54 protein-coding genes and 2 pseudogenes (2 of these 56 only partly in view) are annotated in these 56379 nt (G+C 64.3%); 26 read left to right on the top strand and 30 right to left on the bottom strand.

Annotated features, from left to right (window positions below; translation table 11 throughout):
• A protein-coding gene (locus IVA80_RS30525) for an acyltransferase (protein WP_247438426.1) crosses the window boundary here: on the bottom strand, positions 1-23 show its 5' portion. 1165 nt of this gene lie to the left of the window's left edge; the window shows 23 of its 1188 coding nt (coding positions 1-23); it begins with the start codon at positions 21-23; the stop codon falls past the left edge of the window.
• Positions 24-205: 182 nt separating this feature from the next.
• Between IVA80_RS30525 and IVA80_RS30520 the strand changes: the two genes are divergently transcribed.
• Complete coding sequence (locus IVA80_RS30520; protein WP_027560239.1) at positions 206-379, top strand: DUF1328 domain-containing protein; 174 nt, start codon at positions 206-208, stop codon at positions 377-379.
• Positions 380-461: 82 nt separating this feature from the next.
• Here the strand turns inward: IVA80_RS30520 and IVA80_RS30515 are convergent, their stop codons facing one another.
• Positions 462-821: a DUF427 domain-containing protein gene (locus tag IVA80_RS30515; protein WP_247438424.1), complete on the bottom strand. Its 360-nt coding sequence runs from the start codon at positions 819-821 to the stop codon at positions 462-464.
• A gap of 206 nt (positions 822-1027) precedes the next feature.
• Here IVA80_RS30515 and IVA80_RS30510 point away from each other — a divergent pair, with 206 nt between their 5' ends.
• The gene (locus IVA80_RS30510; protein ID WP_247438422.1) at positions 1028-1273 is read left to right on the top strand and encodes a BolA family transcriptional regulator; all 246 of its coding nucleotides are present in this window, start codon (positions 1028-1030) and stop codon (positions 1271-1273) included.
• Positions 1274-1294: 21 nt separating this feature from the next.
• Positions 1295-2488: a low temperature requirement protein A gene (locus tag IVA80_RS30505; RefSeq protein ID WP_247438420.1), complete on the top strand. Its 1194-nt coding sequence runs from the start codon at positions 1295-1297 to the stop codon at positions 2486-2488.
• 56 nt (positions 2489-2544) lie between these two features.
• On the opposite strand, the gene egtD is transcribed toward IVA80_RS30505, so the two are convergent.
• Positions 2545-3516: an L-histidine N(alpha)-methyltransferase gene (gene egtD, locus IVA80_RS30500; protein ID WP_247438418.1), complete on the bottom strand. Its 972-nt coding sequence runs from the start codon at positions 3514-3516 to the stop codon at positions 2545-2547.
• Positions 3517-3652: 136 nt separating this feature from the next.
• A complete protein-coding gene (gene egtB, locus IVA80_RS30495; RefSeq protein ID WP_247438416.1) occupies positions 3653-4900 on the bottom strand; it encodes an ergothioneine biosynthesis protein EgtB in 1248 nt (415 codons plus the stop codon).
• 291 nt (positions 4901-5191) lie between these two features.
• Here egtB and grxD point away from each other — a divergent pair, with 291 nt between their 5' ends.
• The 4 genes from grxD to IVA80_RS30475 are packed head-to-tail and all read left to right on the top strand — an operon-like array spanning position 5192 to position 8669.
• Positions 5192-5518, top strand: a complete 327-nt coding sequence (gene grxD, locus IVA80_RS30490; protein ID WP_247438414.1) for a Grx4 family monothiol glutaredoxin — start codon at positions 5192-5194, stop codon at positions 5516-5518.
• Between the two features lie 3 nt (positions 5519-5521).
• Positions 5522-6076: an O-acetyl-ADP-ribose deacetylase gene (locus IVA80_RS30485; RefSeq protein WP_247438412.1), complete on the top strand. Its 555-nt coding sequence runs from the start codon at positions 5522-5524 to the stop codon at positions 6074-6076.
• A 42-nt stretch (positions 6077-6118) separates the two neighbouring features.
• The gene (locus IVA80_RS30480; protein WP_247438410.1) at positions 6119-7405 is read left to right on the top strand and encodes a serine hydrolase domain-containing protein; all 1287 of its coding nucleotides are present in this window, start codon (positions 6119-6121) and stop codon (positions 7403-7405) included.
• A 1-nt stretch (position 7406) separates the two neighbouring features.
• On the top strand, positions 7407-8669 hold the full coding sequence (locus IVA80_RS30475; RefSeq protein WP_247438408.1) for a serine hydrolase domain-containing protein: 1263 nt from the start codon (positions 7407-7409) through the stop codon (positions 8667-8669).
• Between the two features lie 106 nt (positions 8670-8775).
• Here the strand turns inward: IVA80_RS30475 and IVA80_RS30470 are convergent, their stop codons facing one another.
• The 8 genes and pseudogenes from IVA80_RS30470 to IVA80_RS30435 form a co-directional block, all read right to left on the bottom strand.
• A complete protein-coding gene (locus tag IVA80_RS30470; protein WP_247438407.1) occupies positions 8776-9843 on the bottom strand; it encodes a threonine aldolase family protein in 1068 nt (355 codons plus the stop codon).
• A 323-nt stretch (positions 9844-10166) separates the two neighbouring features.
• A complete protein-coding gene (gene rpsD, locus IVA80_RS30465) occupies positions 10167-10784 on the bottom strand; it encodes a 30S ribosomal protein S4 (protein ID WP_247438405.1) in 618 nt (205 codons plus the stop codon).
• A 200-nt stretch (positions 10785-10984) separates the two neighbouring features.
• Positions 10985-11752, bottom strand: a complete 768-nt coding sequence (locus IVA80_RS30460; protein ID WP_247438432.1) for an acyltransferase — start codon at positions 11750-11752, stop codon at positions 10985-10987.
• Between the two features lie 104 nt (positions 11753-11856).
• Positions 11857-12235: pseudogene (locus tag IVA80_RS30455) on the bottom strand (cupin domain-containing protein).
• 67 nt (positions 12236-12302) lie between these two features.
• A complete protein-coding gene (locus tag IVA80_RS30450; RefSeq protein WP_247438403.1) occupies positions 12303-13076 on the bottom strand; it encodes an aldolase/citrate lyase family protein in 774 nt (257 codons plus the stop codon).
• A gap of 72 nt (positions 13077-13148) precedes the next feature.
• Positions 13149-13946 (bottom strand): glutamate racemase, encoded by a 798-nt coding sequence (gene murI, locus IVA80_RS30445; protein ID WP_247438400.1) that lies wholly within the window; start codon positions 13944-13946, stop codon positions 13149-13151.
• A gap of 273 nt (positions 13947-14219) precedes the next feature.
• Positions 14220-15026, bottom strand: a complete 807-nt coding sequence (locus IVA80_RS30440) for a cyclic nucleotide-binding domain-containing protein (RefSeq protein ID WP_247438399.1) — start codon at positions 15024-15026, stop codon at positions 14220-14222.
• A gap of 250 nt (positions 15027-15276) precedes the next feature.
• Positions 15277-16374, bottom strand: coding sequence for a preprotein translocase subunit SecD (locus IVA80_RS30435; protein WP_247438398.1), 1098 nt, complete (start codon positions 16372-16374; stop codon positions 15277-15279).
• Between the two features lie 246 nt (positions 16375-16620).
• Between IVA80_RS30435 and IVA80_RS30430 the strand changes: the two are divergent.
• From IVA80_RS30430 to IVA80_RS30415, 4 genes and pseudogenes are all read left to right on the top strand, one after another.
• Positions 16621-18527: pseudogene (locus IVA80_RS30430) on the top strand (acyl-CoA synthetase).
• Positions 18528-18696: 169 nt separating this feature from the next.
• Positions 18697-20520 carry a caspase family protein gene (locus tag IVA80_RS30425; RefSeq protein ID WP_247438397.1) on the top strand — a complete coding sequence of 608 codons (1824 nt, stop codon included), beginning with the start codon at positions 18697-18699 and terminating at the stop codon, positions 20518-20520.
• Positions 20520-22409 carry a caspase family protein gene (locus tag IVA80_RS30420; protein WP_247438396.1) on the top strand — a complete coding sequence of 630 codons (1890 nt, stop codon included), beginning with the start codon at positions 20520-20522 and terminating at the stop codon, positions 22407-22409. The genes IVA80_RS30425 and IVA80_RS30420 overlap by 1 nt, the downstream gene beginning before the upstream one ends.
• 42 nt (positions 22410-22451) lie before the next feature.
• The gene (locus tag IVA80_RS30415) at positions 22452-24284 is read left to right on the top strand and encodes a caspase family protein (protein ID WP_247438395.1); all 1833 of its coding nucleotides are present in this window, start codon (positions 22452-22454) and stop codon (positions 24282-24284) included.
• A 20-nt stretch (positions 24285-24304) separates the two neighbouring features.
• Here IVA80_RS30415 and IVA80_RS30410 read toward each other — a convergent pair whose 3' ends face one another.
• Both IVA80_RS30410 and purB read right to left on the bottom strand, forming a co-directional pair.
• The gene (locus IVA80_RS30410; RefSeq protein WP_247438394.1) at positions 24305-25477 is read right to left on the bottom strand and encodes a M20 aminoacylase family protein; all 1173 of its coding nucleotides are present in this window, start codon (positions 25475-25477) and stop codon (positions 24305-24307) included.
• 148 nt (positions 25478-25625) lie between these two features.
• The gene (gene purB, locus IVA80_RS30405; protein ID WP_247438393.1) at positions 25626-26933 is read right to left on the bottom strand and encodes an adenylosuccinate lyase; all 1308 of its coding nucleotides are present in this window, start codon (positions 26931-26933) and stop codon (positions 25626-25628) included.
• A gap of 569 nt (positions 26934-27502) precedes the next feature.
• Between purB and IVA80_RS30400 the strand changes: the two genes are divergently transcribed.
• Entirely contained in the window at positions 27503-28087 is a 585-nt protein-coding gene (locus tag IVA80_RS30400) for a TetR family transcriptional regulator (protein WP_247438392.1), read from the top strand.
• Positions 28088-28448: 361 nt separating this feature from the next.
• On the opposite strand, the gene IVA80_RS30395 is transcribed toward IVA80_RS30400, so the two are convergent.
• The 3 genes from IVA80_RS30395 to IVA80_RS30385 form a co-directional block, all read right to left on the bottom strand.
• Positions 28449-29576 (bottom strand): MBL fold metallo-hydrolase, encoded by a 1128-nt coding sequence (locus IVA80_RS30395; RefSeq protein ID WP_247438390.1) that lies wholly within the window; start codon positions 29574-29576, stop codon positions 28449-28451.
• Between the two features lie 242 nt (positions 29577-29818).
• A complete protein-coding gene (locus IVA80_RS30390) occupies positions 29819-30469 on the bottom strand; it encodes a response regulator transcription factor (protein WP_247438388.1) in 651 nt (216 codons plus the stop codon).
• A gap of 7 nt (positions 30470-30476) precedes the next feature.
• On the bottom strand, positions 30477-31847 hold the full coding sequence (locus IVA80_RS30385; protein WP_247438386.1) for a histidine kinase: 1371 nt from the start codon (positions 31845-31847) through the stop codon (positions 30477-30479).
• 185 nt (positions 31848-32032) lie between these two features.
• On the opposite strand from IVA80_RS30385, the gene IVA80_RS30380 reads away from it, so the two are divergent.
• The 5 genes from IVA80_RS30380 (at position 32033) to IVA80_RS30360 (ending at position 36356) form a co-directional block, all read left to right on the top strand.
• Positions 32033-32803, top strand: coding sequence for a MotA/TolQ/ExbB proton channel family protein (locus IVA80_RS30380; protein WP_247438384.1), 771 nt, complete (start codon positions 32033-32035; stop codon positions 32801-32803).
• The gene (locus IVA80_RS30375; RefSeq protein WP_247438382.1) at positions 32800-33471 is read left to right on the top strand and encodes a hypothetical protein; all 672 of its coding nucleotides are present in this window, start codon (positions 32800-32802) and stop codon (positions 33469-33471) included. The genes IVA80_RS30380 and IVA80_RS30375 overlap by 4 nt, the downstream gene beginning before the upstream one ends.
• The gene (locus IVA80_RS30370) at positions 33464-34069 is read left to right on the top strand and encodes a hypothetical protein (protein ID WP_247438381.1); all 606 of its coding nucleotides are present in this window, start codon (positions 33464-33466) and stop codon (positions 34067-34069) included. Before IVA80_RS30375 ends, IVA80_RS30370 begins: the two co-directional genes overlap by 8 nt.
• A 116-nt stretch (positions 34070-34185) precedes the next feature.
• Positions 34186-34926, top strand: a complete 741-nt coding sequence (locus IVA80_RS30365; protein WP_247438379.1) for a metallophosphoesterase family protein — start codon at positions 34186-34188, stop codon at positions 34924-34926.
• 5 nt (positions 34927-34931) lie between these two features.
• Complete coding sequence (locus tag IVA80_RS30360) at positions 34932-36356, top strand: bifunctional serine/threonine-protein kinase/universal stress protein (RefSeq protein ID WP_247438377.1); 1425 nt, start codon at positions 34932-34934, stop codon at positions 36354-36356.
• 26 nt (positions 36357-36382) lie between these two features.
• On the opposite strand, the gene IVA80_RS30355 is transcribed toward IVA80_RS30360, so the two are convergent.
• Both IVA80_RS30355 and rpe read right to left on the bottom strand, forming a co-directional pair.
• The gene (locus tag IVA80_RS30355) at positions 36383-36574 is read right to left on the bottom strand and encodes a hypothetical protein (protein ID WP_247438375.1); all 192 of its coding nucleotides are present in this window, start codon (positions 36572-36574) and stop codon (positions 36383-36385) included.
• A gap of 500 nt (positions 36575-37074) precedes the next feature.
• Entirely contained in the window at positions 37075-37776 is a 702-nt protein-coding gene (gene rpe / locus IVA80_RS30350) for a ribulose-phosphate 3-epimerase (protein WP_247438374.1), read from the bottom strand.
• A 251-nt stretch (positions 37777-38027) separates the two neighbouring features.
• On the opposite strand from rpe, the gene IVA80_RS30345 reads away from it, so the two are divergent.
• Positions 38028-38846, top strand: a complete 819-nt coding sequence (locus IVA80_RS30345) for an EF-hand domain-containing protein (RefSeq protein ID WP_247438373.1) — start codon at positions 38028-38030, stop codon at positions 38844-38846.
• Between the two features lie 13 nt (positions 38847-38859).
• On the opposite strand, the gene IVA80_RS30340 is transcribed toward IVA80_RS30345, so the two are convergent.
• Genes IVA80_RS30340 through IVA80_RS30330 form a run of 3 tightly spaced genes read right to left on the bottom strand, consistent with a single transcriptional unit; the run spans position 38860 to position 42953 of the window.
• Positions 38860-39072 carry a KTSC domain-containing protein gene (locus tag IVA80_RS30340; protein WP_247438372.1) on the bottom strand — a complete coding sequence of 71 codons (213 nt, stop codon included), beginning with the start codon at positions 39070-39072 and terminating at the stop codon, positions 38860-38862.
• A 50-nt stretch (positions 39073-39122) separates the two neighbouring features.
• The gene (locus IVA80_RS30335) at positions 39123-40118 is read right to left on the bottom strand and encodes a P1 family peptidase (protein ID WP_247438371.1); all 996 of its coding nucleotides are present in this window, start codon (positions 40116-40118) and stop codon (positions 39123-39125) included.
• Positions 40119-40172: 54 nt separating this feature from the next.
• Positions 40173-42953, bottom strand: a complete 2781-nt coding sequence (locus tag IVA80_RS30330; RefSeq protein WP_247438370.1) for a PAS domain S-box protein — start codon at positions 42951-42953, stop codon at positions 40173-40175.
• Positions 42954-43221: 268 nt separating this feature from the next.
• On the opposite strand from IVA80_RS30330, the gene IVA80_RS30325 reads away from it, so the two are divergent.
• Positions 43222-43608 carry a response regulator gene (locus IVA80_RS30325; protein ID WP_247438369.1) on the top strand — a complete coding sequence of 129 codons (387 nt, stop codon included), beginning with the start codon at positions 43222-43224 and terminating at the stop codon, positions 43606-43608.
• A 75-nt stretch (positions 43609-43683) separates the two neighbouring features.
• On the opposite strand, the gene IVA80_RS30320 is transcribed toward IVA80_RS30325, so the two are convergent.
• The 5 genes from IVA80_RS30320 to IVA80_RS30300 form a co-directional block, all read right to left on the bottom strand.
• Positions 43684-44802: a branched-chain amino acid ABC transporter substrate-binding protein gene (locus tag IVA80_RS30320; RefSeq protein WP_247438368.1), complete on the bottom strand. Its 1119-nt coding sequence runs from the start codon at positions 44800-44802 to the stop codon at positions 43684-43686.
• Positions 44803-44963: 161 nt separating this feature from the next.
• Positions 44964-45704, bottom strand: coding sequence for an ABC transporter ATP-binding protein (locus tag IVA80_RS30315; RefSeq protein ID WP_247438367.1), 741 nt, complete (start codon positions 45702-45704; stop codon positions 44964-44966).
• Positions 45701-46534: an ATP-binding cassette domain-containing protein gene (locus tag IVA80_RS30310; RefSeq protein ID WP_247438365.1), complete on the bottom strand. Its 834-nt coding sequence runs from the start codon at positions 46532-46534 to the stop codon at positions 45701-45703. The genes IVA80_RS30315 and IVA80_RS30310 overlap by 4 nt, the downstream gene beginning before the upstream one ends.
• A complete protein-coding gene (gene livM, locus IVA80_RS30305) occupies positions 46531-47850 on the bottom strand; it encodes a high-affinity branched-chain amino acid ABC transporter permease LivM (RefSeq protein ID WP_247438363.1) in 1320 nt (439 codons plus the stop codon). The genes IVA80_RS30310 and livM overlap by 4 nt, the downstream gene beginning before the upstream one ends.
• Before the next feature lie 11 nt (positions 47851-47861).
• Positions 47862-48779: a branched-chain amino acid ABC transporter permease LivH gene (locus IVA80_RS30300; protein WP_247438362.1), complete on the bottom strand. Its 918-nt coding sequence runs from the start codon at positions 48777-48779 to the stop codon at positions 47862-47864.
• Between the two features lie 288 nt (positions 48780-49067).
• Between IVA80_RS30300 and IVA80_RS30295 the strand changes: the two genes are divergently transcribed.
• Together IVA80_RS30295 and IVA80_RS30290 are read left to right on the top strand one after the other, a co-directional pair.
• Positions 49068-49244 carry a hypothetical protein gene (locus tag IVA80_RS30295; RefSeq protein ID WP_247438360.1) on the top strand — a complete coding sequence of 59 codons (177 nt, stop codon included), beginning with the start codon at positions 49068-49070 and terminating at the stop codon, positions 49242-49244.
• 178 nt (positions 49245-49422) lie between these two features.
• Positions 49423-49947 carry a hypothetical protein gene (locus IVA80_RS30290; protein ID WP_247438358.1) on the top strand — a complete coding sequence of 175 codons (525 nt, stop codon included), beginning with the start codon at positions 49423-49425 and terminating at the stop codon, positions 49945-49947.
• Here the strand turns inward: IVA80_RS30290 and IVA80_RS30285 are convergent.
• From IVA80_RS30285 to IVA80_RS30275, 3 genes are all read right to left on the bottom strand, one after another.
• A complete protein-coding gene (locus IVA80_RS30285; protein WP_247438356.1) occupies positions 49909-50301 on the bottom strand; it encodes a carboxymuconolactone decarboxylase family protein in 393 nt (130 codons plus the stop codon). The genes IVA80_RS30290 and IVA80_RS30285 overlap by 39 nt on opposite strands.
• 103 nt (positions 50302-50404) lie before the next feature.
• A complete protein-coding gene (gene pcaD / locus IVA80_RS30280) occupies positions 50405-51187 on the bottom strand; it encodes a 3-oxoadipate enol-lactonase (RefSeq protein ID WP_247438354.1) in 783 nt (260 codons plus the stop codon).
• Positions 51188-51280: 93 nt separating this feature from the next.
• Complete coding sequence (locus IVA80_RS30275; RefSeq protein ID WP_247438352.1) at positions 51281-52636, bottom strand: 3-carboxy-cis,cis-muconate cycloisomerase; 1356 nt, start codon at positions 52634-52636, stop codon at positions 51281-51283.
• Between the two features lie 184 nt (positions 52637-52820).
• Here IVA80_RS30275 and IVA80_RS30270 point away from each other — a divergent pair, with 184 nt between their 5' ends.
• The 5 genes from IVA80_RS30270 to IVA80_RS30250 form a co-directional block, all read left to right on the top strand.
• A complete protein-coding gene (locus IVA80_RS30270; RefSeq protein WP_247438351.1) occupies positions 52821-53267 on the top strand; it encodes a carbon monoxide dehydrogenase subunit G in 447 nt (148 codons plus the stop codon).
• A 135-nt stretch (positions 53268-53402) separates the two neighbouring features.
• Positions 53403-53888 (top strand): (2Fe-2S)-binding protein, encoded by a 486-nt coding sequence (locus IVA80_RS30265; protein WP_247438350.1) that lies wholly within the window; start codon positions 53403-53405, stop codon positions 53886-53888.
• Positions 53889-53921: 33 nt separating this feature from the next.
• The gene (locus tag IVA80_RS30260) at positions 53922-54728 is read left to right on the top strand and encodes a xanthine dehydrogenase family protein subunit M (RefSeq protein ID WP_247438349.1); all 807 of its coding nucleotides are present in this window, start codon (positions 53922-53924) and stop codon (positions 54726-54728) included.
• Positions 54729-54791: 63 nt separating this feature from the next.
• Positions 54792-55715, top strand: coding sequence for a MoxR family ATPase (locus tag IVA80_RS30255; RefSeq protein ID WP_247438348.1), 924 nt, complete (start codon positions 54792-54794; stop codon positions 55713-55715).
• Positions 55716-55779: 64 nt separating this feature from the next.
• Positions 55780-56379 carry the 5' portion of a VWA domain-containing protein gene (locus IVA80_RS30250; RefSeq protein WP_247438347.1) on the top strand. Its footprint extends 603 nt past the window's final position, so 600 of the gene's 1203 nt are visible here — the first part of the coding sequence; the start codon lies at positions 55780-55782; the stop codon falls past the right edge of the window.

The following is a 56379-nucleotide window of genomic DNA, read 5'->3' as shown; positions in this document are numbered from 1 at the left end:
GCGGAATGTGACATCGTGATCATGGTCGCCCCGATTGCGCTCCTGTCCCGGCCGGACTGTGCCGCCGGGAACCGGATTCAGCAAGGATCGTTTGAGGCGCATCCGAGGCCTGACACGCCTAGGAACCAGTTCCCCGCAACGCAGTTAGCGTTCGCCAAAAGGGCTTGAGGGCCGCGAAAAAGCGGTACCAATTTCGGAGCTGGCGATGACGATCCTGAAATGGGCGCTGATCTTCTTACTTGTCTCGATCGTGGCCGGCGTGCTCGGCTTCACCGGCATCTCGGCCGCCTCGGCCGATATTGCCCGCTTCCTGTTCTATATCTTCGTCGTGATCTTCCTGGTGCTGCTGATACTGGGGCTCACAATCTTCAGGGCGTAGCGAGGCTGCTCCAGCATTGTCAGTCGTCATGCCCGGGCCTGTCCGGGACAAGCCCGGCCATGACGGCAGGCCCATGTGGATGTTACCCCACTTCCTCGATCTTCACCTTGTCCGGATAGAAGGCGAGATGGCCGGAAATTTCCGTCATCGCGGGGAAGGGCGTCTCGTAGGTCCAGATCGCGTTGTCGAGCGTCTTGCCGTCGGCCTTGACGCTGTAATAGCTCGCGTCCCCCTTGTAGGGGCAATGGGTGACGCGGTCGGTGCGCTCGAGCAGCGCCATGTTGGCGTCCTCCCGGGGCACATATTGCACCGCCGGATATCTGGCCTCCTTGAGCGTCAGCGCCTTGCTGGTCTCGGCGATCACGATGTCGCCGGCCGTGACGCGGACGCGACGGGGGTTTTGGGTGATGGTGATGGGGTGGTCGGGCCCTGGAAGCTTCATGATTTTACGCCTTTTCGATCAATCTGCCGCGCGCGGCACTTTGTCGTGCCTTTAGTCTCGTGGGATCACGGATATAGTGCCGGAAGGCGTGACGTAGAAGTCCGTTCACGCTAAGTTTGGCCCTGCCGGCAAGTTTGGCTTTGCAGATCCGGACCCCGGCAGCGATTCGAAGCCGAGACTGATTCGAAGCAAGGAGCACGACCCGAATGCCCATGGACGCCCACGATATCGAGGCCATGATCAAGGCGGCGATCCCCGATGCCGAGGTGACGATCCGTGACCTCGCCGGCGACGGCGACCATTATGCCGCGACCGTGATCTCGGAATCCTTCCGCGGCAAGTCCCGCGTCCAGCAACACCAGATCGTCTATCAGTCCCTGCGCGGCCAGATGGGCGGTGTGTTGCACGCGCTGGCGCTGCAAACCGGGGTGCCTGGGTTGCCCGGGGCCTGATCTGATCGCGTGGGGATGACGATGGCTGCGGACAATCCGCGCGGCGCGCTGTTTCGCGTCATCGTGCCGAACCAGCACAGCCGCGTCACCAATGCCGAGCTGTTCTTCGACCTCGTCTTCGTCTTCGCCATCACGCAGGTCTCGCATACGCTGCTGCACCATTTCACGCCGCTGGGCGGGGTGCACGTGACGATGCTGTTTCTCGCGGTGTGGTGGGTGTGGGTCTACACCGCCTGGGTCACCAACTGGCTCAACCCCGAGCTGACCCCGGTCCGCGTCATGCTCTTCTCGATGATGCTCGGCGGCCTCGTGCTGTCGACGACGATCCCGACCGCTTTTGAGGGACGCGGCCTGTGGTTCGCGATCGCCTACGCAGCGATGCAGGTCGGACGCACGGCCTTCTGGCTGTTCGCGACCCCGCGCCATCGCACCGCCGTTCGGCACAACGCGATCCGCATCCTGGTCTGGCTCTCCGCTTCCGCGATCTTCTGGATCCTCGGCGGTCTGGTGCACGAGGAGGAGAGGCTGTGGTTCTGGATCGTGGCACTCACGATCGAATATGTCTCACCCGCAGTCCGCTTCTGGGTCCCCAGGCTGGGATTCTCGTCGGTCGAGGCCTGGGCCGTCGAAGGCGGTCACATGGCCGAGCGCTTCGCCGGCTTCATCATCATCGCGCTCGGTGAAGCCGTCGTCGTCAACGGCGCGACCTTCGCCGAGCTGGACTGGACCACCGACAACCTCCTCGCCTTCGTCTCGGCGCTGGTCGGCAGCATCGCGATGTGGTGGATCTATTTCCACAAGGGCGCGGAGGCCGGCTCCGAGCGGATATCGAAGACCGCCGAATCCGGCCGGCTGGCCCGGCTTGGCTATACCTATCTGCACATGCCGATCGTCGCCGGCATCATCCTGGCCGCGGTGTCGGACGAACTGGTGCTGAAGCATCCGGCCGGACATTCCGACATCCGGACCATCGTGAGCACGGTCGGCGGGCCGCTGGTGTTCCTGGTCGGCACCATCCTGTTCAAGCACGCGATCCGCGGCTTCCTCCAGCTCTCGCACGGCATCGGCATCATCCTGCTGCTGGTGCTGAGCTGGTTCGCGCCGGAGCTGTCGCCCTTATGGCTGTCGGTCGCGACGACCGTGATCATGATCGTGGTCGCGGTGTGGGAGTCAATCTCGCTGGGATCGACGCCGGCGGAGGCAGAGGAGCATTGAGGCGCGGGCTGCGGAGAGAATGCCGAGCAGCCCGCCCGGCGGCATGCGCTGATCGCTTATTCCGCAGCCTCCAGCGCATGCACCGAGAACATCCTGGCCGCGTCCGTCCAGGTTTCGCGCACGCGCCAGCCGGCTCCTTGCGCCAGCGCCGCGAAGCGTTCGAGGCTATATTTGTAGCTGTTCTCCGTGTGGATGCTCTCGCCCGCCCCGAACGAGAAGCTGGTGCCTAGCATGCGTACCGTCTGGCTCTTCTTGCTGATCAGGTGCATCTCGATGCGATGGCGCTCGCGGTTGTAGATGGCGCGATGGGTGAAGGCGGAGAGGTCGAAATTACCGCCGAGCTCGCGGTTGATGCGGACGAGAACATTCAGGTTAAAGCGTGCGGTGATACCGGCGGCGTCGTTGTAGGCATCGTGCAGCACGCGCTCTTCCTTTTCGAGGTCGGCGCCGATGATCATCTGCGCGCCCCGACCGAGAATCGCGCGTGCGCTCTTCAGGAAGGCCTGTGCTTCCCGCGGCTCGAAATTGCCGATCGTCGAACCGGGGAAGAAGCCGACCTTGGGCATCGATGCAACCGTCCTGGGCAGCTCGAACGGCGTGGTGAAGTCGGCCGCCACCGGATGGATGCCGAGCGACGGGAAGTCCCGCTTCAGGCCGTTCGCCTGCGCCTTCAGGAAGTCGCCGGAGATGTCGACGGGCACATAGGCTGCAAATTTGCAATGGTTCAGCAGAAGGCGGACTTTTGTGGTGGCGCCAGCGCCGAACTCGACCAGTGCCGCATGCTCCGGAATGATCTTTGTGATCTCGCTGCCGCGCTCCTTCAGGATCGCAAGCTCGGTGCGCGTCGGATAATATTCCGGCAGGCGCGTGATCGCCTCGAACAGCTCCGATCCGGCGGCATCATAGAAATATTTCGGCGACAGCTTTTTCGGTTGCTGCGACAGGTCCTCGATGGCTTCGCGGGCAAAGGCGGTCGTCTGCTCGTCGGGAAGATGGGCTTCAGCCAAGGCGCTGCCGTGCACATTCATGATACTCTCCTGAACGCGCTGTCCGGCGCGCGGTTGTCGTCGGATGAGACTCTAAAGCGCGATGAGATCGCGCTTTAGCTTGTTGTTTGAGCATGATCTTTTCGGAAAACCGCTGCACACTTTTCCGGATCATGCTCTAGTCGTAGTCGGCGAGCCGCAATCCCGTAAATTGCCAGCGATGGTGCGGATAGAAGAAGTTGCGATAGGTGACACGGCTGTGGCCGTCAGGCGTTGCAAGCGAGGAGCCGCGCAGCACCAGCTGGTTGATCATGAACTTGCCGTTGTACTCCCCCAGCGCGCCCTCGATGGCGCGGTAGCCGGGGTAAGGCGAGTACGAAGAGCGCGTCCACTGCCAGACGATGCCGAAGGCGTCGTTGAGCTGGCCGGCGCGCGCCGTGACCTCCCATTCCATCTCGGTCGGCAGATGCTTTCCGGCCCAGCGCGCGAAGGCGTCTGCTTCGTAATAGCTGACATGGCACACGGGGGCGTCGGGATCCACCGGCTTGAGGCCGGCCAGCGTCATCACATGCCATTGGCCATCGATCTCGCGCCAATGGCCCGGGGCGTCCCAGCCCTCGTTGTTGACGGTGGCAAAGCCGTCCATCAGCCACAGCGTTGCGGTTCGATAACCGCCGTCGCCCATGAAGGCGAGCCATTCGCCGTTGGTGACGAGATTGCGCGCGACCTTGACAGGGCCGACCAGCGCGCGATGCGCGGGCTTCTCGTTGTCGAAATGAAAACTGTCGTCTGCGTGCCCGACGGTGTGGATGCCTTCGTTCAGCGTCAGCCAACCCTCACCCGAGCGTGTCGAAGCCGGGAAGCGCCAATCCAAATCATAGGCCGGCGGGATCGGGTTCTGCGCGAAGGCATGCAGGATATCGGTGAACATCAACTCCTGATGCTGCTGCTCATGGTTGAGCCCGACCTCGATCAGCGGTGCGATCTCGCGGAGCTTGTCCTCGCCGGTTTCGCGGAAGAACTTTACGACGGCCGCGTCGACATATTTTCGATAGGCGCCGACCTGATCGGCGCTGGGCCGGGTGATGTCGCCGCGGTGATTGCGGGAATGACGCGGGCCGGCGCCGACGTAATAGGAATTGAACAGGAATGCGAAATCAGGGTGGAAGGGCCGGTAGCCCGCACAGTGCTTGCCGAGCAGGAATTGCTCCCAGAACCAGGTGGTATGCGCCCGGTGCCATTTCGTGGGGCTCGCATCCGGCATGGACTGAATCTGCTGGTCTTCGGGCGACAACGGCGCGGCCCGGCGCTCGGTCTCGTTGCGGACGGCGATAAAAGCATCTTCCAGCCTCTGGGCGAGGCCGCCCAAATCGCTCAACGATGTCGAAAGCGGGGCGGTGGCCGTAGCGGAGGCTGGTTTCGTCACGTTTTTCTCCAGACCAGGACAAGAGAACGTTGTTGGCGTTGCCCGGTTCCAAAACAGGGTTCGTCCTAGATAGGGGCTCCGTTACGGTATGAAAGTCCTCCCCGGCGAGGATATTCGTGCCATCATGCAATAGGGCCTGCCGCTGCCAGACCGGGTCGGCCGGGGCCGTTCGCCGCCATTTTACTTTGGATGCACAACGGTTTGGGCTACATATATAGCTAGGTATCGGGTTAGATCGGCTGAGCCAGCCCGAAGCGATTGGTGTGGGCTCGGCCCCAGAAGGACACGGATATGAGCATCGAGGAATTCATCGCCAACGAAGTGAAGTCGAACGACGTGGTTCTGTTCATGAAGGGCACGCCGCAATTTCCGCAGTGCGGTTTCTCCGGCCAGGTCGTCCAGATCCTCGATCATATCGGCGTCGGCTATAAGGGCCTCAACGTCCTCGAATCCGCCGAACTGCGCAACGGCATCAAGGACTATTCGAACTGGCCGACCATTCCGCAGCTCTATGTGAAGGGCGAGTTCATCGGCGGCTGCGACATCATCCGCGAGATGTTCCAGGCCGGCGAATTGCAGCAGCTCTTCTCCGAGAAGGGCGTCGCGGTCGCGGCCTGACGCTTGACCGCGCTGACGCGCCGCATCGGCGGCGCCGAGCTCGAGGTCATCGTTGCCGACATCACCACGCTGAGCGTTGACGCTATCGTCAACGCCGCCAACACGTCGCTCCTTGGCGGGGGTGGCGTGGATGGCGCAATCCACGCCGCTGCCGGTCCCAAGCTTGTCGCCGAGTGCCGGACGCTCGGAGGATGCCCGACCGGAGACGCCAGGATCACGAAGGGCTACCATCTCCCTGCCCGCCATGTGATCCATGCGGTCGGACCCGTCTGGCACGGCGGCGGTCGCGGTGAGGCTGAGGCGCTGGGCTCCTGCTATCGCCGTGCGCTTGAGCTCTGTGAGGCCAATCAGCTGAACTCCCTGGCATTCTCCGCGATTTCGACCGGGGTTTATCGCTTTCCGGCCGACCAGGCCGCGAAGATTGCGGTTCGTACGACCCTCGACGCACTGCCGACCGCTCCCTCGGTCACCCACGTCATATTCTGTTGTTTTTCGGAGACAAGCGCCGCTCTCCACACGGACGTTCTGGCGCGACACAGCGGCCCTTGTGCCAGATAACGCCGTCAGTACACTCCGCCGGCCATGTTCCGGGGAGGGGATATGATTTTACATTCTGGACTGCGTGCGTTGGTCTGCGGCGCACTGGTGTCGCTCGGCGCGATGTCGCTCGCGCAGGCCGAAGGGACCTACGAAATTCCGGCCGGTGCGCATTTCAATCGGGAGAAGCTCGCCAAGGTCGGCGAGTTCTTCAAGAACGAGGTTGCGACCGGCAAGATCGCCGGCGCGACCGTGCTGATCAAGCAGCACGGCAAGCCGATCTACCGTGAGGCCTTCGGCGTGCAGGACGTCGTCAGCAAGGCGCCGATCACCGACAAGACGATCTTCCGCCTGTTCTCGATGACCAAGGCGATCACCTCTGTCGTCGCGATGCAATTGGTCGAGGACGGCAAGATCAAGCTCGACGATCCCGTCTCGAAATACATCCCGTCCTTCGCCAATGTGAAGGTCGGCGTCGAGAAGAAGGCCGAGGACGGCACCAAGTCGCTCGAGCTCGTGCCGCCAAACCGGCCAATGACGGTGCACGACCTGATGACGCACACCTCCGGCGTCACCTATGGCTTTTATGGCGACAGCCTGGTCCGCAAGGCTTACCGGGACGCCAACATCTATGCCGGCGATTTCGATCTCGCCGAGTTCGCCGAGCGCATCGCAAAACTGCCGCTGCACAACCAGCCGGGCGCGCTGTGGCAATACGGCCATTCCACCGACATCCTGGCTCGGGTCATGGAGATCGCGGCCGGCAAGCCGCTAATCGAGATCGAGCGGGAGAAGCTGCTCGGCCCGCTCGGCATGGTCGACACCGGCTTCTTCGTCACCGACCCCGAGAAGCAGAAGCTGCTGGCGCAGCCGGTGCCGAACGACAGCGATTTCCGGGTTGGGCGGATCAACGATCCGACGGTGGGCAAGAAGATCCAGTTCGCCAGCGGCGGCATGGTTACGACGATGGCCGATTATGAGCGCTTTACGCAGATGCTGCTCAACGGCGGCAGCCTCGAGGGCAAGACCATTCTCAAGCCCGAGACGTTCAAGCTAATGGTGACCGATCAGGTCGGCCCAAACTCCGGCGTCGATCGCGATTATTTCTACTTCCCCGGCGACGGTTTTGGCTTCGGCCTCGGCCTTGCCGTCCGCACCGATCCCGGCAACGCCAAGCCGCCGCCGCCGGGCGATCTCGGTGAGTTGAAGTGGGATGGTGCCTCCGGCTGCTATTTTGTGATCGACCGCAAGCAGGACATGTTCTTCGTTCTGCTCGAGCAGACCCCGACCGAGCGCCAGCGCGTGCAGCGGACATTGAAGCAACTGGTCTATGAGTCCATGGAGAATTGACATGCGCGGGCGCCGCGCACTGATCGCGGCGCTCGTCCTTCTGTTCGGCGTGGTCGGTGCGCGAGCGGGTTCCGCGGGGTGCGCCGCGCACAACTTCTCTCCCGAAGGGCTGGCGAAGGTTTCCGACTACATCCGAAGCGAGATCGCCGCCGGCAAGTTTCCGGGCGCAATCCTGCTGCTCCAGCAGCATGGCAAGCCGGTCTATTACGAAAATTTCGGCGTCCGCGACGTCGCGACCGAGATTTCGATGAGCGCGGACACGATCTTCCGGCTCTATTCGATGTCGAAGCCGATCACGTCCGTGATGGCCATGATGCTGGTCGAGGAGGGCAAGCTCGCGCTCGACGATCCCGTCTCGAAATACATTCCGGCCTTTGCCGGTATGAAGGTCGGCGTCGAAAAGGAGGCCGAGGACGGCAAAATAGCGCTGGCGCTGCAGCCGCTCGACCGTCCCGTCACGATCAAGGACCTGCTGCGGCACACCTCCGGGCTGCCTTATGGCTACTATGGCGGCGGCATGGTGCACGAGCTCTATGCTGCGGCCAACCTCTTCGACAGCAATCTCAGCAATGCCGACTTTGCCGCCAAGATCGCCACGCTCCCGCTGGTCGAGCAGCCGGGCACGATGTGGGACTACGGCTATTCCACCGACGTGCTCGGCCGTGTCGTCGAGGTAATCTCGGGGAAGACACTGCTGCAGTTTGAAAAGGAGCGGCTGCTCGATCCGCTTGGCATGACCGAGACCGCATTCTTCGTTGCCGACCCCGCCAAGTTTCCGCGCATCGCCGAGCCGATGCCGGAGGATCGCAACATCAATCAGATGACGCAGGTCCGGGATATCAGGCTGCCGCGGAAATGGGAATCGGGCGGCAGCGGCTTGGTCGGCACGATCGGCGACTATGCCCACTTCGCGCAAATGCTGCTGAATGGCGGCACCTATGACGGCCGGCGCTATCTCAAGCCGGAAACCGTCGCCCTGATGGCGTCGGATCATATCGGCCCCGAGACGAAGATCGTGCGCGACCAGAGCTATTATCCGGGCGGGAGCTCCGGCTTCGGCCTCGGCTTTGCGGTGCGCACGTCGGTGCCGCCCGACACATCGTGGCCGCTTGGCGAATATCGCTGGGATGGCGTCGGTGGCACCTTCTTCTTCATCGATCCCGAAGACGATCTGTTCGGAATCTTCATGGTGCAGACCCCGTCGCAGCGCGGCCGGATTCAATTGTCGCTGAAGACGCTGATCTATCAGGCGATGGGGCGCTGATCGCGGTCGACTCGTAGCCCGGATGGAGCGAAGCGCAATCCGGGACTCTCACCGCACGGATAAACTCCCGGATTGCGCTGCGCTCCATCCGGGCTACGGCAGTTCGCTAAGCCCCGCGCACGATCTCGCGGACATGGCCGATCGTCTCCTCGATCTGGTTCGCATTGACGTCGAGATGCGTGCAGGCGCGGATGCGTCCGTCCATCATCGCGAGCGTCACGCCGCGCTGGCGGAGCGCGGCGACCATCTTGTCGCCGGGAATGCCGGCGCCATCAGGGTTGAAGAACACGAGATTGGTCTCGGGCTCCTGCACCTCGATCCCTGCGATCTGCGACAGTCCGCGGGCCAGCGCCCGCGCATTGGCGTGGTCGTCGGCAAGACGCTCGACGTGATGGTCGAGCGCATAGATGCAGGCGGCCGCGCAGATTCCGGCCTGCCGCATCGAGCCGCCGAGACGCTGCTTCCACTGCCAGACTGCATCGATGAAAGCGCGCGTGCCGGCAAGCACGCCGCCGATCGGCGCGCCCAGCCCCTTCGAGAAGTCGATCCAGGCCGAATCCCACCCCGCCGTCATGTCGCGCGGAGAGATTCCGCTCGCCACAGTGGCGTTGAGCAGGCGCGCGCCGTCCATGTGGGTGACCAGGCCGTGTTGTTTTGCGATCGCGACGATCTCGTCGAGCGCGGCCTTCTTCCAGATCGTGCCGCCGCCGATATTGGCGGTCTGCTCGACGCTGACGACGGTCTGCGGCGGTTGGTAGCGCGTGCGCGGATGCAGCGCCTTGCGGAACGTCTCCGGCGTGAACTGGCCGTCCGGTCCCTTCAATTGCGTGACCTGGAAGCCGCCGATCGCGGCATGCGCGCCGCCCTCGCGCGCGATGATATGCGCGCTCTCATGGGCGAGGATCTCATCGCCGGGACGGCAATGCACCAGCGTCGCCGTGACGTTGCACATCGTGCCTGACGGCATGTAGACCGCAGCTTCCTTGCCGAGCAGCTCGGCGACGCGCTCGCACAGCGCGTTCACGGTCGGATCGTCGCCGACCTGCTCGTCGCCGACCTCCGCCCGCGCCATCGCCTCGCGCATCGCAGGCGTCGGCTTCGTCTGGGTGTCGGAGAGCAGGTTGATGCGCACCGGCGGCGCCTTAAGATCGATCGGGGGAGGAGTGTAGAGCATGGCGGGACTCGTCATCTAGTGGAACAACGATAACCGGTCCTCAGCCATGACGCGCTGGGCAACGTGTTGCCGCGCGGCGGCGAGGATGTCGTCCGGAGTGTCTGAACTGAAGTTGTTGCAGTTGGGCTGAGCGAACAGCCCTCGATATCGGCGGACCTGCTCGTCACGGGGCAGCGCGGCCCATATCTGACGTTCCGCTCCGGTCGGTATTGCCGAGGTTCAATGTTGGCGAGTTGGTCGCTCGGCTGAGGCATTGAGACTGCCCATACCATAACAAAAAGGCCCCGGAAACTGGGGCCTTTGAGCGATGATTTGCGCAGTTATCAACGCGAATAGAATTCGACGACCAGATGCGGCTCCATCTGCACCGGGAACGGCACGTCGGAGAGGTGGGGGATGCGCACGTATTTCGCGGTCATCTTGCCGTGGTCGACTTCGAGATAGTCGGGCGTGTCACGTTCTGGGAGCTGGCTGGCCTCGAGCACATGGGCCAGCTGCTTGGAGGATTCCTTCACCTCGATGAGGTCGCCAAGCTTGACCTGATAGCTCGAGATGTTGACCTTGCGGCCGTTCACCTTGATGTGGCCGTGGTTGACGAACTGGCGCGCGGCGAAGATCGTCGAGACGAACTTGGCGCGGTAGACCACCATATCGAGACGGCGCTCCAACAGGCCGATCAGGTTCTCGCCGGTGTCGCCCTTGAGGCGGCTCGCCTCGACATAGACACCGTGGAACTGGCGCTCGCTGATGTTGGCGTAGTAGCCCTTCAGCTTCTGCTTGGCGCGCAGCTGCACGCCGAAATCGGAGAGCTTGCCCTTGCGGCGCTGGCCGTGCTGGCCGGGGCCGTATTCGCGGCGGTTGACGGGGCTCTTCGGGCGGCCCCAGATGTTCTGGCCCATACGGCGATCGAGCTTGTACTTCGCCTCACTGCGCTTAGTCATCGCGTCCTCTTCAGGTTCATGGTTTGAGGAAACGCGCCCTCCTGTGTGACGGGCAAGCCCGCCACCGACAGGCCTCATCCCCAAAGCTTGAAGGGACGCGGCCACGGGTCGCGAAACGCTTCGCGGGCCGAAATCGGCCCGCGAGCAGGGGGCTTTTAGGTGAGTTTAGGCCGTCCTGTCAATGCGAATAGCCCCGAAAATCATGTCCGGACAGCCCGGATGGGCTTTGCCCCGGCTGCTCGCAATTCGGCAGCGATTTCAGTGTTCAGGACCTGTTCCAGCCGGGTTAGGACCCGGGCGATCGGGGCGGCGTCGGTGACGCGGTGGTCCCAGCGGATCACGACGTGGATGGTCTGGTCGGGCTCGACCACGCCATAGCTGATGATAAAGGGGCCGGGCGTGACGGGGTGGAGCTCGCCCCCGCCATAGGCGGCCACCGAGCTCACCGCGAAGCTGCCGAACCAGTTGCCGCGCTGCCGGCCGAAATTCAGGCCGATCGCCCAGGACAGGCGTCGCAGCGGCAGCGGCAGGCGGGTCGCCCGCATGATCTTGCGGAACATCGGAACGTCCTCGATCGGCGCCGTCTTGGCGCGCCGGATCTCGGCGTCGATGGTGGCCAGCCTCATGGCCTCAGGAGCCGCGATCCGCTGCGGCATCACGCATTCCTCGCCGTCCTCAACCCGGGCGATGGCGACCGAGGCCACGCTGTTTGGTAGTTCGTAGAGCATCGGCCAGGGCCATTTGGCGTAGATCGTGCGCAGGACCGGCTCGTCCTTGGCCACCACAGCGAAAGCCTTGACGAACATCGCGGCCCAGCCGGCCGGCGCCAGCGCGCCCGCGCGGGCCTCCAGCAGGGGGCGGATATTGAGCGAACGGGAGAGCGACACGAACGGCACGCCCATCGAGGCGCGCATGAGGTCGCAAATCAGACGGCGCGGCAGCGAAATGGTCTTGGATGTTCCGCGCATCGCGCTCCGGTTCCCGCGGATGAAAATATGTGCAGCGAGCGGGTTCCCGCTCGCTGCCTGCTCTAGCATGAACCAACCCGCTTAGGGGCGGTCGGTTCGCCGCATCAGGGCGCAGGCGAGGCCAGCGGCTTGGTCTTGTCGACGACGTAAACGCCGAGCACTTTCATGGCCTTGTCGCCGTGGGCCTTGGCGTCGTGCACGACGCCTGCCGGGATTTGATAGGAATCGCCAGCTTTCAGGGTTTTCTCCGGCTGCCCATCGACGAGCAGATTCAGCTCGCCTTCGAGCACGTAGCCGGTCTCGATTCCCGGATGAGCGTCCGGCTGCACCGCCCGTCGGGACTTCCGCGATGGCGGTGATGGTGTTGTAGCCGTCCGGAAACTCGACCTTCTGGAGTGGGGTGCGCTTGATGCCGGTCTGCTGGGCGAAGGCCGCGGCGGCAAGGCCGGTGAAAACGAGAGCGAGCAAAGTCTTTTTGAGCATTGTTTCCTCCCTGGAACGGCCGACCCTAGCAGCGCCGCCGCTGCCGGCAAGATCGCAATCGGTTTGTTCAGCGCTTGATGCCGTCGAACGCCGCCATGATGCCGCGCTGGAAGAGCGACCAATCGAAACCCAGCGCGATGGCGCGGTAGCCGCGGTCGATCAGCGCGTTGGCCTGGTCGGCGGTGCGGGCCACGCCGCCGATCGGCACGCCGCTTTTGAGGATGCCGGCCTCGGCCCGCGCGACCAGCTCCAGCAATTCCGGATCGTCCACCTGCCCGCGCTTGTTGATGGAGGTGGCGAGATCGCCGGGGCCGATCACCGCGACGTCGATGCCGGGCGTGGCCATTATCTCGTCGATGCGGTTGACGGCATCGACATGCTCGATGGTGATCATGCAGATGATCTCGTCGTCGGCGCTGGCCATGTAGTCCGGCATCGACTGGCCCCAGCGGAACGGCGCGTGGAACGGACCCCAGAGACGATCGCCGCGCGGCGGATAGCGCACGCTGCGCACCGCCTTCCCGGCTTCAGCGCGATTGGTGATCATCGGGAAGTTGATGCCGAAGGCGCCGATGTCCATCGGCGCCTTCGCAAGCCACGGCTCGTTCGCCGCGATCCGCACCAGGGGCGTGCACGGCGTGCCGGTGGTGGCTGCGATCATCGCATGTGCTTCGGTCAATCCAATCGGGCCATGCTCGAGATCGACGATGATCCAGTCGAGCGAGCGTGCCATGATCTGCACGGTCTGCACGCTCGGGATCGTCGCGATCGCGCCGAAGGCCGGGCGGCCCTCGCGCCAGAGCTGGCGGAGGCGGTTGAGTGGCATAGTCGGGACCGACATCGAATTGCCTTGGGCTGACCTGCGGAGAGATGATGACGGCGAAGCCTAGCAGCGCGCCGTTGCGGCGCAAAGTCAGGCCGGCACACGGCCGCCGAAGAACGGCGTTAGCGTGGCGCTGAGGCCATGCGCACGGTTCGAGGTGAAGATCATCTCGGCACCGGATTGCGCTATGCCGCCGATGCGCGCCCCGAGCAGGTCGGAGACGCGGCGGGCGATGGCCGGCGCCGGATCGATCCAGTCCACCGGCCAGGGCGCAAGTTTATTCAGCCGGTCGAGCAGCAGCGGATAATGCGTGCACGCGAGCACCACGATGTCGGTGCGCGCACCCGCATCCTGGGGATCGCCGACGAAGCAGGGCGCGAGCTCGGCAAGGACGTCGCCGTCGCTGATCGGATGTCCGCTGAGCGCGGCTTCAGCCAGCGATGCAAGCTCGGGCGAGCCGACCAGCGTCACCTCGCAACCCAGCGCGAAATCGCGGATCAGCGCCTTGGTGTACTCGCGCTTCACCGTGCCCTTGGTGCCGAGCACCGAAACGCGCCGGGTCTTCGACAGTGCGCAGGCGGGCTTGATCGCCGGCACGGTGCCGACGAAGGGCAGGGAATAGGCGGCGCGCAGATGCGATAGGACCAGGGTGGACGCCGTGTTGCAGGCGATGACGACGAGGTCAGGATCGTGCGTGCCGATCAGCTCCCCCATCAGCGGCACGACGCGGGCGATGATCTCGTCCTCGCCGTGGTGGCCGTAGGGGAAGAAGGCATCGTCCGCGACGTAGATGTAATGCGCGTCCGGGCGTGCGGCCACGACCTCGCGGAGCACCGTGAGTCCGCCAAGGCCGGAATCGAACACCAGGATCGTCGGGGAATTGATCACGTCGTTACCTTAAGGGCAGCATGGTTACCATTCGGTTTTTGGGGCGGTTTTGCGGCGGGGCCGCCTAGCATCAATTTGGAAGGGTTCAATTTCATGATTGCCGCAAGTTCCCGCTATCAGCAGCCATGCTGCGCTGCGGGCGGGACATATCCGCTCCGCGTCGTGGCGCGGATGGTGGCGGACGATTTGGGCCAGGAGCGTTCGGCTCTCGTGTCCCGGACGCGCTGCAACGCCCTCAGCGTTGCCGCGCAGAGCCGGGATCCGCGAAGCCGGTCAGGCGATCCTGTTGGTGGTGGCCGCTCGCTCGGTCGCCAACTGGCTCTGCAAGCGCTCGATGTTTTGCAGCAGGCGCTGGCTGGTCAGCACGAGGAAGTAGTAGCCGAACTGCGGGTCCTGGAAGTAGATCTCGAGCAGCCGGTCATAGGTGATCGTCAGCACCTGTCCGTCTTCGATGCATTCGATCGTGCCGGTGCGCCGGTTGTCCGGCGTGAGGAAGCCGAGCTCGCCCATCAGCGCGCCGGGCTGGATCTCGACATTGATCTCCTTGACCAGGAACTTGCCGGTGACGGTGAGGAGCATCTCCTTGGCCGGATCGCCCAGCTTGAACAGCGTGTCGCCGCGGCGATATTTGCGTTCGGTCATGAACGGCTTGAGCCATTCGATCGACATATCGCCTTCGGCGGCATGGCGCGCCTTCTTGACCAGCTTGAGCATCTGCCGCAGGCGCAAGGCGTTGATCGGAAGCAGCAGCAGATAGAGCAGGAACGTCGAGACGTTGGCCGAGAGCGCGCCGAAAACGGCGAAGAGCGCGCAGCCGATCATGTTGGCGACGCGGAGCGGCACCATCGTCCGCATCAGCAGGGTAGCGACGAAGAAGCCGGCGCCGACCGCGGCGAACAGATTGGCGAACGTGATGTTGTGGACGAAGATCTCCAGCAGCCGGTTGAAGATCGCGTCGTAGGTGACGTTGTTGGGATCGAGGCCCATCTGGACCAGGATCTTCGCGATCCTGAGGTTGTCCGTCGCCGCATCGAGAATGCGGTCGAGGATCGAGGAAATGTCTGCACTGCCGGACGGCATGGTATTGTCCCCGCGTAAGGCCTTCAGTCCCGGTTGGTACCGTATCGTCGAAATAGAATGACGACCGCTTGAATGAAGCCTTCGGCCGTCCTGCCGCAAGAGGCAAATTTTAGCCTTATCGGGCATTTCGGCAATTGCCCGTTGGGTGTGCGTATGGCCGCAACGCGCCCATGATTCGGGCCGGCCGCGCGGGCTTCGGCGTCGTGGACCGTGGCGTCCCGACGGGGGCGGGGGGCGTAGGCGAGCCGGCTTACGGCTTGGCGGCGGGCTGCACGACCTCCTGCTCGACGAGGTCGAGGTGTCCCGGCAGCGAACCGGCGCGCAGCAACATGGCGACGCTGTTGGCCTCTTCCAGGGTGAAATTGCCGGAGATCTGGCCCGAGCCGCCGGTGATCGTCTCGCGGATCACGGGAGCGGAGATCACCCTGCCGTCGAGCACGATGGCGAAGGGCTTTCCGATGTTCTCTTCGGTGACGTGGGCAAAGCGCCGCGTGCCGCGGCCGTTGAAGCGGAACGAGGCGATCGGCTCCTTCGTGCCGCTCGCAAATCCCGGACCGGCATAGCTGATGTCGTCGCCGTCCAGCGCGCTGTCTTTGGCGACCAGATAGGGGAGCTGGTCTTTGAAGCCTGGCAGGACTTCGGTGCCCGTGGGCGGCGTGCCCGATTGTGCCCGCTCCGCCGGCATCGAGAGGTCGATCAGGCGGAAGTTGACCTTCACCTTCCTGGCGAAGACCGCGGTCACGCGCTCGGGCTCCATCACATCAGGCAGGAAGATGCGGATGCGGTCCGCCCCGTCAGGCTGGACGCTGGCGAGCTTGACCCCGGCGTTCTTGAGACGTTGCTCGATCATGGCGATGGCGTTCTCGACAAGATCTTGCAGCCGTGCCGCGGCTGCGGCATCGGTCGGTGCGAGCCTGACCAGTCCGTCGCCACCGTCGGTCACCGTGAGCGCACGCGATGGCAGTTCCTCCGCGGCTGATGCCAGCTTGCGCGCGAGCTGTTCGCGGCCCTTCGCGTCCGCGATGTTCAATTCGACGCCGCCGTCGCGGATCGCAAGACCGGAGAAGGCGACGCGGCCCTCGCGCAGGGTCTTGTGGACGTCGTCGCGCAAATCCGTGACGACGCTCTCGCGCAAGCCGTCGCTGTCCACCTTGTAGACGATGCGCGAGCCGCCCAGCTTCTCCATCTTGTCGGCGACGAAGGCCGCGATCTTGGCGCGCATCTTGTCGAGCTGGGTGTCTTCGGCGAGCGCCGCGCGCGGCAGGGCGACCGCCGATGCCATGATCCACGTACCCATGGCGAGCGCGACGAACAGCCGGGTGGCGCAATCCCGCAGGGGCGTAGTCATGTTCACCTCAAGTCTTGCGGCGGGGCGCTGGCAAGCGAATTCGATGCCAGTTCTTGGTCCCCGGATCGGGCGCGGAGGTTCAAAGGCCTCTAACCAGAGTCCAATTACCGCAGTCGTGAGGTCATGGACGAATGCTCAATCATCCATCATTCTGTCCGCGCTCGGCCGGTCATCGGTCGAGGCTTCGCCGAACCAAAATGTCAAAAGACAGGGGCGGGGACAAGCACTGAGGGAGGACGGAATTCCATGGCGGGCATCCACGCGCTCGATCGCTTCATCGGCAACGACTATCCGGATCTGGCAACGGACGCAGAGGTCCGGGCCTTGGAGCAGGTCGCCTACGCCGATCGCGCTCGCGGCCGAGAGCACCTTTGATGCCATCAGGCTCGCGGCGGCCAGACATCCCATCAAGCCGGCCATCCAGTTCTTGCAAAATGCCGATCCCGCCGACACTCCGATCGTCGTAAGCTATCGCGACTTCTTCGTGCGGGTGCTTCAAGCCGCCAACATGTTTCACGCGCTCGGCGTCGGAAAGGACGACGTTGTGAGCTTCATGCTGCCGCTGTTGCCGGAAGCCTTCGTGACACTGTTTGCGGCGGAGGCCGCGGGCATCGCCAATCCCGTCAACCCGCTGCTCGAGCCGCATCAGATTGCCGAGATTCTCGATGCTGCAAAGACCAAGGTCCTGGTGGCGCTCGGGCCGATGCCCGGGACCGACATCTGGCAGAAGATCGAGCAGATCAGGCCGCAGTTGAAGCATCTCAAAGCGATCGTGCAGGTCTATGGCGGCGGCGATTCGGCCGGGGGCATTTTCTCCTTCCACGATCTCGCTGCGCAGCAACCGGCGGACCGGCTCGTCAGCGGCCGCAAAATTCTCGGCAGCGACATCGCCGCCTACTTCCACACCGGCGGCACCACCGGCACGCCAAAGCTGGTGCGGCACACCCACACCAACCAAGTCTATCAGGCGTGGGCGCTCAACCTGCTGCTGAAATCCAAGCCCGGCGCCAACATGTTGTTCGGCATGCCGCTATTCCACGTCGGGGGATCGCTGACGCAGGTGCTGCTGACGCTGTCGAGCGGTGGCTCATTGGTGGTATTGTCGCCGAGCGGATGGCGCAATCCGAACTCGGTGAAGAACATCCGGCAACTGGTCGAGCGCTTCAAGCCGGAGGCGTTGTCGAGCGTGCCGACCGTGCTTGCCGCAACGCTGGCGGTGCCGCCTGATAATGCCGACATCTCCAGCCTGAAATATGCCGCCGGCGGCGGCTCCGCGATTCCTGTCGCTGTGGGATCGGCGATCCAGGACAAGCTGAAGCTGCCGGTGGTCGAGGTCTACGGCATGACCGAGACGTCGAGCGTGCATACGCTCGCCTATCCGTCACGACCGATCCGCCTCGGCTCGGTTGGCCTGCCGATGCCCTATGCGCGCGTGCGCATCGTGCAGCTCGATGCCGACGGCCGACTGATCCGCGACTGCGCGCCTGACGAGATCGGCGTCGTCATCATGGCGGGCCCCGGCGTGTTCGGCGGCTATCTCGACGACGAACACAACAAGGGCGCCTTCGTCGACGAGGTCTGGGTCAATTCCGGCGATCTCGGCCGGCTGGATGCCGACGGCTATCTCTGGATCACCGGCCGCGCCAAGGATCTCGTGATCCGCGGCGGCCACAACATCGATCCGGCGCCGATCGAGGAGATCATGTTCCGCCATCCCGCCGTCGGCTTCGCCGCCGTGGTCGGCCAGCCCGACGCCTATGCCGGCGAATTGCCGGTCGGTTATGTGCAGTTGAAGCCGGGCGCGACCATCAAGCCCGGCGAGCTGGAAGCTTGGGTGCGCGAGCGCACGCCGGAGCGCGCAGCCGTGCCCGTGCAGGTCATCCCGATCGATCCGATGCCGGTGACCGGCGTCGGCAAGGTGTTCAAGCCGCAGCTGCGCTGGGACGCGGCGCAGCGCGTGTTCACGAACGTGCTGGCGCCGCTCACCGGGCGCGGCATCGATTGCAAGGTCAAGGTCGGCGCGCACGGCAGCCACGGCTCGATCGCAACCGTCACCCTCGCCGGCCTTCCGGCAGATCAACGCGGTAGTTGCCGGTGAGGTGCACACGTTGCTCGCGCCGTTCGTGATGCGGCACGAGGTGGTACAAGCGTAGGGCTCCACGCGACAGGGAGCGACGCTTCGCCGCACCGAAATAGAGCCGTCCCGAGGCTTTATGTGATCGGCATCACATAGGAGGATTTGGCAACCGGCGATGCTCGGAATAGTCTCATGGAATTGCATCCGGGGGGACGCAAGTGATTCCGTTTCGGCTATTTGCTTTATTGATATTTGCCATTGGCCTTACCTCCGGACCGGCGCATGCCGACCGGCGGGTGGCGCTTGTGATCGGCAATTCCGCCTACAAGAGCGCGCCCAAGCTCGGCAATCCCGTGAACGATGCCACCCTAGTCGGCGGCATGTTCAAGAAGGCCGGCTTCGATTCCGTCGACGTCAGGCTGGATCTCAGTGCCAGCGAGATGCGGCGCATGTTGCGTGAGTTTGCCGGCAGGACGCGCGATGCGGAAATGGCGGTGATCTATTACGCCGGGCATGGCATCGAGCTCGACGGCACCAACTATCTCATTCCGACCGACGCGACGCTCGAGACCGATGGCGACGTTCTTGACGAGACCATCCCGGTGGAGCGCGCGCTGTTCGCGGTGGAGCCGGCCAAGCAGCTGCGCCTGATCATCTTGGACGCGTGCCGCGACAATCCGTTTTCCAAAACCATGAAGCGCACGCTGGCGTCGCGCGCGATCGGACGCGGGTTGGCAAAGGTCGAGCCGACCAGCCCCAACACCATGATTGCGTTCGCGGCAAAGGCCGGTTCGACCGCGTCTGACGGTGATTCCAAGAACAGCCCGTTCGCCGTCGCTTTGGTCGAGCACCTGCCGAAGCCGGGCCTCGACCTGCGCAAGGCTTTCGGCTTCGTGCGCGACGACGTGCTCAAGAGCACGGGCTACAAGCAGGAGCCCTACGTCTACGGCTCGCTGGGCGGCGACGACGTGCCGCTAGTCGCCGTCAAGCCGGCCACGACCGGTCCGCAGGCCAACCCGCAGGATGCGCTTCGCAGAGATTACGAGCTTGCGCTTCAGCTCGCCACGCGCGACGGCTGGGAAGCATTTTTGACGGCGTATCCGGAGGGCTTCTACGCCAATCTGGCCAAGGGCCAGTTGAACAAGATCGGAGCCGAGGAGACGCGCGCGGCCGCCGAGCAAAAGGCGAAGGCGGCCGAGCAGGAGAAGACGAGGCTCGTTGCCGAACGCGCCCAGAAGGCCGAGCAGGACAAGGCGGCTGCGGCGGCGAAGGTCGCCGAAGAGGCGCGGATCGCAGCGGAGAAGCAAAAGCAGATCGAGCAGGCGCGGACTGATGCGGCCGAGCAGCAGCGCAAGGTGGCCGAGACTGCCGCTGCGAAAGCACAGGCCGAGAAGCAGGCGGCGGAGAAGGCCAAGGCCGAGCTTGCCGCCCGGCAGGCTGCGGACAGGGCGTCAGCCGAGCAGGCCGCAAAGCCGACAGCCGACCGGCAGATCCCGGAGGCCGAGAGCCAGAAAGTGGCTGCCCTCTCGCCCGCGCCGACATCCACCTTGTCGGCGGTCGATCTGGCCAGATCCGTGCAGAGCGAATTGCGCCGCGTCGGCTGCCTGTCCGCCGCTTCCGACGGCGACTGGAGCGCCGCATCGCAGCGCTCGCTGTCACTGTTCAACAAATATGCCGGCACCCAGTTCGACGTGAAGCTTGCGAGCGTCGATGCCCTCGATGCGCTGAAGGCGAAGCCGGGACGGGTGTGCCCGCTCGTGTGCAATTTCGGTTTCAAGGCCGACGGCGATCAATGCGTGAAGATCACCTGCCGCGCCGGCTATCACGTCGGTGACGACAACGAGTGCGAGAAGATCCAAGAGAAGAAGCCGGTCGCGACACGCGAGGATTCCCGGAGGCGCGACGCGGATCGAAAACAAACGGAGGCGGCTCCATCGACGCCGCAGGCCTCGGGGCAGATGATCTGCAACAACGCCGGATGCAGGCCGATTGCCAAGGGATGCCGGCTCGGAACGGCCAATCATCCGGCCACTCCTACGGTTAAGATACCGGCCGAAATATGCAATTGATGATGAAGCATCGCTTTCGGACTTCGGCCATCGCGCTCACAGCTCTTGTCGGCTCCGTTGTCGCAAGCTGGCTGGGCTGCAGCCCGGCGCTCGCCGACAAGCGCGTTGCGCTCGTGATCGGCAATTCCGCCTACAAGAGTGCGCCCAAGCTGGGCAATCCCGTCAACGACGCGGCCTTGATCGGCGGCATGTTGAAGAGGTCAGGCTTCGACACGGTCGACGTCAGGCAGGACTTGAACGCGCCCGAAATGCGCAAGGCGCTGCGCGAGTTCGGCGCGCGGACGCGAGACGCCGATGTCGCGATCGTCTACTACGCGGGCCACGGTCTCGAGGTGGACGGCACCAACTACCTGATTCCGATCGATGCAGCGCTCGAGACCGATACCGACGTCTACGACGAGGCGTTGCCGATTGATCGCGTGCTGGTCAGCATCGAGCCTGCCAAACAGCTTCGGCTCGTCATCCTCGATGCGTGCCGCGACAACCCTTTCTCAAAGACGATGAAGCGTACGGTGGCCTCACGTGCAATCGGCCGCGGCCTTGCCAAGGTCGAGCCGACCAGCCCGAATACGATGATCGCGTTTGCGGCCAAGGCGGGCTCGACGGCGTCGGATGGCGACTCCCGGAACAGCCCGTTCGCCACGGCTCTCGCGGACCATCTGCCAAAGCCCGGCCTGGACCTGCGCAAAGCGTTCGGCTTCGTGCGCGATGACGTGCTAAAGAGCACTGCCAACAAGCAGGAACCCTTCGTATATGGCTCGCTGGGCGGCGATGACGTGCCGCTCGTTCCTGCCAAGCCGGTTGCGACCGGCCCGCAACCCAATCCGCAGTCTGAGCTCAGGCGAGACTATGAACTCGCGCTCCAGCTCGGCACGCGGGACGGCTGGGAAGCGTTCCTGGCGCAATATCCTGAGGGGTTCTATGCGAATCTCGCCAAGGGCCAGTTGAACAAGATCGGCGCCGAGGAGACGCGCGCGTCGGCTGAACAAAAGGCCAAGGCGGCCGAGCAGGAGAAGACAAGGCTCGTTGCCGAACGCGCCCAGAAAGTCGAGCAGGACAAAGCGGCCGCGGCCGCGAAGACCGCCGAAGAGGCGCGGATCGCGGCCGAGAAGCAGAAGCAGATCGAGCAGGCGAGGACAGAGGCGGCCGAGCAGCAGCGCAAAGTGGCCGAGGCCGCCGCCGCCAAAGCGCAGGCCGAGAAGCAGGCGGCGGAGAAGGCCAAAGCCGAGCTCGCCGCCAGACAAGCCGCGGAGAAGGCGTCAGCCGAGCAGACCGCCAAGCAGACAGCCGATCGCCAGATACCGGAGGCCGGGAGCCAGAAAGTGGCAGCCCTCGCGCCGGCGCCGACATCCAATGTGTCGGCAGCTGATCTGGCGAAATCCGTGCAGAGCGAATTGCGCCGCGTCGGTTGTCTTGCCTCGGCTGCGGACGGGGAATGGAGTTCGGCCGCACAGCGCTCGCTGACGCTGTTCAATAAATATGCCGGCACCCAGTTCGACGTGAAGCTTGCGAGCGTCGACGCGCTCGATGCGCTGAAGGCGAAGCCGGGACGTGTCTGCCCGCTTATATGCAATTTCGGCTTCAAGGCCGACGGCGATCAATGCGCGAAGATCGCCTGCCGCGCCGGCTATCGCGTCGGTGACGACAACGAGTGCGAGAAGATTCAGGAGAAGAAGCCGGTCGCGACGCGCGAGAACTCCTCAAGACGCGACGCTGAGCGGAAGGCAACCGAATCTTCGCCCGCCAAGCCCGAGGCGAGCGGGCAGATCATTTGCAGCTCGACAGGCTGCCGTCCGGTGCAAAAGGGATGTCGGCTTGTGAGCGGGACCATCCCAGGAAGGGTCAGTTCGAATGTTGCAACCGGCGGCAACTTTGAGGTCTGCAATTAGACTTGTGATGGAAACTTGCCTGTATAAGGCTAGGCGATCTGGATGAATATCGTTCGATTTCTTGGGATGTTGATTTTTGCCGTTTGGCTGGGTTGCAGACCTGCACATGCCGAGAGGCGCGTTGCGCTCGTGATCGGCAATTCCGCCTACAAGAACGCGCCGCGGCTCGCGAACCCGGTGAACGACGCTGGGCTGGTCGGCGCCATGTTCAGGAACGCCGGCTTTGATTCCGTCGACATCAAGCTGGACCTCAATGCCAGCGAAATGCGGCGCATGCTGCGCGAGTTCGCAGCCAGGACGCGCGATGCCGACATGGCGGTGATCTACTATGCGGGCCACGGCATCGAGCTTGACGGCAACAACTACCTCGTTCCGACCGATGCCATGCTGGAAACCGACGGCGACGTCCTCGACGAGACCATCGCCCTCGACCGTGCGCTGTATGCGGTCGAACCGGCCAAGCAGCTTCGTCTCGTCATTCTCGATGCCTGCCGCGACAACCCTTTCGCCAAGACCATGAAGCGCACGGTGGCCTCGCGCGCGATCGGGCGAGGGCTCGCGAAGGTCGAGCCGACCAGCCCGAACACGATGATCGCGTTCGCGGCCAAGGCAGGCTCGACGGCTTCGGATGGCGATTCCCGCAACAGCCCGTTTGCGGTCGCGTTGACCGATCATCTGCCGAAGCCGGGACTCGATCTGCGCAAGGCGTTCGGTTTTGTCCGCGACGACGTGCTGAAGAATACCGGCTACAAGCAGGAGCCCTATGTCTATGGCTCGCTCGGCGGCGACGACGTGACGCTGGTGCCGGCAAGGCCGGCGGCTGCGGGCCCGCAGGCAAATCCACAGGACAGTGTACGCCGGGACTACGAGCTTGCCCTTCAGGCCGGCCTGCGTGAAGCCTGGGAAGCATTTCTCCAGACCTATCCGGATGGCTTTTACGCCAACCTCGCCCGCGTGCAGTTGAAGAAGATTGCCGCGGAAGAGGAGCGCACGGCGGCGACGGAAAAGGCGCGGTTGGCCGAGCAGGACAAGGTGAAGCTCGCCGCTGAACGTGCCCAGAAAGCGGAGCTGGAAAGAGCCGCGGCTGCCGCCAAAGCCGCCGAAGATGCGCGGATCGCCGCGGAAAAGCAAAAGCAGATCGAGCAGGCAAAGGCTGAGACAGCCGAACGCGAGCGCAAGGTAGCCGAGGCGGCGGCGGCGAAGGCGCTCGCGGAGAAGCAGGCGATCGAGAAGGCGGCGGCTGAAGCTGTGGCGAAGCAGGCTGCGGACAAACAGAGCGCCGATGCCGAGAGCAAGAAGGTCGCGGCCCTGTCGCCGCCGCCGAGCTCCCCGTCACCGGGCGATCTCTCCAGATCCGTTCAGCTTGAATTGCGCCGCGTGGGCTGCATGAAGGCTGGACCGGAGAGTGATTGGGGCGAGACGGCGCAACGCTCGTTGACGCTGTTCAATAAACACGCCGGGACCAGATTCGACGCGAACCTTGCGAATGCGGATGTGCTCGACGCGCTGAAGGCCAAGCCCGGACGTGTTTGTCCGCTGGTTTGCGAGCGCGGCTTCAGGGCTGATGGCGATGCCTGCGTAAAGATCACCTGCCGCGCTGGTGATCGCGTCAACGACGACAATGAATGCGACAAGACGCCGGAGAAGCCGGTTGCGAGACGGGACGACGCGCAGAAGCGCGATTCCGATCGTCAACAGAAGGAAGCCTCACCGGCGAGTCAGCAGGCCCGCTCGTCGGGCCAAGTCATTTGCAGCTCGGCCGGCTGTCGTCCGGTTCGTTCGGGATGCAGATTGGTGACCCCGACTGCTGGGCCGGGAACCGGTGGCGCGGGCGCCGGCGTCGCCGGCCAGAATGCTGTCGAGGTTTGCAACTAAGGGCCCGCGCCCACGATCAATCAACCCGCCGGCATCCGCGTTTCGACCAGCCGCACCCAATATGATGCGCCGTGGCCCAGGATGTTGTCGTTGAAGACGTAGGCCGGGTGATGGCACTCGTTGCCGTCGCCCATGCCGACCAGGATCATCGCGCCGGGGCGTGCTTCCAGCATGAAGGAAAAGTCTTCGGCGCCCATCATGGGAATGAACTTGTCGTTGACGCGCTCGGCGCCGACGATGTCGCGGGCGACGTCGGCCGCAAGGCCGGCTTCGCGCGCATGGTTCATCGTCACCGGATACATCCGCGTGTATTTGGTCTCGGCCGAACCGCCATAGGCACGGGCGACGCTCTCGGCGACCTCGCCGATGCGGCGCTCGACGAGATCGCGCACCTCGGGATCGAGCGTGCGCACGGTGCCGCCGAGCTCGGCGATCTCCGGGATGATGTTGAAGGCCGTGCCGGAGTGGAATTGCGTGATCGAGATGACGGCGGACTTCAGCGGATCGACGTTGCGCGCGACGATCGATTGCAGCGCGCCCACGATCTGCGCGCCGATCAGCACGCTGTCGATCGACTTATGCGGACCCGCACCGGCGTGGCCGCCCTTGCCGTGGACCGTGATCTGGATGTTGTCGGAGGAGGCGAGCATCGCGCCGGGCGTGGTTGCGAAATGGCCCTCGGGCAGGCCCGGCATGTTGTGCATGCCATAGACCTCCTGGATGTTCCAGCGCGTCATCAGCCCGTCCTCGACCATCGCCTTGCCGCCACCGCCGCCTTCTTCCGCGGGCTGGAAGATCACGACCGCCGTGCCGTCGAAATTGCGCGTCTCGGCGAGATATTTGGCGGCGCCGAGCAGCATGGCGGTGTGGCCGTCATGGCCGCAAGCATGCATCTTGCCGGGGACCTTGGAGGCGTAGGCGACGCCTGACGTCTCCATGATTGGCAGCGCGTCCATGTCGGCGCGCAGGCCAATGGTCTTGCCGGAGGCCGATTTGCGGCCGCGGATCACGCCGACCACGCCGGTGCGGCCAATGCCCGTCACCACCTCGTCGCAGCCGAACTCGCGAAGCTTGTCGGCGACGATGCCGGCGGTGCGATGGACGTCGTATTGCAGCTCCGGGTTCTCGTGGAAGTCATGGCGCCAGGCGGCCATTTCGTCGGAGAGGGCGGCAACGCGGTTGACGATGGGCATGAGGGGGATCCGTTTTTGTTTTGCTGCAGTTCGTAGGGCGGGTCAGCGAATCGTAACCCACCTCGTTGGTTTTCGCGGAGACAGAAGTGGTGGGTTATGCCAGCGGACTGCGCTTCGCGCAGCCCCAGGGCCAACCCACCCTACGAGCCTATGCTTCCCCGAACACGCGCTTGAAGATCGTGTCGACGTGCTTGAGGTGATAGCCGAGGTCGAACTGCTCCTCGATCTCGGCGTCGGAGAGATATTTCTTCACCTCGGCGTCTTTCTTGAGGAGCTGGAGGAAATCGCCTTCGCCGCGCCAGACCGGCATGGCGTTGCGCTGCACCAGCTTGTAGGCGTCCTCGCGGCTCGCGCCTTTCTGCGTCAGCGCCAGCAGCACGCGCTGGGAGTGCACGAGACCGCCGAGACGGTCGAGGTTCTTCTGCATGTTGGCGGGATAGACCAGCAGCTTGTCGATCAGGCCGGCGAGACGCACCAGCGCGAAGTCGAGCGTTACGGTTGCGTCCGGACCCATCATGCGCTCGGCGGAGGAGTGCGAGATGTCGCGCTCGTGCCAGAGCACGACGTTTTCCAGCGCCGGCGTCACATAGGCGCGCACCATGCGGGAGAGGCCGGTGAGGTTTTCCGACAGCACCGGGTTGCGCTTATGCGGCATCGCGGACGAGCCCTTTTGTCCTTCGGAGAAGAACTCTTCGGCTTCCAGCACTTCGGTACGCTGCATGTGGCGGATCTCGACCGCGAGACGCTCGACGGAGGAGGCGATTACGCCAAGCGTGGAGAAATACATCGCGTGCCGGTCGCGCGGAATGACCTGAGTAGAGATCGGCTCGGGGACGAGACCCATGGCTTTCGCCACATGCTCTTCGACGCGCGGATCGATCTGCGCGAAGGTGCCGACGGCGCCGGAGATAGCGCAGGTCGCGACCTCTTTCCGCGCGGCGATCAGGCGTTCCCTGGCGCGCGAGAATTCGGCGTAGGCATAAGCGAGCTTGAGGCCGAAGGTGACCGGCTCAGCGTGGATGCCGTGGCTGCGGCCGATGGTCGGCGTCATCTTGTGCTCGAAAGCGCGCCTCTTCAGCGCTGCCAGCACTTTGTCGAGATCGGCTAGCAGCAGGTCGGCGGCGCGGGTGAGCTGCACGTTGAGGCAGGTGTCGAGCACGTCGGAGGACGTCATGCCCTGGTGCACGAAGCGTGCCTCGGGGCCGACGATCTCGGCAAGGTGGGTCAGGAAGGCGATGACGTCGTGCTTGGTCTCGCGCTCGATCTCGTCGATGCGGGCAACGTCGAAGGTGGCGTTCCCGGCTCTCGCCCAGACCGTCTTGGCGGCTTCCTTGGGGATGGTCCCGAGCTCGGCCAGCGCGTCGGCCGCATGCGCCTCGATCTCGAACCAGATCTTGAACCGGGTCTGCGGCTCCCAGATCGAGGCCATTTCGGGACGGGTATAGCGGGGGATCATCTGACGACTCCAAAGAGGTGGACGGGCAGCCGAGGTGGCGGCACCGGCCAAAATGCTTTTTACGCCGTGATTTAGCAGAGCAGGGAGGGCGAAACAAACGATCGGGGCCCCAGGGGAGCGGGGATCGCCAAGCTATCCACTGGACCAGCCAACCGGGACGACCACCGCAAGGGAGGCCGGTCGCAAATATTAGCTGTCGATCACGGATCATTGACTAACAGATATTGAAATCTGTCAGCGAGACGTGTATATCCGTTCTCGGACGCTCCGATTGGGCGTCCCGCGGCTCCCCCGGAAGTCCCGACGTCCGAAACAAATGCGGATCGAGGGACGAAATTGAAGAGAGGGGACCGCGGACGAATGGAGACTTAAGACAATGACGACCGAAATCATCAATTTGACCGGGACGATTGGGCACTGGCTCAATTTACTGGTGGCGCGCCAGATCGCGGCGCAGGCTGCAAAACTGCCTCATTAAGGCGAGAGCTTTCCGAAACGACCGGCACGGGCGCTTCGGAAGCAGCTCCATCGCCGGGTAACTGGGCCCTCAATGGGAACATGGTGCTGGCATGAACGAAGTCGTTATCTTGACGCCGGAGCGGATCCTCGAAGTCACCGAGGACGTCCTGCGGCGCTACGGACTTGCCAAGGCCACCGTGGTTGACGTGGCCCGTGCGCTCGATGTGAGCCACGGCAGCGTCTATCGTCATTTCCCGAGCAAGGCTTCGTTGCGCGAAGCCGTGGCCAAGCGCTGGCTGGACCGCATCGACGGACCGCTGCGCCAGATCGCCGAGGAGCAGGGCCCCGCGCCGGTGCGGCTCGACCGCTGGCTGCGCACGCTGTTCGCCGCCAAGCGTTCGCGCGTGCTCGACGACCCCGAGATGTTCGAGACCTATCTGACGCTAGCGCGCGAGGCCTGCGCAGCCGTCAGGTGTCACAAGGACACCATGATCGACCAGATCTCGGCGATCCTGTCCGACGGCGTGAAGCAGGGCGTGTTCGAGGTGAGCGACGTCAAGACCACCGCCCGCGCCATCTTCGATGCGACCGTCCGCTTCCACCATCCGGCCCATGCCGACGAATGGAAGGACGCCGATCTCCCCCCCCGCGTCGACGCGACGCTCGCCCTCGTGCTGCGCGGGTTGAAGGCCTAGACCGACACTCTCCCTTCAAACTTCAAAGCGCGTAATTGCCAATTCAGCCTTTCGCCTTGCGCGGAAGTGCGTCCTTGCGAAGGGAAGGCGAGCGGAGTGATTGTCTGCGCGCGTGAAAAGCTGCGTCGGACGGTGGGACAATCGGCGGGCTCTCCGGATATGCATTCACCGCGATTTCGACAGCGTCCTTTGACCGCTTCCGAAGGTGGTAGAATGTAAGCTCCTGATCGAGTGCGGGGCAGCGGAAGTGCACGACGGCCGTATCCGGCAAGCGGCAGAGTTCGTCGATGAGTTCGCCTACGGTGATGAGCGGAGGATCGACGATCGTTCGGTGCATAGCCTTACTCATGGCGCAACTCCTTCACTCTGCTGCTAACCACGGCGCGACGGTGTCGGTTCCATTTCGCTTGGCTACAGCGTCGGATAAAGATGCGAACTGCGCGCCGATGCGCTGGAGCGCGGATCCCAACCGCAAGCTGCGCGACCGCAATATGCCGAACGGGTCTTCGCGCCCGGCCAGTTTGCGATACGTCGCAAGGTCATCAATCGTCGGACCTTCCCCGCGTCTGGCATTCCCGCCCACACTCGTTCCAACCGAAATCGACGTGCCGAGGCCGGCATAGAGATAATGGTCGCCAAACGCTTTCTGGAGCGCGGCAAAAGTCGGCTCGCCGGTGCAATGTCCCGGTGCTACGGCGTCGACCTTGAACCTGTCCTTCAGAGCGGTAACGACTTTCGCGATGGCCTCGTCAGGCGCGACGACCAGATGAAATCCACCCGCGATGAGATGAATCCTGGGATTGATACCGGTCGCCGCCTCGACGATGCGCTCGATCCCCGGGTGCGAACAACCGACCAGAAGGACTACGCCGTCTGCCGTGTTGACGGCCAAAGACAGTTCCTTGAGTTCTTTTGTCCCGGGCGCGTCGGAGATCAGCGAAATAAGCGTGATACCAGGAGCAATCTCGGTCGTTTGATCGATCAGTTCGAAGTTTGCGTTGGCCCATGCCGAGCCGAACTTCATCACCGATGGGGCCTTGCCTCCATAGTACCGCATCTCCGGCGGCAAGGCCTCGTCTTTCCGGTAGAAGCCGGAAGGCAGCGAAGAGCCGTAGATCCCAAATCCTTCTTTTGGCGCGTAGATCTTCACGGACGGATTGACGCTTAGGACGTAGGACAATCCCGCCATATGATCGGAGTGGCGGTGCGAAAGAACGACAAAGTCAAGGTCCGAGAGATTGACACCCTTCGCCTTCACGTTTGCGGCGAAGATTTGGGGGTCGTTACCCGTATCGAACAAGATGCGTTTTCCCGCGATTTCGACAAGGGCGGAAAAACCCCAGTCCTTTGTCATCGCGTCATTTGTGCCGAAAGCGTCGTAAAGAATGGTGATCTGGTCTTTCGCCTCGGTTGCTGCGCTTTCGGTGGTTCCGATCGCGAAAACGCTGAAGCCGATCAATGCTGCAAGGAAACTGTCCCTGATGTTCATGGAAGCGTCTCCTGTTGTGGTGCAAAGCATGCAACGGAACGAGGACGGCTTCGAAAGAGTCGATCAAAGGGGCTCTCGTTGAATATCGGAGCCTGGCAGACATCCACCGGCGGCCTCGCGCCGGATGCCGTGCCTGCCATCGAACCTAACACAATCGGAGAGAGACCGCAGATCTTCATGAGGGCCGGTCGGGAACCATATATCCGCAGATGTGGGCGCTTTAAGCGTCCAGCCGCCAAGCTCTAGATCCTGGTCAGCCCACAACTCGCGGCCAGCCGCACGAGCTGCGCGTCGGTGCGCGCGCCGGTCTTGGTCTTGATCAGGTAATGATAGTTCTGCACCGTCTTCACGCTGAGATTGAGATGCGCCGCGATCTGCTCGGTGGTGGCGCCGCCGGCGAATTGGCGCAGGATCTCGATCTCGCGCTCACCCAGTTGATCCAGTGCCGAGCCCGCCGACAGGCTGTCCTCGGCCAAGATATGCGCGATGTCGTCGCTCATGGCGCGTTCGCCGCGCGCAACGCTGCGGATCGCGGTGACGACCGCGGAGGGCTCGCTGCTCTTGGTGACGAAGCCGCTGGCGCCGGCGCTGAAGGCGGCTTTCACCAGCACGGCCTCGTTGTGCATGGTGAAGACGAGGATGCGCGCCCGCGGGCTGCGCGCGCGGATGTTGCGGATCGCCTCCAGCCCGCTCGCCCCGGGCATCGAGATATCCAGCAAGACCACGTCGGGATCGTGCGCCTTGAAGGCGCCGTAGGCATCCGCGGCATTGTCGGCTTCCGCCACGACATTGAGATCGCCCTGGCTCTCCAGCACCCGCCTGTAGCCTTGCCGCACGATCGGATGGTCGTCGACCAGCAGCACGGAGATGCCTGTTGCGGCAACCTCGTTCATGTCGGCCTCACGCGGCGAGCGGAATAGTGGCGGCGACGCTGAGGCCGCGATTGGCGGGCAGGATCGACAATGATCCGCCGGCCGCAGCGACCCGCTCGCGGATGCCGGTGAGGCCGAAGCCGGCCGACAGCGCCACGCGCTCCGCATCGCCGCCGCCATCGTCCTCGACCCGGATCAGCAACGTGTCTTCGTCATCCGCGCGCCGCTCGATGCGCAAGGAGATCTCGCGCGCCGAGCTGTGGCGCAGGGCGTTGGTGAGGCATTCCTGCGCCACGCGATAGGCAGTGGTGGCGGCCGGGCCGCGGATGTCGGTGAGGTCGCCCTTGAGATCGAGCCGGATGATCGGCTGCGATGCACTTTGCGAGCGCCAGCTGTCCACCAAATTCACGAGGCTAGCCTCCAGCCCAAGCTCCTCGGGCAGGGGATTGCGCAGGCGTTTGAGCGCATCGCGAAGCGAGGCCATCAGATGATGGGTGGCCTGCGAGATCATGCGCGCGTCCTGCGCGATTCCGTTATCCTTGCTCTGCTTCGCGCTGGCGGTCTCGATTGTGTTGGCGAAGGCGAGGATGGCGGAGAGATTTTGGCCGAACTCGTCATGCAGCTCGCGGGCGAGCGCGCGGCGTTCGTCATCACGGATCTCGATCAGCCGCCTTGTCAACGCCGCGCGCTGTTCGGTGGCCTCCTCCAGCCGGTCGCCGAGCTCGTCGACCGCACTGCCGATCATCGTCAGCTCCATGGAGCGGAAGCGCGGCAGTTTCGTACGATATTGGCCCCGCGCCATGCGCTGGAGCGCGGTGACGATGGTGCGCGCCGGCGCCAGCGCGTGGGCGATGGCGAGCGACGCCAGGAGTGCGATCGCCGCCGCCATCAGAAGCGCGACATCGACCACGTTGAGGAGGTACTCCCAGGCCAGCGAGATGGCCGCTGCGGAATCCGGCGTCGCGACGATCGTTCCGGCAGCTGCCGCGCGGGGACTGACGGGCCTTACCACCTCGGCGTGGCTGCCGATGAAGATGGGTACTATTGCAGTGAACCAGCCCGGCGGCGTCCTGCCGATGCCCTGGCTCTGGCCGCAGAGCGGCCTTTCGAAGGCGATGGCCGGCTGGAACTCGACGCAGACGCCGGGGGAAATCAGCTTCATCGTCTCCAGCGTGCGCCATTCCGGAACCGGCAGGAGTTGCTCGCGCGTTCTGCTGCTGCGCAACAAGAACTCGTGCCAGTACAGCGCCTGAAGCGCCTGCGCGACCCGTTGCGCCGAGGCCGCAGTCGCCCGGTCGACGCTGCGATAGGCATCGAACATGGCCCAGACGGTCGCAGCACCGAGGCACAGCGCCACGATGACAAGCAGACGGGCGACAAGCTGAAGCACAAGGCGCATGCGATCACCCCCAACGTTTGGTACGGTCAGCCTAACAACGTCGCCGCGCCTTGCCAATTGCGGGGAACGGCAGGATCGCCGCTCGGGCAAATTTCCCAAGCCGGATTGGGCATGGCTCTTTGGACCGGGCGCGGCGGCTTTGATCTAATGGGCGGGGAATCGTTGCAGGCCGGGAGCAGTGCAGCATGAGTTCGATGACGATTGGGCCGATCGCGGGCCCTGCGACCGACCCGTCCGAGCGCAGCGCGCTCCTGTTCTGGATGATCTTCACCGGTCTTTCGATCTTCGCCGTCGTCCTGTTGTGGCGGTTCGGCCTGATCCATCTGATGCTGACCTCTGACCGGACCTACATTTCGAGCGTGATCGCGGCGCTCTATGTTCTCACCTGCGGTCACTGCTTCCTGCGGACCCGGACGATTGCCCGCGAGGGCGCGGCGGCGCGTCGCTGCCGCGCTGTGCTCTCGGCCCCCGGCGGCAGCAAGGCCCTCGATGCGAGCGCGACGGCACTGCCGCGCGGGCTGGTGCGGGATCACATCGAGAGCCTGGTGACGAAGGCCACGGCGCAGGACTACCGGCGGGTCGACCAGACGCTGCTGCTGCGAACGCTGGCAGACCGTCTGCGTGGCTCGAACGGCTTCGGCGCCTTTGTCTCCGACACGCTGATGAAGCTCGGCCTGCTCGGCACGATCGTCGGCTTCATCATCATGCTGGCGCCGATTGCGGGTCTCGATGCCGCCGACAAGGTCGCGATGCGTTCCTCGATGGGGCTGATGAGCGACGGCATGGCGGTTGCGATGTACACGACGCTGGCGGGCCTCGTCGGCTCGATCCTGGTCCGCATCCAGTATTACATGCTGGATGCCGCAACCCAGCGGGTGTTCTCGGATGCCGTGGTGCTGACCGAGACCTACGTCACGCCGGTGCTGGAGCGCAAGGGTTCTGGAATGCCCTCATGATGGACGATTTCGGTCTCTATCCGCGCGAGGAGCCTTTCGATCCCTTGGGCGTGATGCTGTTCAAGGCGCTCCAGGTGGTCGCCTTCCTGTTCTTTCTCGCGTTGCTCGCGGTATCGCCCGATGCCAAGGAGGGCAAGATCGACTCCAAGGCGGAGTTCATGATCACGCTGGACTGGCCGGACAGTCACCCCGACGATCTCGACCTGTTCGTGCAGGACCCCGCCGGCAATATCGCCTGGTATCGCCACCGCGAGGCCGGCTTCCTCACGCTCGACCGCGACGACCGCGGCGGGGCCAACGACTTCATCATGGTCAACGGAAAGAAGATCGCTTCGCCCATTCGCGAGGAGATCGTCACGGTGCGCGGCATTGTTGCCGGCGAATACACCGTCAACGTCTCGCATTTTCAGGCCACGACAAACGAGCCCGTCTCGGCCAATGTGAAGGTGCAGAAGCTCAATCCGACCGCGCAGGTGGTGTTCGACAACAAGCTGACGCTCAATCGCACCGGCGACGAAAAGACCGCGGTACGGTTCCGGCTCGATGCCGAGGGCAAGGTCGTCAATGTCGACCAGCGGCCGAAATCGCTCCTGGAGACGTTTCGCAATGTGCGTGCGAATGGTGCCGATCTCGATCCCAAGACCGGCGTGAGGATGCGCCGTGAGTGATCTGCAATTGGTCATTTTTACGCTGTCGGTCGCCTACGCCGTGATCGGCGCGCTGCTGCTGGTCGTGCTGGTCTATGCACGCCTGCACTGGTCGCTGAAGGCGATCGCGGTGGTCGTGACCAGCGTGTTCTACGTTGTCAGCTTCGGCGGCATGCGCGGGCTGCTCGGCTGGGCCAGCACGGAGAAGCTGCCGGCTTCGTTCAAGTTGCTCCAGGCCCGCATCGTCGAGCCGCATTCGCTGGAAGGCGATCCCGGCTCGATCTATTTATGGGTCGAGGCGCTGGATGAGGACAATCGCCCGAGCGGCATCCCCCGGGCCTTTCGCGTGCCCTACGACGACCGGATGGCCGACAAGACCCATGCGGCGCAGAACGAGATCGCGGCGGGGCATCTGCAAGGCGGGCGCGCCGCCGATTTCGGCGGCGGCGAGGGCAGCCTGATCGACATGGTCCGGGAATATGTGACGCCCAAGACCATCATGGAGACCAGCGGCGGCGATTCATCGACGGGTGAGTTCAGTGCTCCGCCGGCCGGCGCACAAGGCGCCGTGTTCACGCCGCTGCCGCCGCCCAGGATGCCGCCGAAAGACGAGCAATAGGCTCTTCACCATCACGGCAGAGCCGCGCTGGAAAACCGCGCCGCGCTGGCGCATCCTGTTGACCTCCCTCAATTTGGCCTTATCGGCTTTCGATAACAACTGAGGGTGGAGGGTGCGTGCTTCTCGCTGTGTTCTCGGATATCCACGGCAACCGGCAGGCGTTCGAGGCCTGCCTGAAGGTTGCCCGCGCGAAGGGCGCGGAGCGGTTCGCCCTGCTCGGCGATTTCGTCGGCTATGGCGCCGATCCGGAATGGGTCGTGGACACCGCGATGGGTCTGGTCCAGGAGGGCGCCATCGCCGTCCGCGGCAATCATGACGAGGCGGTCAACACCACGACCGAGGCCATGAATGCGGAGGCGCAAGTCGCGATCGAATGGACGCGCAGGCGGCTCGACGTCGCGCAGCGGCGGTTCCTCGCCGAGCTGCCGATGCTGGTGGAGGACACCGATCGCTTGTTCGTGCATTCGGAAGCCTCCAGCCCCCAGCGCTGGTATTATGTCCGTTCGACGGCGGATGCGGCCAAGAGCCTGATATCGACGCCCGCCCATGTCACCTTCTGCGGTCACATCCATCGCCCGGCCCTCTATTCCATGTCGGTGACGGCGAAGATGACCGGCCTCGTGCCCAAGACCGACGTTTCTGTGCCGCTTTTGCGCGGGCGGCAATGGCTTGCCGTGCTCGGCTCGGTCGGCCAGCCTCGCGACGGCGATCCATCCGCAGCCTTCGTGCTGTTCGACACGGTGTCGTGCCAGATCACCTATTGCCGCGCACCTTATGACGTCGAGACTGCGGCCAACCGGATTCGCGAGAACGGCCTGCCGCATTGGCTCGCCGACCGGCTGTCGCAGGGACGCTGACGACGATGCCGCAACCCCTGGTCAAATCAGGCGCCGAGATCGACGGCTACACCATTGGTGAGTGCGTCCATGCCGGCGGCATGGCGACGCTGTGGACCGTCACCCATCCCGGGATCGACGTGCCGCTGCTGATGAAGATCCCGCGGGTGTCGGAGGGCGAGGACCCTGCCGCGATCGTCTCCTTCGAGATGGAGATGATGATCCTGCCGCGGCTCGCCGGGCCGCACGTGCCCTCATGTTTTGGCACCGGCGATTTCGCGCATCAGGCCTACGTCGTGGTCGAGCGCATCGTCGGGGCCACGCTCTACAAGCGGCTGCCGGACCTGCCGCTGCCTTATGACGAGGCGCGGCAGCTGGTTGCGAAGATCGCGACCGCGCTTGCCGATTTGCATCGGCAGAACGTCATCCATCATGACGTCAAGCCGAGCAGCATCATGTTCCGCGACTCTGGCGAGGCGGTGCTGATCGACTACGGCCTGTCACACCACAACCATTTGCCGGATCTGTTGCAGGAGGAGTTCCGCCTGCCTTACGGCACCGCGCCCTATATGGCGCCCGAGCGGCTGCTGGGTGTGCGCGACGATCCGCGCAGCGATCTGTTTTCGCTGGGCGTGCTGCTCTATTTCTTCACCACCGGCGAGCGGCCGTTCGGCGAGGGCGAGACGCTGCGCGCGATGCGTCGTCGGCTGTGGCGCGATCCGCATCCGCCGCGCGGCTTGCGCGCCGACTATCCGCGTTGGCTCCAGGAGGTGGTGCTGCGATGTCTCGAGATCGAGCCGGTATGGCGCTATCCGACCGCGTCCCAGCTCGCCTTCGATCTTGCCCATCCGGACCAGGTCAAGCTCACCGCGCGTTCGGAACGGCTGAAGCGCGATCCGCTCAGCGTCGCCTGGCGCCGTCGCTTCAACCAGGGCGTCATGACGCCACGCGCAAAATCGGACGTCGCCGCGCAAATCGCCTCCAGCCCGATCCTCGCGGTCGCGCTCGATACGGTGGAAGGCGCGCCGGAGCTGAACGAGGCGCTGCGCGTGACGACAGAGCGCATTCTCGCTACGCTGCCTTCGGCGCGGCTCGCCTGTCTCAACGTGCTGAAGCTGAACCGCATCGCGATCGACCGGACGCTGGACGAGCAGGGCTCCAACAAGCATATCGACCGGTTGGTGGCGCTCCGCCACTGGGCCATGCCGCTCAAGCTGGATGAAAGCCGGTTGTCGGCCCACGTGCTGGAAGCCGTCGATCCCGCTGCGGCGATCCTGGAGTTTTGCGAGGTCAACCACGTCGACCACGTCATCATCGGCGCGCGGCAGGGCTCGTTCCGCCGCACGCTGCTCGGCAGCGTCTCCGCCAAAGTGGCCTCGGAAGCGGCCTGCACCGTCACTATGGTGCGGCCGCCGCGGATGGCCGGGGATGCGGATGAGGAGGCCGGATAGGGCCGCGCCCTGGATCTTGGAAGGGATCAGGCCGCGTGGGCGGCGTGGATGGCGCGCTTGCGGCGGATCGGCCAGCAGAATTGCGGGCCGGGCTCGCCGTGGTCCGCGCTGCCGCCGAAATACTGGATGATCTCGCGGCAGGGCTCGCAATTGAACAGGTTACGCGACGCGGATGCCTTGGTCATTTCCTTCAGGCAGTTCGGGCAGTGCGGTTTCATCAGCTTCAGTCCGGAAAAAAGAATTCAATGCCGGCGCGGTGACCGGAGCGGGTGATCCAGGTCCGCCGTCTCGGGCCCGGTGTCGTCGCGCATCTCGCCTTCGGTGCGTTGGAGCCGACCGAAGAAATAGTCGAGGTCAGGATGCGGGCGCCGCGGGATGCGGCATCTGCGCTTCGGCTGACGCTTCACGAGTGCGATCTGCATCGGCTCAGGCCCGAACCCAGTCGCGACGGACGATACGGGCCGAACGTGCCGGGACCTTCACCGGTCCGGCAGATGGGCCAAACACAACAAACGCACAAAAACCAAGCCACAACGCCACGCCAGTCCAGACCAGGGTCGTCGTCATGATGTGCTCCCGCGAAAACAGGCAAGAATCACTAGCGGTGATTTGCGCGAATCAGGGAAGCCCGGAGGAGTACGGATCAAAGTTGCAATTTTAGGCATTGCGCGTCGCAACACCCGTAAGATCCGCAGCTTTTCAGCACATGTGTTGCGGTTCAGATCGCTTCGCCGCGTGCACCTGCGGCGGCGTTGCGGATCGCGGCGATGTTGGTCTTGTACGCTTCCTGCGTGCCGCCCCTGAACACCGAGGTGCCGGCGACGAAGGCGTTGGCGCCCGCCGCGGCCAAGGGACCCGCGACGTCCGCACCGACGCCGCCATCGACCTCGATGTCGATCGGACGGCCTGCCGTCATCGCGCGGATGTCGCGGATCTTGCCGATCGCGGAGGAGATGAAGGCCTGGCCGCCGAAGCCCGGATTGACTGACATCACCAGCACGAGGTCGACAAGATCGAGGACGTATTCGAGCGCGCTGATCGGCGTGCCCGGGTTGAGCGAGACGCCGGCTTTCTTGCCGAGCGCGCGGATCGCCTGGAGCGAGCGGTGCAGATGCGGACCGGCTTCCGCATGCACGGTGATGTGGTCACAGCCGGCTTTGGCGAAGGCCTCGAGGTAGGGGTCGCAGGGCGAGATCATCAGATGCGCGTCGAATATCTTCCTGGTGTGCGGGCGCATCGCCTTGATGATGTCGGGGCCGTAGGAGATGTTGGGAACGAAGTGACCGTCCATCACGTCGAGGTGGATCCAGTCGGCGCCGGCAGCGTCCACCGCGCGCACCTCCTCGCCGAGCTTGGAGAAATCCGAGGCCAGGATCGAGGGCGCGATTGCCAGGGGGCGGGGGGCGAAGGCTTGAGTCATGGCGCGGTTTCCCGTGGCGGCCGTAAATGATGGACCTCGCCTAACATGGGCCTCTACGCCGGGCAATGCAGGGGCGGCGTGCTTCCTGTGGGCGGAAATTTCTGCCGTCTGCGGCATGAATTGCCGATGTTCCCTTGCCGCGCCAAGCGCGGCGAAGGCGGAATTCATTGAGCTTTTCGCGCTGGCACGACGCTTGCTGACTTATCCGAGGAACATTCGCCGCGGCATGCCGCATCGGTTGGAGTTGTGCAATGTTGTTCGCCCTCGGTGCCGTAGGCAGTGCGCTCGACGCGCTACAGTCGCTGACGGACTCGAAATCGTCATCGGCAACGCAGAAGGCCGGGTCGACGCAGAAGACCGGGTCTTCGCAAGCCGCGACCAACGCGTTCGCGGTCGACAACCCGGCCAGCATCGTGACGTCGCTGGTCGCGTCAAGCAAAGGTCCACAGCTCGCGCCGGAGACGATGAGCGCATTGCTCGCCATGCAAGGCCTGTCGTCGGGCAGCGCGAGCAGCGCCACCAACTCGGCGTCATCGAGCTCGACATTGGCCTCGGCATCAAAATCCACGAGCCGGCAGGACGCACTGAAGGATATGTTCTCGCAGATCGATGCAGATGGCGACGGCAACATCACCAAATCCGAATTCGAGAACGGGCTGGGGGCTGGTGGTACCAACCTCGCGCAGGCCGACGACGTCTTCTCGAAGATGGATACGAATTCCGACGGCAGCGTCAGTCTGGATGAGATGTCGAAGGCGCTGAAGAGCAGCCATCACGGGCACCAACAGGCACAAGCTGCTGGCGATGCGTCCGGCAGCGGCTCGGATTCCTCGTCACAATCGAGCGGCGGCTCGACCTCGACCACGACGACCGGCGCCGACGGCTCGACCACCACCACTGTCACCTTTGCCGACGGCTTCAAGATGGCGACGACGGTCCCGGGCGCCTCCAACTCGTCAAATGCGAACGGCGGCGGCAATTCGCCTTATGACTGGTTCGGGCAGATGATGCAGCGCCAGGCGCAGGCCTCGGCGGGATCCGCGGCTTCATCGATGTCGATGAGCGTGTGAGCCGTATCCCCGGTTAACCGACATGCGCGCGAGTGATGTCGCGATAGGCATAACGATCACGGATTTCGTGATTGAAGAACGTGCCCTTTGAATACGCATTCCCGAACGCGGCGGCGACCTCGGGCGGAACGTCCTCGTAGATATACAGGCGTCCGCTGACGAAAGTCACCTTCAGCTCGCGCGTGTCGGGCGCATAGCGGAAGAAGCGGATCACGGAAGACGGCATGGCGGTGCACCTTGGAGCGCCAGGATAACGCCGTATCCACCGTTTCGTTTCTAGCCGAACCGGTCCTTCCACGCCGGCAGCGTGCCGGGGAACGGCAACGCCGTCGCATTGTAGACGCCGCGTGCGATCGCGCGCGCGACCACGTTGGCGGCGACCGTGCCGAGTTCGGTGAGGCCGACCAGCGGCTCGATCGGCTTCTCGCAGGTCGCGGCAGCGAACAGCACGTCGCCGTCAGTCGGGGCATGCACCGGATAAATGGCGCGGGCAAATCCTGTGTGCGCAATCATCGCAAGCCGCTTGGCCTGCGCCTTGGTCAGCGTGGCATCGGTGACGACAAGGCCGATCGTGGTGTTTTCACGTGCGCTCGCGGCGGGACCGCCCTTGATGCGCATCGCCAGCATGTCCGGCGTGAACTGTGGCGGCAGGCCGCGCCCGCCGAACTCGCCGTTCTCCTCGAACGGCGCCGCCCAGAACCACGGTCCCTCGCCGACGGTTGCGCTGCCGACTGCGTTGACGACCATGATGGCGGCGACCTTGATGCCGTTGGCCAGGACTGCTGAGGCCGAGCCGAGTCCGCCCTTGAAGGTCGCGGTGGTGGCCCCGAGGCCGGCGCCGACGCTGCCCAGCGCAAAATCGTCGCCTGCGGCCAATGCTGCGGCATAACCGAGATCGCGATAGGGCGCGAAGCGCCCCCAGGCCTTGTCGCCGCCGTTGAGCAGGTCGAACACGATCGCGCCCGGCACGATCGGGATCACCGCTTCGCGAATCCGCAAGCCGCGGCCCTGTTCGGCAAGCCAGGCCTGGATGCCGCCGCCGGCCTCGATTCCAAAGGCGGAGCCGCCGGACAGCGCAATCGCATCGATGCGATCGATCGTGCTGGCAAGATCGAGCAACGCGTCCTCGCGCGTGCCGGGGCCGCCGCCGCGCACGTCGATCGCCGCGACCGCCGGGGAATCGAAGATGATCGCCGTCGCGCCGGAGGCGACTGTCGCATCCTCGGCGTGGCCGACGCGGACGCCGGCGATATCGGTAAGCAGATTTTTCAAGGCCGGCACTCCATGCGCTACTGCCGTCAGCGATAGCGCACGGACACGGCCGGCTCAACTCGCCAGCGCCGTCCTGAGCATCTTGGCGAGCTCGGATTTGCGGTAGGGCTTGGCCAGCAGCAGCACGCCGGAATCGAGCCGGCCGTGATGGACGATGGCATTCTCGGTGTAGCCCGAGGTGAACAGCGTCTTCAGGTCGGGACGCCGCCGCGCCGCCTCGTCCGCGAGCTGGCGGCCGTTCATGTGGCCCGGCATGATGATGTCGGTGAAGAGCAGGTCGATGCCCTTGTCGGCATCGATGATGGTGAGGGCTTCGGCCGCGTTGGCGGCCTCGAGCGCGGCATAGCCGAGGCTCTTGATCTGGGTCACCACATATTGCCGCACCAACGCGTCATCCTCGACGATCAGGATCTTCTCGTCGCCGCCAGTGATGGGCACATTCTGGAGTGCCTCAAACTCGGTCTCCTGCACGCCGCTCGAGCGCGGCAGGTAGATCTTCACGCTCGTGCCGTGGCCTTCCTCGCTGTAGATCTTGATGTGGCCGCCGGACTGCTTGACGAAGCCGAACACCATGCTGAGCCCGAGCCCGGTGCCCTTGCCGACCTCCTTGGTGGTGAAGAACGGGTCGAACACCCGCTCGAGCAGGTTCGGCGGAATGCCGGTGCCGGTGTCGCTGACCGCGATCATCACATAATTGCCGGCGACGACGTCGGGGTTCATGCTGGCATAGCCGTCATCGAGAAAGATGTTGCGGGTCTCCAGCACCAGGGTGCCGCCATCCGGCATGGCGTCGCGCGCGTTCAGCGCCAGGTTGAGGATCGCGGTGGAGAGCTGGCCGGGGTCGACCAGCGCCGGCCAGGCATCCTCGGTGAGCTGCGGCATGATGGTGATCTGCTCGCCGAGGGTCGGGTGCAGCAGCTTGGCGGCCTCGAGCGCCAGCGCATTGATGTCGATCTCGCGCGGCTGGAGCGGCTGCTTGCGGGCAAAGGCGAGCAGGTGCTTGGTCAGTTGCGCGCCGCGCTCGGCGGCGTCGTCGATCAGCTTGGTGATCGCGGCGAGCTCGGGGCGGTCGGCCACCGCATCCGCGAGGATGCCGATCGTGCCGGTGATGACCGTCAGTACGTTGTTGAAATCGTGGGCGACGCCGCCGGTCAGCTGGCCGATGGAGTCCATTTTCTGGACCTGCCTGAGCTGGGCTTCTGCGGCCTGTTTCTCGGTGAGGTCACGGCCGATGAAGAAATGGCGCTTCACCGGCTCCGACCAGGTGCCCATCCAGTTCAGCGTCACCTCGTGACCATCGTAGTGGTAGTAGCGCGCCTCGAAGCTGCGCTTGACCGCGCCGCGCCGTGCCGCGCGCATCTCGCTCCGCGTCTTGTCGAGATCGTCGGGATGAATGAACTCGGTGGCGCTGTGCCCGATCATGTCCTCCGGCTTGTACCCGAGAATGTCCTTCACGCTCGGGCTGATCTGGATGAAATTGCCATAACCGTCCGTCACGAGAATCAGGTCCTGCGAGGTCTCGAAGATGCGCTGGCGCTCCTCGATCTCGCGGTTGAGAGCGGATTCTGCCCGCTTCCGCTCGGTGACGTCACGAGCTACCTTGGAAGCGCCGATGATCTTGCCGTCGGTCGATCGCAGCGGGACCTGGCTCAGCACGACGTCGATCGGTTGACCGCTCTTGTGCAGCCGTACGGCCTCGTGCTGATCGATGACCTCGCCGTTGCGGGTGCGGGCCAGCATTTCGATGATTTCCTCGCGCTGCGCCTCGGGCATGATGATATCGATCTGGCAGCCGATCGCCTCGTCGGCGGAGTAGCCGAAGACGCGCTCGGCCGCATTGTTCCAGGACGTGATCGTGCCGTCGAGCGACTTCGTGATGATGGCGTCGTTGGAGGACTCGACGACGGCGCTGAACAGCCGCTCGCGCTCGGCATAATAGTTTCTCTCCGAACTCGACTGCCGCTGTAGCGCGCCGACCATGCCTGCCGTGTTCGCCTGGAGACGCACGTTCTCGATGAGCAGCACCGCGAGCACGAAGCTCGAGGCACAGAGGCCGTAGAGCCGGCCGGCATAGAAGCCGAGGTCGAAACGCGCGACGTTGACGATTGCCGACAGCGCGATGTCAAACAGCCAGGCGCACATCGTGACCATGAGCCAGACGTCGATCACCGTGTGCGGCTTGCGAAACCACAGCGTGACCAGCGCCGCGAAGCTCAGGGACCACACGAACGACACCACGGCGATCATGGTGGTGGTGTAGTGGCCGTCCTTGAGCAGGACCGGCAGCAGTCCGTGCTGCGCAGTCACCAGCCAGGCGAACACGGTCACCGCAACAAGCACCCCGACGATGGAAAGTGCGATTGCGGGCGCCGTCGAGCCCGCAATCCTGTTGCCGCCGTTGCCGTCCTTCAGCCACGCATAGGCCAGCACGAACAGCGGGAAACCGCCGTGCCAGATCATGTAGAGCCAGACGGTGGTCTGCGAACCTGCACCGAACAATCCTGCCGGGGCGAACAGCCCGGGGAAGGTGAGGGCGTGGGTCACCGCGGCGCCCGCCGTGAACAGATAGCCGATCGACAGCAGCAGTAACGCGCGGCTGCGCAGTACGGCGAACTGCGACAGCAGCAAAACGGCGGTGATGATGTCGCTGACCGCGAGCGCCGACTGGTAGCTCGCCACGAAGGCCGGTACCCGTACGAGCGGCACGCCCGCAAACGGTACGGCCAGCGCGAACAGGATCGCGGAGATGCCGACGATGGCCAATGCCGCCGTGCGATCGCTCCGCGTAGCCGGCAAGGTCGACAGGAATGTGCTTCGGTCGTTGGGTGCTAGCACGTCGATCTCTCGTAAGCCGGCATGATGACCTCGCACGTCGATCTCTTTCAGGCCAGATAGCCGCTACCTTCATGGTAGCCGGCTGCGGGTGCGCATCCTGACAGAAAGCGCTTGCGACTCAACCGAGGGTTACAGCTTACTTAATTTGGAGGGGGATTCGGAACAGGTAAGTGGTAAGGGGTGCTTTACCGGGACGGACTCATACTGTCTTGCCGCTCTTTTGCGGTGAATTGAACGCATTAACGATGTGAATCCGGGAGTTGTTCCCATGCTCCGTGTCCTCGTTGTCGATGACCAGAAGGACGTCCGCGCCATGGTCGCGATCGTGCTTCGGGTCAACCATTATGACGTGGTCGAGGCCGAGGGCGGTGCAGCGGGCCTGAAGGCCTTCGGCGGGGGCGCTTTCGATGCTGCGATTGTCGACATTTTCCTGGCCGATACCAGCGGCGTCGACGTCATGGCGGCCATTCGTGAGCGAGTTCCCGGATTTCCGATCGTCGCGGTCTCCGGCATGACCGCGCTGGATTTTATGGGCGAGGCGCCTGGTCTGGCCGATGTGGTGTGTCTGCAAAAACCATTTCGGCCGAACGATCTCCTGCAAGCGCTCCGGAAAGCCCAGGCTGCGGCCGGCGGCGAGCTCTCCGCAGCCGTCTGACCGTACGGCAAAAGGAAACGCCCCGGCGAACCGGGGCGTTGGGATCAATCTGGTCAGAAGGTCAGGCATCCTGCCTCAAGTGCCGTTGCCTTTGATCTCGGTGTAGCCGCCCTTGGCGTCCCATTTGTAGACGACATAGTCGAGCTGCTTGATGTCGCCCTTGGCGTCATACTCGATCGGGCCGATCACGGTGTCCCACTTGCCGGCCTTGATCGCCGCCATGACCTTCTTGGCGTCGGTGGTGCTGGCCTTCTTCGCCGCCTGCGACCAGACCTGCATCGCCGCGTAGGTGTAGAGCGTATAGCCCTCGGGGTCGATGTTCTTGGCCTTGAAGGCGTCGACGATCTTCTTCGCGGTCGGTTTGTCGCGCGGATCGGGGCCGAAGGTGAACAGTGTGCCTTCGCCGGCCGGGCCGGTGATGGAGGCGTACTCCTTGTCGGCGAGCGCATCGCCCGCCATCAGGATCGTCTTGAGGCCCTGGTCACGCATCTGGCGCAGGATCAGACCGCTCTCCTGATGGTAGCCGCCGACATAGACGAGGTCGATATTGTCGCGCTTCAGGCGCGAGACGATCGCGTTGAAGTCCTTGTCGCCCTTGTTGTAGGACTCGTACATCTTCTCGGTGATGCCGGCCTTGTTGAGCGCCTTCTTGGTTTCATCGGCGAGACCCTTGCCGTAGGTGGTCTTGTCGTTGAGGATCGCGATGTTCTTGCCCTTGAAGTTCTTGGCGATGTACTGCGCCGCGACCAGGCCCTGCTGGTCGTCGCGGCCGCAGACGCGGGCCACGTTCCACAGCCCGCTATCGGTGAACTTCGGATTGGTCGAGGCCGGCGTGATCTGGAGCACGTTGCCGTCGGCATAGGCTTCGGAGGCGGGGATCGACGACGACGAGCAATAGTGCCCGGCGACGAATGGGATCTTCGCACTCGCAATCTTCTCGGCAATCGAGCGCGCCTGTTTCGGATCGCAGGCGTCGTCCTCGACGGCGAGCGCGAGCTTTTTGCCGTTGACGCCGCCGGCTGCGTTGATGTCAGCCACGGCCATCTCGGCGCCGTTCTTCATCTGGCGGCCGAAGGCGGACTCGCCGCCAGTCATCGGGCCTGCGACTGCGACGGTGACATCCTGCGCGAACGCCGCGCTCGACAGCGCGATCGACGCGCCGAATGCCAGACCGATGAGCTTCAGTGATTTCATGTGATACCTCGCGGGTGGTCGCCTGTGGAAGTTTCCGGGTACGCCCGGTCCAAACCGGCGCCATTCTTGAATGAATCTCAGGAGAAGTCACCGGCAAAATACGGGCATTGGCAGAGATATCTCGCCACATTCGGCCGCACGTGCTCCGCCATCGGGCAGCCTCAGCCGTGCCGGCCGCCTTCCAGGTAGGCGGCGCGAATCTCGGGGCGCTGCAACAACTCGGCGCCGGTGCCGGCCAGCGTGATCAGGCCGTTGACCATGACGTAGCCGCGATGGGCGAGCTTCAGCGCATGGTTGGCGTTCTGCTCGACGATCAGCACGGTCAGGCCGTCCTGCCGGTTCAGGGTGCGGATCGCGTCGAAAATCTGGCGCGCGATCAGCGGCGCCAGCCCGAGCGAGGGCTCGTCGAGCAGAAGCAGGCGGGGGCGGCCCATCAGGGCGCGGCCGATCGCCAGCATCTGCTGCTCGCCGCCGGACAGCGTTCCGCCGCGTTGGGCGTAGCGCTCTTTCAGGCGCGGAAACAGCGTGAACACGCGTTCCAGCATGGCCTCGCGTTCCGCATCCGTGCATCCGGTGGCGTCTGCCCCCATCTGGAGGTTTTCCGCCACGCTCATGCGGGGGAAGATGCGGCGGCCTTCCGGCGATTGGGCGATGCGCAGATGCGCGATCTCATGGGTGGGAACGTCGGTGATGTCGCGGCCTTCGTACAGGATGTGGCCGGAGCGGGCGCGCGGCTTGCCGAAGATCGTCATCATCAGCGTCGACTTGCCGGCGCCGTTGGCGCCGATCAGGGCCACGATCTCGCCGGCATTGATCTCGAGGTCGACGCCCTTCAGCGCCTCGATCTTGCCATAGGCGGCACGCAGGCCGCTGATCGCGAGCAGGGGAGCGGGCGACGTCACGATCCGCTCTCCATTACGGCCGCGGCCTCTTCCTCGTCGGTGCCGAGATAGGCCGCAATCACCTTGGGATCGTTGCGGACCTCGCGCGGCGAGCCTTCGGCGATCTTGACGCCATGGTCCATCACCACGATCTGGTCGGAGATCTCCATCACGACCGACATGTCGTGCTCGATCAGCAGGATCGAGGTGCCGAGTTCGTTGCGGATCGAGAGCAGGAGCTCGCTCAAGGCGGCGCTCTCGCGCGCGTTGAGACCCGCGGCGGGTTCGTCCAGGCACAGTAGCGCTGGCTCGGTGCACATCGCACGGGCGATCTCGAGCCGGCGCTGGTCGCCATAGGCGAAATTGCCGGCCGCGTCGTCGGCGCGATCGAGCAGATTGACCCGCTTGAGCCAGTCGGTGGCGAGATCGATCGCGTGCTTTTCGGCCTCCCGGTAAACGGGGGCGCCGACGAGGCCGAGAAACGTGAAGCCGGAGGCGCGCATCAGCGCGTTGTGCTGCGCCACCATCAGATTTTCCAGCGCGGTCATGCCGGGGAACAGGCGGATGTTCTGGAAGGTGCGCGCCACCTTGGCCTGCTTGGCGATGCGGAAATCGTTGAGCCGCTCCAGCGCGATCACCTTGCCGTCGTCATGGGTGAGGCGAATGGCGCCGCCGCTCGGCTTGTAGAAGCCGGTGATGCAGTTGAACACGGTGGTCTTGCCGGCGCCGTTCGGGCCGATCAACGCGGTGATCTTTTTTCGCTCGGCGGCGAAGGAGAGGTCCTGAACGGCAACGATGCCGCCGAAGCGCATGGTCAGCCTGTCGACGTCGAGAATCTTGTCGCCGCTCATCCGTGCCCTTCCTTGACGAGATCGGAGGAGATCGCCTGCGCCTTGGTCAGATACACGGTCGGGGCGCGATGGCCGATCAGGCCGCGCGGCCGCCAGATCATGATCAGCACCATGGCCATGCCGAACACCAGCATGCGGTAGGTCTCGAGGCTGCGGAACAGCTCGAAGCCGCCGATCATGGCGAGCGCCGCGAGCGCGACGCCGAGCTGAGAGCCCATGCCGCCGAGCACGACGATGGCGAGCACCAGCGCCGATTCCTGGAAGGTGAAGGATTCCGGACTGATGAAGCCCTGGCGGGTGGCGAAGAATGCGCCGGCAAAGCCGCCGAACATGGCGCCGGTCGCGAACGCCGTGAGTTTTGTCGTCGTGGTGTTGATGCCGAGCGCGCGGCAGGCGACCTCGTCCTCGCGCAAGGCTTCCCAAGCGCGGCCGATCGGCAGGCGACGCAGCCGAATCGTCACCCAGTTGGTGAGCAGCGCGAGCGCCAGGATCAGGTAGAACAGGAAGACGATGCGGTGGGTCGGTGAATATTCGATGCCGAGCCTGGCGGCGAACCCGTTGTCGCTGTTGTCCAGCGGGATGCCGAAGAAGGAGGGACGGGGAATGCTGGAGACGCCGTTGGGGCCGCCGGTCAGATCCTGCCAGTTGATGATGACGAGGCGGATGATCTCGCCGAAAGCGAGCGTCACGATGGCGAGATAGTCGCCGCGCAGGCGGAGCACCGGGAAGCCGAGCAGCACGCCCCAGAACGCGGCGAGGATGCCCGCCAGCGGCAGACAGACCCAGAACGACCAGCCGAAATTGGTGGCCAGCAGCGCGTAGGAATAGGCGCCGACCGCATAGAAGGCGACGTAGCCGAGATCGAGCAGGCCGGCGAGCCCGACCACCACGTTGAGGCCCCAGCCAAGCATCACGTAGGTGAGGACCAGGATCGCGAGGTCGAGGATATAGCGCTGGTCATAGAAGATGACCGGCACCAGCAGCGTAAAGATCAGGAGTGCGGGTGCGAGGTAGCGGCCGACGAACGACATTCCGCTCTGCACCGCCGCCGGCACCAGCTTCTCGGCGCCAGTCGAACCGATCCATTGCCTGAGCAGCTCGATCACGATCGAGCCGCCGAACACGGCGGCGACGAGGGAGGCGACCTCGCCGAAGCGTGTCCAATAGGTGAGCTGTCCGTCGGAACCTGCTTCGGTGCGGATACCGACCATCAGCGAGAACAGCACCAGCGCGATCAGGGCGTTGACGAAAGCCGTCTTCAAGAGAGCGCGGATGCCCGTTGCAGGCTTGGTCGTATTGGTCGAGGGAGTGTTCACGCGCGCGACCGTCAGACTTTCTCGACTTCGGGACGGCCGAGCAGGCCGGTCGGCATGAAGATCAGCACGACGATCAGGATCGAGAACGCCGCGACGTCTTTGTACTCGACCGAGAAATAGGCCGACCAGAACGTCTCGATGAGGCCGATGGCAAGACCGCCCAGCATGGCGCCAGGCAGCGAGCCGATGCCGCCGAGCACGGCCGCGGTGAACGCCTTGATGCCGGCGACGAAGCCCATGAAGAAATCCACCAGACCGTAATAGAGCAGGTACATCAGGCCTGCCACCGCGGCGAGCGCGGCGCCGATCACGAAAGTCATGGAGATGGTGCGGTCGACATCGACGCCGAGCAGCGCTGCCATGGTCTGGTCCTGCTCGCAGGCGCGCATGTCGCGCCCGAGCCGGGTGCGCGAGACCAGCCAGGTGAAGATCGCCAGCAGCACGATGGTGGTGATGACCACCATGATCTGGATGTTGGAGAGCTGGATCACGAAACCGTCCGGGCTCTCATGCAGCGTGTAGCCGCCGGTGATGAGGGGCGGGATCGGCTTGACGCGTGCGCCCTGCGCCACCTGCGAATAGTTGGTCAGCACGAACGACATGCCGATCGCCGACAGCATCGGGGCAAGGCGGAAGGAGTGACGGAGCGGCCGGTAGGCGATGCGCTCGATGGTCCAGCCATAGAGCGCGGTGATCGCCATCGCGACCAGCAGCACCACCAGCAGGATCACCGGGACCGCGGTCAGGCCGAGCGAGATCAGGATCAGGAAGGTGATCAGGGCGATGAAGCCGCCGATCATGAAGACATCGCCATGGGCGAAATTGATCATGCCGACGATGCCGTAGACCATCGTATAGCCGATGGCGATCAGGCCGTAGATCGAGCCCAAAACGAGACCGTTGATGAGCTGCTGGGCGAAATAATCCATGGGCTGCCGTTACCAAACCTGACGCGGCTCAAAGGGAGCTCTTCGAGAGAGAGTACTAGTTTCTTCTCGGGCCCCGGCAGCCCTTCAGCATTCTTCTCGTTTTGTAACAGCAGGGAACTGGCGGCTGCAACTGGCCGGACATTGGCATAATGGCTTGTACAGGGGTCATTTCGTCACGAATGTCATCTTGGGGGTTCCGTAGGTGCGAGGAACCGGGTTCCCCAAGGCAACCAAAATGGATGCCGGCCGTTGTCCGCGCTCTGACGTCCAACAAGGGAGCTTTCCCCAATGACGAAGCAGCAGAACCAGAATCCGGGCCAGCAGACACAGAACCCCGGCCAGCAGCGCTCCGGGCAGCAACAACAGGGCGGCGGCCGGAAACCCGGACAGCAGCAGCAGGATCCGCAGCGCCAGGGCGAGATGCCCGGCCAGCAGCAGGGCGGCCAGCACGGTCAGGACGATTAGTTTGGGGCACGGAAGTGACCAGGCCCCGCCGAAAGGCGGGGCTTTTTTCCTTTGGGCGCGCCGCCCCGGCGGGCCGGTTAAGGTAAACAAAGGGTTTAGATTGCCGCCACACTCTGATGCGAGTTAGCTCCCCGCAAAGCCTTCCGTGGAAGGCGAGGCAGGCGAAGCGGGAAGCGGCATGTTCACGAATTGGCGGATCGGCTCGGTCAACGGCGCGCTGCTGGCGGCCTATTTCATCCCGGCCTGGACCCTTGTCGCCTTCAACATCTTCGTCGCGCCGGTGCACGGGCTCTACGAGCGGCCGAGCGTTGCTGTCGCCCTGTTCCTCAGCGATCATCTCCAGATGGCAGGGATGAGCACGGTGCGTGCCGCCTGGCTGCTGGCGCTGGGCCGGCTGACGGTGGTGGCGTTCTTTGCCATCTATCTCGCGCTTCTGTGCATTCCCCGGGTCCGCAAGAATGGCGGCAGCGACGAGGCGCTCGGCATTGCGCTTGCGATCGGCAGCCTGATCTCGTTTACGAGCATGTTGATGGCCTCGAAAGTCGGCGAGATGGCCGCGCTCCGGCTGCATGCCACCGAGCTCCTGCTGCTGCTCGGCGCTGCCATCGTGGTGGTAATCGAACGGCCCGCGCCGGCGCCGAAGATCGCCGAGACCGCCGTGCCGCTAGCTCTTGAGCAGGCCGAGCTCCTGCACAATCGCTGAAGCTTCCTTGATGGCGTGGTTCACCGCCGGCACGCCGCAATAGATTGCCTGCTGGAGCAGGATCTCCTTGATGTCATCGGCGGTGAAGCCGCCTTCCGCGAGCGCCGCGCGCACATGCAGGCGGAATTCGTCCCATTGCCCCAGCGCGACCATGGTGCCGATCACGAGCACGCGCCGCGTGCGCTCGTCGAAATGCGGCCGCGTCCAGATTTCGCCCCAGGCGTAGCGGGTGATCATGTCCTGGAAATCGGTGTTGAACGCGTTGCGATTGGCGATCGACTTGTCGACCCAGGCAGTGCCCAGAACTTTTCGCCGCACATTCATGCCGGCATCGCGGCGCTTCTGATCGTCCATGTGTTGTTCTCCTCTCCGTCATTGCGAGCGAAGCGAAGCAATCCAGAATCTTTCCGCGGAGACAGTCCGGATTGCTTCGCTACGCTCGCAATGACGATTGTGACTAGCGTTGCGTCAAAAAGCCCACCACCGCGTCGGTAAACGCGTGCGGCTGCTCGACATTTGAAATGTGCGCGGCGTCGATGATGGTCATGCTGGCGCCGGGAATTTTGCTGCGGATCAATTCGCCCGCCGAGATCGGCGTCGCCATGTCGTGGCGGCCGGCGATCACCAATGTAGGGCTCTTGATCTTCGGCAACAGCTCGCGCTGGTCGAGTGTCGACAGCGCCTCGCAGCAGGCGAGATACCCTTCGACCGGGGTCGCGAGCAGCATCGATTTCATCCTTGCGGTGATCTGCGGCTCGCGCTCCCGGAAATCCTGCGTCAGCCAGCCCGCGATGACGGCATCGGCCACCGCCGCGATGCCGCCCTTCTTCACGGCGTCGATACGTTCCAGCCATTTGGTCGGTTCGGCATAATAGCAGGAGGTGTTGGCGAGGATGAGCTTACCGAACCGTTCCGGCGCATTCGCGCCGAGCCATTGCCCGACCATGCCGCCCATCGACAGGCCGCACCAATGCACCTTCTCGATGTTGAGGTCATCGAGGATCGCGAGCACGTCGCGGCCGAAGCGCTCCATCGAATAGGGGCGGGGCGGAACGTTCGACTTGCCATGGCCGCGGCGGTCGTAACGGACGACGCGAAACACCTGCGTCAGCGCCTTCATCTGCGGCTCCCACATCTGAAGCGTGCAGCCGAGCGAGTTGGAAAGCATCAGGGTCGGCCCGCCGTCGCGGCCCTCAACGGAGACGTTGATCAGGCAACCGTCGGCATCGATCATGGGCATGCGGCGTCTCCGTTCTGGAGCATGATCCGGACCCGGAGGGCCGCGTTAGCGCAAAGTGTGCAGCGGTTTTCCGAAAAGATCATGCTCAAACAATTATTCGCGCTCGAGGCTGTCGAGCAGGCGGTCGATCAGGGCTTGGGAAGCCCCTTGATAGGCCATCGGCTCGAACAATGCCGCAATTTTTTCCGGCGAAAGATGCGCCGTGACCTGCGAATCGGCGGCGAGCACCTCGCGCAGATGTTTCTTCTCGGCGACAGCGCGCTTGCTCGCGGCCTCGATGAGATGATGCGCCTCGCTTTTGCCGATCTTTTCGGCCAGTGCAAAGGTAACCGCTTCCGCCATGATCAGCCCATGCGTCGCATCGAGATTGCTGCGCATGCGCGCGGCATCGACCTCGAGGCCTTCGGCGATGTCGACGATGGCAGCGAGCGCGCCCGAGGTGACCAGCATCAATTGCGGCAGCGTCGGCCATTCCGCATGCCACGGGCCGGCGCTGCGTTCGTGGTCCTGCACCTGCGCGGCAAAAATCGTCGCGGCGAGCTGCGGGGCCATGGTCGCACAGCCCAGCGCGCTCGCCGCCGCGACCGGGTTGCGCTTGTGCGGCATGGTCGAGGAGCCGCCGCGCCCTTCACCGGCGGGCTCGAATGCTTCGGCGACATCGGTCTGCATCAGCAGTGAGACGTCGCGGGCGATCTTGCCGCAGCTTCCGGCGAGAATCGCAAAGCATGATGCCGCCTCCGCGATCCGGTCGCGATGGGTGTGCCAGGGTGCTTCCGGCAGCGGCAGATTGAGCTCCTGCGCCAGACGCTCGGCCACCGCGAGCCCCTTGTCGCCGAGAGCCGCGAGCGTGCCGGCCGCGCCGCCAAATTGCAGTGGGAGGCCCTCGCGGCGCAGCCGCCGCAGACGGCAGCGGGCGCGGGCAAGGCTTGCGGCATATTCGGCAGCCTTCAGCCCGAACGGCATCGGCAGCGCGTGCTGGAGCCAGGTCCGCGCCACCATCGCAGTGTTGCGGTGAGTACGCGCCAGCGCGGCAAAGCCCTTGATGGCGCGGCTGAGGTCGGCATCGAGTGCATCGATGCCGGCGCGAAGCATCAGCATGGTCGCGGTGTCGATGACGTCCTGACTGGTCGCACCCCAATGCACGTGGCGCGCGGCCTCCGCGTCGGCCTTGCCGACATTGGCGGTCAGTGCCTTGACGAGGGGAATCGCGAGATTGCCCGATCGCGTCGCGGCCTCGGCCAGCGCGGCCATATCGAAGGCATCAGCCTTGCATGCGGCTTCGATCGGGCCCACGCCGGATGCGGGAATCACGCCCGTGGCGACCTCAGCCCGCGCCAAAGCTGCCTCGAAATCGAGCATGTGCTGGATGGTGGACCGGTCGTCGCAGACGGCGCGCATGGCCGCGCTCGACAGCATCGGCGCGAGCAGGGAGGAGAGGGCTGTGCTCATGTTGCGCTGGACCTAACCATCATCGCTCCGCTGTGCCAATCCCAAACTAGCGGCGCAAGCCTTTTGCAGTTGCGAACATGCATTGCACGTGATCGAGGGCTGCCCTTTCCTTTGCGGCCTCCGTGCGTTACTTGAGCAGCATTATAGTTGCCGATCCAAGTTCGAGATTCCTGGAGGTACCCCCATGGCCATGACGATGAACGGCGAAGTCCAGCTTGCGGCGCCGCGCGAGGCCGTGTGGGAGAAGCTCAACAATCCCGAGGTGCTGAAGGCCTGCATTCCCGGCTGCGAGGAGCTGGAGAATACCGACGACGGCGGCTTTCGTGCGACGGCGAAAATGAAGGTCGGCCCGGTGTCGGCGCGCTTCAAGGGCAAGGTCACACTCTCCGATCTCGACCCGCCGAACGGCTACAAGATCTCCGGAGAAGGCGAAGGCGGGGTGGCCGGATTCGCCAAGGGCGGTGCAGTTGTCAAGCTCGCGGAGAAGGATGGCGGTACACTGCTCTCCTACGAGGTCGAGGCACAGATCGGCGGCAAGTTGGCGCAGCTCGGCCAGCGCCTGATCAACGGCGCGGCCAAGAAACTGGCCGACGAATTTTTCGCGAACTTCGCCAAGGCGGTAGAGGGCTGAAGGCTATCGCCTTTCGGCATGGCACCTTGCGTCCGGGGTGATGTTGCCCCCGGGCATAATGGCCCATATGATGGGTTGGAATAATTATAAGAACCGCTTCGACGGGACCCGTCGGGGCGCTGATAGAGAGTGCTTATGGCAAAAATCTCCCTCATCGTGAACGGCAATCCTGTCACGGCCAACGTCGATCCCCGCACCCTGCTGGTGCAGTTCCTGCGCGAGAATCTGCGCCTGACCGGCACCCATGTCGGCTGCGACACGTCGCAGTGCGGCGCCTGTGTCGTGCATCTCGACGGCAAGGCCGTGAAGTCCTGCACCACGCTGGCCGTGATGGCCGACGGCCACGAGGTCAAGACGATCGAGGGACTGGCCGCCGACGGCGCGCCGCTGCATCCGATGCAGGAGGCCTTCCGCGAGCACCATGGCCTGCAGTGCGGCTTCTGCACGCCCGGCATGATCATGACCGCGATCGACATCGTCCATCGCAAGGGCCACGAGCTCGACGACCACATCATCCGCGAGGAGCTGGAGGGCAATCTCTGCCGCTGCACCGGCTACCAGAACATCGTCGCCTCGATCTCCGCCGGCGCCAAGGCGATGTCGAAATCCGACCGCCCGTAAATCGCGCACGCATTCTGCGATCAGGACATTCAGATGTACGAATTCAAATACCATCGCCCCGGGACCGTGCGGCAGGCCGCCAACCTCCTACTGAAGAACGAAGACGCCAAGGTGATTGCCGGCGGCCACACGCTGATTCCCGTCATGAAGCAGCGCCTCGCCAGCCCGCCGCATCTGGTCGACGTCTCCCACATCGAGGGGCTCAACACGATCGAGATGAAGGGCCGCGCACTCGTGATCGGCGCCACCGCCAGGCACGCCGAGGTCGCAAGCTCCGCGATCGTCGGTGAGGCGATCCCGGCGCTTGCGAATCTTGCGAGCCAGATCGGCGACCCGGCCGTGCGCCACAAGGGCACGCTCGGCGGCTCGCTCGCCAACAACGATCCGACCGCGGACTATCCGGCCGCGGTGCTCGCGCTCGGCGCCACCATCGTCACCAACAAGCGACGCCTCAAGGCCGAGGAGTACTTCCAGGGCCTGTTCTCTACCGCGCTGGAGGCCGACGAGATCATCACCAAGGTGATGTTCCCGCTGGCGAAGAAGGCGGCCTACATCAAGTTCCGCAACCAGGCCTCGCGCTACGCGCTGGTCGGCGTGTTCGTGGCGCGGCGTCCGTCGGACGTGCGCGTCGCCGTCACCGGTGCCGGCTCCGAAGGCGTGTTCCGTGTCACCGCGTTCGAGGAAGCCCTGAAGAAGCGCTTCGCCGCGAAGGCGCTTGATGGCATCGAGGTGCCGGCGGAAGGCCTCAACAGCGATATTCATGGCAGCGCCGAATACCGCGCGCATCTCATCGGGGTGCTGACGCGACGCGCCCTCGATGCCGCCAATGCCAAGGAGTGAGGTGACCTCACGCCTCGGCCCAAACTTTGTCCCCAGTGAGGGCGTAGCGAGACTGGCTTTTTCATGACTTCAGCGGCCAATTTTTCCGGTGCTTTGCCGGCATCGGTCGATGCGATGCTCGAACTTCTGACATCGCGCGACTATCTCGCGGAGCGGTCGCTGGCGACGGTGACTTACCTGTCACTGCGCATGGGTCGGCCGCTGTTTCTGGAAGGCGAGGCCGGTGTCGGCAAGACCGAGATCGCGAAAGTGCTGTCCGCGGCATTGGGGCGGAAGTTGATCCGTCTTCAGTGCTACGAGGGCCTCGACGTCTCGTCGGCGGTATACGAGTGGAACAGCGCCGCGCAGATGATCGCGATCAGGATGGCGGAAGCGGCCGGCGACACCGACCGCGAGCAGCTCTCGAGCGATATCTTCGCCGAGCGCTACATGATCAAGCGGCCGCTGCTCCAGGCGCTGGAGCCCGACGTCGCCGGCCCGCCGGTGTTGCTGATCGACGAGCTCGACCGCGCCGACGAGGCGTTCGAAGCCTACCTGCTCGAAATCCTCAGCGACTTCCAGGTGACGATTCCAGAGTTCGGCACCGTGAAGGCGCCGCATCCGCCGATCGTCATCATCACCTCCAACCGCACCCGTGAGATCCACGACGCGCTGAAGCGGCGTTGCCTCTATCACTGGGTCGACTATCCCGCCGCCGAGCGCGAGCTCGCGATCGTCAAGACGCGGGTGCCCGGCATCTCCGCCAAGCTGTCGCAGCAGGTCGTGCGTTTCGTCCAGGCGTTGCGCAACCAGGACTTCTACAAATCGCCTGGTGTCGCCGAGACCATCGACTGGGCCACCGCGCTATCGGAGCTCGATGCCCGCTCGCTGACCCCGCAAGTGGTCGGCGACACGCTGGGCGCGCTGCTCAAATACCAGGACGACATCATCCGGATGCAGGGCGATACCTTGCAGAAGGTGCTGAAGGAAGCGACGAGCGAGGATTGATTTTCCCGTCATTCCGGGGCGCGCGTTCGCCGCGCCCCGGAATGACGACTGAGGGTGCTGAACCATGGCCATCAACCACTTGGCGCCGGAGCAGACCGAACAGTTCGCCGACAACATCGTCGGCTTCGCCCGTGCGCTGCGCGCGTCGGGCATGCCGGTCGGACCGGGGGCGGTCATCGATGCCATGAGCGCGCTCCAGGTGATCGACATCGGCAACCGCGCCGACGTCTTCGCCACGCTGGAGGCGATCTTCGTCAAGCGCCACGAGCATGCGCTGATTTTCAGGCAGGCCTTCAACCTGTTCTTCCGCGCCTCGGAAGAGTGGAAGCACATGCTGGATTCGGTGCCGCTGCCGGAGCAGGCCAAGAAGAAACCGCAGGCCGGCTCGCGCCGCGTGCAGGAGGCGATGTCGCAGCCGCGGATGACGGAGACGCCGCAGCACCAGGAGCAGGATTTGCGCCTGTCGGTCTCCGACAGGGAAATCCTTCAGAAGAAGGATTTTGCGCAGATGAGCGCGGCTGAGATAGCCGAAGCGCTCCGCGCCGTCGACCGGATGCGGCTGCCCCAGGCCGAGCTTCTGATGCGCCGGCACCGGCCCGATCCGCGCGGGCTTCGCCTCGATTTGCGCCGCACGCTGCGCGCGTCCTTGCGCACCGGCGGCGAC

It is taken from the genome of Bradyrhizobium sp. 139 (genome assembly GCF_023074175.1).
In the GTDB taxonomy this organism is placed as follows: Bacteria; Pseudomonadota; Alphaproteobacteria; order Rhizobiales; family Xanthobacteraceae; genus Bradyrhizobium.
The sequence above is the reverse complement of the archived record's forward strand: the minus strand, read 5'-3'. Positions and strand labels throughout refer to the sequence as shown.

What these genes read in the sequence shown, in the direction of transcription:
- IVA80_RS30520 (WP_027560239.1), top strand. Translation starts at nt 206, where the DNA reads ATGACGATCCTGAAATGGGCGCTGATCTTCTTACTTGTCTCGATCGTG.
- IVA80_RS30515 (WP_247438424.1), bottom strand. Translation starts at nt 821, where the DNA reads ATGAAGCTTCCAGGGCCCGACCACCCCATCACCATCACCCAAAACCCC.
- IVA80_RS30510 (WP_247438422.1), top strand. Translation starts at nt 1,028, where the DNA reads ATGCCCATGGACGCCCACGATATCGAGGCCATGATCAAGGCGGCGATC.
- IVA80_RS30505 (WP_247438420.1), top strand. Translation starts at nt 1,295, where the DNA reads ATGGCTGCGGACAATCCGCGCGGCGCGCTGTTTCGCGTCATCGTGCCG.
- egtD (WP_247438418.1), bottom strand. Translation starts at nt 3,516, where the DNA reads ATGAATGTGCACGGCAGCGCCTTGGCTGAAGCCCATCTTCCCGACGAG.
- grxD (WP_247438414.1), top strand. Translation starts at nt 5,192, where the DNA reads ATGAGCATCGAGGAATTCATCGCCAACGAAGTGAAGTCGAACGACGTG.
- IVA80_RS30480 (WP_247438410.1), top strand. Translation starts at nt 6,119, where the DNA reads ATGATTTTACATTCTGGACTGCGTGCGTTGGTCTGCGGCGCACTGGTG.
- IVA80_RS30475 (WP_247438408.1), top strand. Translation starts at nt 7,407, where the DNA reads ATGCGCGGGCGCCGCGCACTGATCGCGGCGCTCGTCCTTCTGTTCGGC.
- IVA80_RS30470 (WP_247438407.1), bottom strand. Translation starts at nt 9,843, where the DNA reads ATGCTCTACACTCCTCCCCCGATCGATCTTAAGGCGCCGCCGGTGCGC.
- rpsD (WP_247438405.1), bottom strand. Translation starts at nt 10,784, where the DNA reads ATGACTAAGCGCAGTGAGGCGAAGTACAAGCTCGATCGCCGTATGGGC.
- IVA80_RS30460 (WP_247438432.1), bottom strand. Translation starts at nt 11,752, where the DNA reads ATGCGCGGAACATCCAAGACCATTTCGCTGCCGCGCCGTCTGATTTGC.
- IVA80_RS30450 (WP_247438403.1), bottom strand. Translation starts at nt 13,076, where the DNA reads ATGTCGGTCCCGACTATGCCACTCAACCGCCTCCGCCAGCTCTGGCGC.
- IVA80_RS30440 (WP_247438399.1), bottom strand. Translation starts at nt 15,026, where the DNA reads ATGCCGTCCGGCAGTGCAGACATTTCCTCGATCCTCGACCGCATTCTC.
- IVA80_RS30435 (WP_247438398.1), bottom strand. Translation starts at nt 16,374, where the DNA reads ATGACTACGCCCCTGCGGGATTGCGCCACCCGGCTGTTCGTCGCGCTC.
- IVA80_RS30420 (WP_247438396.1), top strand. Translation starts at nt 20,520, where the DNA reads ATGATGAAGCATCGCTTTCGGACTTCGGCCATCGCGCTCACAGCTCTT.
- IVA80_RS30415 (WP_247438395.1), top strand. Translation starts at nt 22,452, where the DNA reads ATGAATATCGTTCGATTTCTTGGGATGTTGATTTTTGCCGTTTGGCTG.
- IVA80_RS30410 (WP_247438394.1), bottom strand. Translation starts at nt 25,477, where the DNA reads ATGCCCATCGTCAACCGCGTTGCCGCCCTCTCCGACGAAATGGCCGCC.
- purB (WP_247438393.1), bottom strand. Translation starts at nt 26,933, where the DNA reads ATGATCCCCCGCTATACCCGTCCCGAAATGGCCTCGATCTGGGAGCCG.
- IVA80_RS30400 (WP_247438392.1), top strand. Translation starts at nt 27,503, where the DNA reads ATGAACGAAGTCGTTATCTTGACGCCGGAGCGGATCCTCGAAGTCACC.
- IVA80_RS30395 (WP_247438390.1), bottom strand. Translation starts at nt 29,576, where the DNA reads ATGAACATCAGGGACAGTTTCCTTGCAGCATTGATCGGCTTCAGCGTT.
- IVA80_RS30390 (WP_247438388.1), bottom strand. Translation starts at nt 30,469, where the DNA reads ATGAACGAGGTTGCCGCAACAGGCATCTCCGTGCTGCTGGTCGACGAC.
- IVA80_RS30385 (WP_247438386.1), bottom strand. Translation starts at nt 31,847, where the DNA reads ATGCGCCTTGTGCTTCAGCTTGTCGCCCGTCTGCTTGTCATCGTGGCG.
- IVA80_RS30380 (WP_247438384.1), top strand. Translation starts at nt 32,033, where the DNA reads ATGAGTTCGATGACGATTGGGCCGATCGCGGGCCCTGCGACCGACCCG.
- IVA80_RS30375 (WP_247438382.1), top strand. Translation starts at nt 32,800, where the DNA reads ATGATGGACGATTTCGGTCTCTATCCGCGCGAGGAGCCTTTCGATCCC.
- IVA80_RS30360 (WP_247438377.1), top strand. Translation starts at nt 34,932, where the DNA reads ATGCCGCAACCCCTGGTCAAATCAGGCGCCGAGATCGACGGCTACACC.
- IVA80_RS30355 (WP_247438375.1), bottom strand. Translation starts at nt 36,574, where the DNA reads ATGAAACCGCACTGCCCGAACTGCCTGAAGGAAATGACCAAGGCATCC.
- rpe (WP_247438374.1), bottom strand. Translation starts at nt 37,776, where the DNA reads ATGACTCAAGCCTTCGCCCCCCGCCCCCTGGCAATCGCGCCCTCGATC.
- IVA80_RS30345 (WP_247438373.1), top strand. Translation starts at nt 38,028, where the DNA reads ATGTTGTTCGCCCTCGGTGCCGTAGGCAGTGCGCTCGACGCGCTACAG.
- IVA80_RS30340 (WP_247438372.1), bottom strand. Translation starts at nt 39,072, where the DNA reads ATGCCGTCTTCCGTGATCCGCTTCTTCCGCTATGCGCCCGACACGCGC.
- IVA80_RS30325 (WP_247438369.1), top strand. Translation starts at nt 43,222, where the DNA reads ATGCTCCGTGTCCTCGTTGTCGATGACCAGAAGGACGTCCGCGCCATG.
- IVA80_RS30320 (WP_247438368.1), bottom strand. Translation starts at nt 44,802, where the DNA reads ATGAAATCACTGAAGCTCATCGGTCTGGCATTCGGCGCGTCGATCGCG.
- IVA80_RS30310 (WP_247438365.1), bottom strand. Translation starts at nt 46,534, where the DNA reads ATGAGCGGCGACAAGATTCTCGACGTCGACAGGCTGACCATGCGCTTC.
- IVA80_RS30300 (WP_247438362.1), bottom strand. Translation starts at nt 48,779, where the DNA reads ATGGATTATTTCGCCCAGCAGCTCATCAACGGTCTCGTTTTGGGCTCG.
- IVA80_RS30295 (WP_247438360.1), top strand. Translation starts at nt 49,068, where the DNA reads ATGACGAAGCAGCAGAACCAGAATCCGGGCCAGCAGACACAGAACCCC.
- IVA80_RS30290 (WP_247438358.1), top strand. Translation starts at nt 49,423, where the DNA reads ATGTTCACGAATTGGCGGATCGGCTCGGTCAACGGCGCGCTGCTGGCG.
- IVA80_RS30285 (WP_247438356.1), bottom strand. Translation starts at nt 50,301, where the DNA reads ATGGACGATCAGAAGCGCCGCGATGCCGGCATGAATGTGCGGCGAAAA.
- pcaD (WP_247438354.1), bottom strand. Translation starts at nt 51,187, where the DNA reads ATGCCCATGATCGATGCCGACGGTTGCCTGATCAACGTCTCCGTTGAG.
- IVA80_RS30275 (WP_247438352.1), bottom strand. Translation starts at nt 52,636, where the DNA reads ATGAGCACAGCCCTCTCCTCCCTGCTCGCGCCGATGCTGTCGAGCGCG.
- IVA80_RS30270 (WP_247438351.1), top strand. Translation starts at nt 52,821, where the DNA reads ATGGCCATGACGATGAACGGCGAAGTCCAGCTTGCGGCGCCGCGCGAG.
- IVA80_RS30265 (WP_247438350.1), top strand. Translation starts at nt 53,403, where the DNA reads ATGGCAAAAATCTCCCTCATCGTGAACGGCAATCCTGTCACGGCCAAC.
- IVA80_RS30260 (WP_247438349.1), top strand. Translation starts at nt 53,922, where the DNA reads ATGTACGAATTCAAATACCATCGCCCCGGGACCGTGCGGCAGGCCGCC.
- IVA80_RS30255 (WP_247438348.1), top strand. Translation starts at nt 54,792, where the DNA reads ATGACTTCAGCGGCCAATTTTTCCGGTGCTTTGCCGGCATCGGTCGAT.